Source organism: Bacillus swezeyi (assembly GCF_030908325.1).
Lineage (GTDB): Bacteria > Bacillota > Bacilli > Bacillales > Bacillaceae > Bacillus > Bacillus swezeyi.
On sequence record NZ_CP133085.1, the window covers coordinates 2,870,429 to 2,925,914 of the forward strand.

Here is a 55,486-nt window from a genome sequence, read left to right on the forward strand (position 1 = left end):
AATCTGAAGCGATCAGCTTCAGTTTTCCTTTGTCAAAATCGCCGAACACCGAAATGCCCTTTGCTTTTAATTTTTCGGAAATCCAGTTTTCTAATTTATCTCCCTTATAAAGGCCAAGCCGCCAATAAATTGAAGCCCATTGCAGCATTTTTAAAGGCAAAAATGAAAACCTCGGATCGAGGAGCTCACGTTCATTTAATTCTTCCATCATACGGCTGATCTCCGCGCTCGTATATCCGGCTGCGATAAGTGATGCAATGATCGAACCGGCGCTTGTTCCGGCCAGTCTCTTAAAACGGAAGCCGCGTTTTTCAAGCGTTTCATATGCCCCTACAAGTGCAATGCCTTTCATTCCGCCGCCTGAGAAAACCCCGTCTATGTACATGTCGTTCTCCCCCCTTAAAAGATGGCCCTAACACCATTTTAAGAAGGGAACGGTTAAAAAAGACCATGAGACAAGAAGCCGGCAAAATGAAAAAAGCCGCCGGTGATCCGGTCAGCTTTTTCTATTGATTGTCCTGTTCATTTCTTTTTTGAACGTTTCTCAAGTCGTCGATTCTTTTGCGGTCATCTTCAAAATATTGCACAAGATCTCCGACACGGTCAATGCTGTTCCAGCTTAAATGATGTTCAATTCCTTCGACATCATCATAAATTTTCTCTTCGTCAACACCAATGATTCGTAAAAACTGCTCCAATAATTCATGTCTGTATACTAAACGTTTGCCTATTTTTTTCCCTTTAGGCGTCAGCACGAGGCCGCGATACTTTTCATAAATCAAATATTCGTCTTTATCGAGTTTTTGAACCATTTTTGTAACCGAGGAGGGATGGACGGCTAAAGCTTCTGCAATATCTGAGACTCTGGCATATCCTTTTTCTTCTATCAGCATATAAATTTGTTCTATGTAATCTTCCATACTCGGTGTTGTCATCAAATCCCTCCAAATCACACCTATTCAAATCATAACAAGTTTACACTATGTGCATGTAAAAAACAAGCAATCGGATAACGTTTTCAGCCGGTATTATCTTTTAAAATTCCATTCATCTGTCGCATATTTGGTCCGGGACAGATCCTCGACAAACTCCGTTTCTTCCTTCGTAAGCTCATAAGGCTGCAGATGGATGTTCAGGCCTTTTTCGAACCCTTTTTTAAACGCTGTGCTCGCTTCTTCAATTGTCACTTTTTTAGCTGTCAACTCATTTATGGCAACCGCTTTTTGTTTAAAGCTCCGCTGCATGCGCTCCCTGAGGCGGTCGTTTTTGTAGATAAACAGATCAAACAGCTTGTCCTCATCCAGATCAAGCAGAATCGATCCATGCTGCAGAATAACCCCTTTTTGTCTCGTCTGAGCGCTTCCGGCGACCTTTCTGCCTTCGACAACGAGCTCATACCAGGACGGCGCATCAAAGCAGACGGATGACCTTGGGCTTTTGAGGCTCTGCTTTTCTTTTTCCGTTCTCGGAATTGCGAAATATGCATCAAGCCCCAGTTCTCTAAACCCTTCAAGGATGCCTTCAGAAATAACTCTGTATGCTTCTGTCACCGTCTGCGGCATTTCCGGATGTTCTTCAGATACAATCACACTATAGGTGAGCTCTTGATCATGGAGAACGCCTCTTCCGCCTGTCGGCCTTCTGACAAAGCCCAAACCGTGTTTTTTGACAGCCTCAAGATCGATCTCCTTTTCAATATTTTGAAAATAGCCGACCGAAAGCGTTGGCGGGTTCCATCCGTAAAAGCGGATCGTCGGCGGAATTTTTTTTTGGCTGTGCCAATATAGCAGCGCCTCATCAAGAGCCATATTAAAAGCGGGAGCCTGCCGTCCCGAGTCAATAAAACGCCATGTTTCTTTTTCCATAACCTACCCTCTTTTTCTTTGGTATAAAATAAGTCTACCATTCCCTCTTAAAATTGAAAATAAATTCGGGCTAATCAGATGACAGATTTCCTAGCCTTTACTATAATAGTATGTGTCTTAACATATCGATAAAAAATTCCCGCATTCAGGCGGGATGATTCAAAAAGGAGTCGGATCAGATTGTCTACCAGCAGCATTATCGTTCTCATCATTTGCGCCGCGCTGATCATTTACGCGGTGGTTTCATACATCTACCAGCAGCGCATTATGAAAACCTTGTCAGAAGAAGAATTCCGGGCCGGCTATCGCAAAGCACAGCTCATTGATGTGCGTGAACCGAACGAATTTGAAGGCGGCCATATTTTAGGTGCGAGAAACATTCCGCTTTCACAGCTTAAGCAAAGAAAAATCGAAGTCCGTCCTGACAAACCTGTTTATCTTTACTGCCAAAACAATGTCAGAAGCGGACGAGCCGCACAGACACTGCGCAAACACGGCTGTCAGGAGATTTACAACCTGAAAGGCGGCTTTAAAAAATGGGGCGGAAAAATTAAAACGAAGAAATAATGGAAGGCTGTCTTGATCTGAGACAGCCTTTTTATAAACAAAAATAAGCCGGCGAACGAGTTTCGCCGGCTTTGTTCATTATTTTTTCAAGTCTTCAATTGAATTGACATCTTTCATATATGTCGGAACGACAAGGCCAATTTTTACGCCTGTCATACTTGTACCGACATCTTCAAATTTGCCATCGTATTTTTCGGCATATGTTTTATGCGTTTGCGGAAGCCATGCAGCGAGTGAAGCATCGACACTTCCATCTGCAATTCCGGTCCACATCGGGCCTGCTTCAACTTGGCTGAGCGTGACCTTGTAGCCCAGATCTTCAAGAACTTTGCCTACTACATGTGTGCTGGCAATTTCACTGTCCCACGCGACATAGCCGAGCTTAATTTCTTCGCCGTCTGCTTTATCGACGCCTTTTGTCCATTTTTCAACGAGATCTTGATGTTTTTTCACGAAATCAGCTGCAGCTTCTTCCGGTTTTTTGCCTTCCTGAACGGCAAGCATGACTTCACCCATATCATCCTCTGTCCAGCTGAACTGGCTCAGCAGTTTGTTTGCGCCTGGATGATCATCTTTAAACCCTTTGCGCGTGATAGTGTGAATTTCTTCAGCATCACCGTATGAACCTTTAGGATCTTTCAAGTATTTCAAATCGTATTTTGAGAACATCCAATGCGGCGTCCATCCCGTAATAATAATCGGTTCTTTTTTGTCGTACGCTTTTTTCAAAGCAGCGGTCATCGCTGAGCTTGACCCAGATGTTACTGTCCATTTGCTGAGATCATAGTCCTTCACCGCTTGATCCGTCGCAGTCATGATGCCTGCACCCGGGTCAATGCCTGTAATTTTATAATCGACCTGATCACCTACTGAAGCATTTTCATCATTGCTGCTGCCGCAAGCAGCCAGACCTAATGTCAGTGCGGCTGCGGCGCCAATTCCTGCTATCTTTTTCCACATTACGCATTCCCCCTGCTTTTTTTCATTCTTATATTTTGTGTAACCCGGTCCAGTACGATTGCGATAATGACAATCGCAAGCCCGGTTTCTACACCAGTACCTGTTTTCAGCTGTGTGACAGCGCGATAGACTTCTTCTCCGAGTCCCGGAGCGCCCACCATAGATGCGATAACAACCATTGACAAAGCAAGCATGATGCTTTGGTTGATACCCGCCAAAATGGTTTTTGTTGCGAGCGGCAGCTGAACTTTAAAGAGCCGCTGACTTGTTGTCGAACCAAAGGCTTCTGTTGCTTCAATCAGATCCTCAGGCACTTGCTGAATACCTAAGATCGTCATCCGGATGGTTGGAGGCATCGCAAATATAACGGAAGCCACAACACCCGGAACAACTCCGATATTGAAGAAGAAAATAGCTGGAAGCAAATAAACGAATGCCGGCATCGTCTGCATTAAGTCAAGGATAGGCGTAACGATTCTCTGGACTGTTTTCTTTTGAGAACCCCAGATACCGACCGGAATTCCGATAATGACTGAAATCAGGACGGAAGTGACGACAAGTGCCAATGTTTGCAGCATTGCGTCCCAATAACCCAAATAATCGATAATAAAAAATCCGATCAATGTAAAGAGTGCAATTCCCTTTTTGCTGATCAGCCAAGCGAGAGCCGCAAATATAACGGTCAATAACACCGGCGGAATAAAGCCTAAGCCTTGGACAATCACATCAACAAAAGCTTCCACCCCTTTTGCAATTCCGTCAAATACGCCTCCGAACGACATGGTCAGCCAATCCACAAACTGATCGATCCAATCGGCTAAAGGAATACGGGGAAGTGAGGAAAATGTAAACATGCTTTATCTCACCTCCTGCATAACGGCTTCAACTTCATCAGTTGATACATGATTTACGTTGATATATTGGTCACTGCCGGCAAGGGCTCCGATCAGAGCGCCTTTGACAATAATGCCTTTCATCCGCTCTTTTTCATCAACAACAGCGATTGGAATGCTGGCGTCAGAAACCATTTCAAAAATGTCAGTCAGTACAACATCCTGTTGTACCGTCTTCATTTCTTTTGAAATCACCGTCTCAAGAACCTGGCCTTTTTCAGCCGCTTTCTTGGCGGTCTCCGCATCAATTGTGCCAAGAAGCCTATTGTGTTTATCGACAGCGTAAATGGATGAGATCCCCAGATTTTTCATCAGCGTCAATGCAACGCGCGGGCCTTTATCAACACGCACGGTTTCCGCACGCTTCATAATGTGTCCGGCCGTCAGCACTTTAGATAAATCAACATCTTCAACGAATTTTTCAACATATTCGTTTGATGGATTCATCAGGATTTCTTCCGGCGTGCCGATTTGCACGATGTTTCCGTCTTTCATCAGCGCGATGCGGTCGCCGATTCGCAATGCTTCATCCAGATCGTGAGTGATGAAAATAATCGTTTTTCCCACCGATTCATGCAGATCTAAGAGTTCATCCTGCATATCCTTACGAATCAGCGGATCAAGAGCGCTGAACGCTTCGTCCATCAGCAGAATATCGGGATCATTCGTCAAGGCACGGGCCAGCCCGACACGCTGCTGCATCCCGCCGCTCAGCTGATCAGGATATTGCTGCTCATATCCTTCAAGGCCGACGAGCTTTAAGGATTCAAGCGCTTTTTGCTGGCGTTTGCTTTTGTCTACTCCCTGCAGCTCCAATCCATACTCGGTATTTTCAAGAATTGTTCTATGCGGAAAGAGAGCGAACTTTTGAAAGACCATACTGATTTTTTTTCGTCTCACTTCACGAAGCTGGTCTTTGGACATATTTGTTATCATGTCACCATCTATATATACATTTCCGGCAGTCGGTTCAATCAGCCGGTTCAACATCCGAACCAAAGTTGATTTACCGCTCCCTGATAGACCCATGATGACAAATATCTCGCCGTCGTATACGCTGAAGTCTGCTTGATTCACCCCAACGGTTGCTCCGGTTTCTTTCAGAATTTCTTTTTTGGTTTTACCGCTGGCAAGCAACTGTGTGGCTTTTTTTGTCTGCTTTCCAAAAACCTTGGATACTTTTTCGACTTTTATCTTAATTGATTTATCGTCTAGACTCATATTTCTCCTCCCGTATTAAGCAATCTAATATACCGTAACATTTATGTAACATATGAGACAAACGGCATATTCGCTTTAATTTTGTATCATACCTTCATATAATCGATTATCCCTCTGCAACCTTGCAAATGCTTCTAAATGCTCTGCAATCCTCTTTTATTAAGGTAAATTAAACCATTACATCATGAGAAAACACTGAAACTATCATGTTTTCGAAGATAATTATCATTTTTAATTTAAATTTTATGAATTTAACTGCTTGATAAAGGTAAAATCCTTCTCACCCGCTAAAGAATCCGCTTACACCGAATGGATTCTTTCATTATAAAAAATGAAAAAAACCGGCGAATCAAATTCGCCGGCTTTCATTCACCTATTCAAATCGAAGCACGGGCTGGCGGGCCGCTTTCGTTTCATCCATTCGTTTGACCACGGTTGTGTGCGGTGCTTCCTGAACGATTTCAGGGTTTTCCTCCGCTTCTCGGGCAATCTGGATCATTGTTTCGATAAACGCATCGAGCGTTTCTTTTGATTCTGTTTCTGTCGGCTCGATCATGATGCATTCTTCAACATTAAGCGGGAAGTATATCGTCGGCGGATGGAAACCGAAATCCAACAGACGCTTGGCGATATCCAGCGTTCTGACTCCAAGCTTTTTCTGGCGCCTTCCCGACAGTACAAACTCATGCTTGCAATGGCGGTCAAACGGCAGATCGTAATAAGGTGCCAGTTTTCTCATCATATAATTCGCATTTAATACGGCGTTTTCTGTGACCTCTTTCAGCCCGTCCGGCCCCATTGAGCGAATATACGTATAGGCTCTTACATTAATGCCGAAATTTCCGTAGTACGGCTTGACCCTGCCGATTGATTGAGGGCGGTCATTGTCAAATGTATAGCGGCCGTCTTTTTTCACTAGAACAGGCTTCGGCAGATACGGAATCAGCTCTTTCTTGACACCAACGGGCCCTGAGCCTGGTCCTCCGCCTCCGTGAGGGCCTGTGAAGGTTTTGTGGAGGTTTAAATGCACGACGTCAAATCCCATGTCGCCCGGTCGCGCTTTGCTGAGTACTGCGTTCAGGTTCGCTCCGTCATAATACAGCTTTCCTCCGGCTTGGTGGACGATTTCAGCCATTTCCAAAATATTTTCCTCAAAAAGGCCGAGGGTGTTTGGATTGGTCAGCATCAAAGCTGCTGTCTCTTTATCTACGACCCGCTTTAAATCCTCAAGATCAACAAGCCCGTCAGCATTTGATTTGACCGTAACCGTTTCAAAACCGGCAACCGTTGCCGATGCAGGATTTGTGCCGTGTGCAGAGTCTGGAACGATGACCTTTGTCCTTTTATGATCGCCGTTTGCTTCATGAAAAGCTCGGATCATCATCAGCCCGGTCCACTCTCCATGCGCCCCAGCAGCCGGCTGAAGTGTGACTTCATCCATTCCTGTAATCTCTTCCAGATGCTTGCTCAAGTCATACAGCAGCTCTAGTGCCCCTTGCACAGTCCGTTCATCCTGAAGCGGATGAATCGAAGAAAAACCGGGAATCCTCGCGATTTTTTCATTCAGCTTCGGGTTGTATTTCATCGTGCAGGAACCGAGCGGATAAAAGCCAGAATCGACGCCGTGATTGCGCCTTGATAAAGCGGTATAGTGACGCATGATATCGAGCTCAGACACTTCGGGGAGCTCAGCCGGCTCATCTCTGATATACGCTCCAGCAATGAGGTCTGATACATCTGTTTCAGGGACGTCCAGCTCAGGCAGGCTGTAGCCGACCCGGCCTTCTTTCGATACTTCAAAAATAAGCGATTGATCCTGATTATTCATGGCGATCCCCCAATTCATTCATGAGTGTATCAATTTCTTCTTTTGTTCTGAGCTCTGTGACAGCGATCAGCATATGCTGGTTTAAATCAAGGTATGAAGCGCCGAGGTCGTAGCCGCCGATGATCTCTTTTTCAAGCAGGCGTTCGTTAACTTCTGAAACAGGCTCATTCAGCCTGACAACAAACTCGTTGAACATCGGTCCTTCAAAGGCGACTGCAAGGCCCGCCCGTTTAGCGGCTTCTTTTGCATAAGCCGATTTTTGCATGTTCTGCCAAGCGATCTCTCTGACGCCCTTTTTGCCGAACGCCGTCATGGCTACAGAAGCGGCAAGCGCATTGAGCGCCTGATTGGAGCAAATATTTGATGTCGCTTTATCGCGCCTGATATGCTGTTCCCTCGCCTGCAGTGTTAAAACAAAGCCTCTTTTGCCATTTTCATCTTCAGTCTGCCCGATCAGACGCCCCGGGACCTTTCTCATCAGTTTTTTCGTGACGGCAAAAAACCCGCAGTGCGGCCCACCGAAAGCGGCCGGTATCCCAAATGGCTGGGCATCTCCGACGACGATGTCCGCACCGAATGTCCCAGGCGGTGTTAAGAGGCCGAGAGCCAACGGATTGGCGGAAACAATGAACATGGATTTTCCTTTATGGGCGATCGGCTCAATCTCTTTCAGCGGTTCAATCTGTCCGAAAAAGTTAGGGTATTGGACGATCACTGCAGCGGTTTCCTCACAGACTGCCTCATCGAGGGCCGCAAGATCTGCTGTTCCGTTTTTGGAAGGGACTTCAATCACATCGATGTACTGCCCTTTTGCATATGTTTTTAACACTTCGCGCGATTCCGGGTGAACGGTTTCGGACACGACGATTTTTTTCTTTTTCGTATGCCCTGAAGCAAGCATCGCGGCTTCCGCTAATGCCGTTCCTCCGTCATACATCGATGAGTTGCTGATATCCATTCCCGTCAGCTCGCAAATCATCGTTTGAAATTCAAAAATCGCCTGAAGCTCTCCTTGAGAAATTTCCGGCTGATACGGTGTATAGGCCGTATAAAATTCAGACCGCGAAATCACGTGATCGACGATAACGGGCTGATAATGATCATAAACGCCCGCCCCCAAAAATGAGGCGTATGCCCCCGTGTCCTTATTTTTTGCCGCAAGCTTTACGAGCTCTTTGGTGAGCTCCGTCTCGGACTTTGCCTTTTTGATCTGATATTCGCCTTTAAATCTGACGCTTTCCGGGATATCAGAGAATAAATCGTCAATCTTGCCGACTCCAATCGCCTCAAGCATTTCTTTTTTATCCTGATCTGTCGCTGGCAGGTAGCGGTGCTTCATCTTCAGTCTCCTTTCATGATCATGGCAAACTTACGGCTGCCGTTTATAAAATGGGGTTTTCACAATTTTTGCTTTGAGCCGCTTTTTTCTGACTTCCACTTCGACGACGGTGCCGATGTCAGCGGCTTCTTTTTTCAGCAGTGCAAGGCCGACATTTTTTTTCAAAGTCGGCGACTGTGTTCCAGTTGTTACCTCACCGGCTTTTTCACCCTGATAAAAAACGGTGTATCCGTATCTCGGAATCCCTTTATCAAGCATTTCAAGGCCGACCAGTTTTCTGTCTGCTCCATGCTCTTTTTGGCTTGCCAAAACGGACTTGCCGAAGAAATCAGACTCTTTTTTTATTTTTACGGCAAATCCGATGCCCGCTTCAATCGGCGTAATCTCCTTTGTAAGCTCCTGCCCGTATAACGGCAGCTTTGCTTCAAACCGGAGGGTGTCCCTTGCCCCGAGGCCGCACGGCACCAAGCCGTCGTCCCTGCCTGTTTTCAGGAGAAGCTTCCAAATGCAGGCCGCATCTTCATTCCTGCAATACATTTCAAAGCCGTCCTCTCCTGTGTACCCCGTTCTGGACACAAGCGCCCGAACACTGCCGACCGCTGCTTCATCCCTGAAGGTAAACGGCTTTAGCGCGGCAAGATCAATGTCTGTCACATGTTTTAAAATCTGTGCGGCTTTCGGTCCTTGAAGCGCGAGCAATGAGATCTCGTCAGACAAGTTTTTGACCGAAACATCGCCCTCGGCATGCCGGTTCAGCCAATCGATATCCTTGTCGATATTGGCTGCGTTGATAACCAGCAGATAGCGGCTGTGCCCTCTTTTATAAACCAAAAGATCATCAATCGTCCCGCCGTTTTCATAACACATTGCCGTATACTGTGCACCGCCTTCCGCCAAGGCGGAAACATCATTGGTCAAAAGTTTCTGCAAAAACGGAAGGCTGTCGCTTCCAGAAACCTCGACTTCCCCCATATGCGAAACGTCAAACAGTCCAGCATTTGTCCTAACCGCTTCATGCTCTTCTTTAATCGATGAAAACTGAACAGGCAGCTCCCAGCCGCCAAAATCAATCGTCTTCCCGCCATATTCTTTATAAAGATCAAATAAAGGCGTTCGTTTAAGCATTCTGCTTCCCCCTTTGTTTTTCAAACTAGAAACAAGTTTGCCAATCATCAGAAAACGCGAAAGATTCCGTCACCATTTTTTAAAAAGTTTGTCGCTTTGACAGCACGAAAAAGGACAGAGAACCCCCTTTGACAATTCGAAGGTTCTCTGTCCTGGCACCTGAAAGTTTACTTTGCGTAAAAGCAAAGATGTCCCCTTTGGCGGTTTGTTAAACATGATTATGATACAAACTCTCTCCAGAGTTGCGTCAAGCAAGAGTTCTTTTGCCTGAGAGATTCACTATTTCTCTAGTTTGCTCCTTCGGCGCCGTGGTAAGGTCTCCCCTATCGGTCTCTCCCCTTGCTGTCATTCGCTCATATTCATTTCTTATCATGGACATACTAAATAAAGCTTACGATTTTTTCACTGATGATCTACAAATATCCTACCATCATCAAAGCGTTTGGGCAATAGAAAAAATCGTTAACATTCAATTATTTTACGATCGAAATGTTCGTCTTTTATTGATTTCTGTATAAAATCAGCTTCATTCACACAAGATTCCCTTAAAAAAGAGAACATTTTATTTGATTTATGATAGAGGAAAGGCGGCGTTATGATGAGACCAGACATTCATTTTGACAATGAGTGGCCAGAACAGTTCAAAAAACACCTTGATAAGGACGGACCATGGGCGAATTGGGAGCTTTACAAACTTTCCTGTGAGGTGCAAAAAAGGCTGGCGATTCCAACCTTTGAAGGACTGCAGGCTCCGTTTCACCTGCCTGATTTCACCCCGCTTCCCCACCAGCTCGAAGTCGCGCAGAAAGTGGTCGAGCAGATGAACGGAAAAGCCATTTTAGCCGATGAAGTGGGTCTCGGGAAGACCGTAGAAGCCGGGCTGATTTTAAAAGAATACATGATTCGCGGGCTGGCGAAGAAAATTTTAATTCTCGTGCCTGCCTCCCTTGTATCCCAATGGGTGAAAGAGCTGCGCGAAAAGTTCTTAATCTCGGCTGTCGAACAGAAAAAAAGCTATGTATGGGAGCAGTGTGACGTTGTCGTCTCCTCTCTCGATACAGCCAAAAGATCGCCGCACAGGGAAACCGTTTTATCCATTCAATATGATGTGGTGATCATTGATGAAGCTCACAAACTGAAAAACAATAAAACCAAAAACTACGAGTTCGTCCGCAATTTAAAGAAAAAATATTGCCTGATGCTCACGGCTACACCTATCCAAAACAAGATTGACGAGATATTCAACCTCGTCTCCTTATTAAAGCCCGGGCATCTGGGCAATGAAAGCAATTTTAACAAAGATTATTCAAAACAAATCAATTCAGCGGAAACGCATGAACGCTTGAAATCCCTGGTCAATAAAGTCATGATCAGGAACAGGCGGCAGGATACGGGCATCACCTGGACAAAACGCCACGTCGAAACCGTGCCCATTTCTTTTTCACCGACTGAACAGGCTTTATATGATGAGATTAGAAAACTGAAAAAAGATCATCTCCATTCATCAAGCATGTTTTCGATTATGACATTGGAGCGCGAATGCTGTTCAAGCAGAGAGGCCGTCTACATGACGCTGAAAAACATGCTTGACCGGAAAGACCGCGAAGCCCCCGTTATCGGAGAAGCTGTGATTCATCATCTGATCGGCAAGGTAAATGAAGTGGCGCAAAATTCAAAAGCAATGAAAGTCGTCGAACTGATTCAAGAACTCAATGACAAAGTCATTATTTTTACAGAGTACAGAGCCACGCAAATTTACTTGCAATGGTTTCTCCAGCAAAACGGCATCAGCTCTGTTCCGTTTAGAGGCGGTTTTAAAAGAGGAAAGAAAGACTGGATGAAAGACTTATTCCGCGGCAAAGTTCAGGTTCTGATCGCGACCGAAGCTGGCGGTGAAGGGATCAACCTTCAATTCTGCAACAAAATCATCAATTATGACCTCCCGTGGAATCCGATGCGTCTTGAACAGAGGATCGGACGGATTCACCGCCTCGGCCAGGAACGGGACGTGTACATTTACAATATGGCGACAAAGCATACGGTTGAGGAACATATTTTAAAACTGCTCTATGAAAAAATTCATTTGTTCGAAAAAGTAGTCGGTGATTTAGATGATATTTTAACAAAAATAGAGGTCGGAAATTTCGAAGAGCATCTGCATGACATCCTTTTTTATTCGGCTACGGACGAAGAAATGAAAATCAAAATGGAAAACCTGACATCATTCATTTCCTATGGGAATGACGCCGTTTCAAACCACAAACAGATTGGAGGCTAACATATGCGGCAGGAAGAAATACACCGGTTTCTGGAACGCTTTTTCACAGCAAACGGCTGCACCATCACAGACAAAAGCGCCGGCCATTTAACCGTGCAGCTGACGGCTGAAGTCGATAAGCAAATCATGAACAGGCCATTTTACTGGCATTGGCTTGAAAAGACGGGCGGCGAGCCGAATCCGATGAAAATCACCCTGATTACGGATGAAGATCAGGCTCCGGCTGATACAGAAGGTGAATTTATTCATTTTGGCTCTCCAAGACTTTTTCAAATGTTTCAGGCTGTTAAAAAGAACGGCAAATTTATTCGCCTGTATGAAAAAATCTGTTCACAAGGGGCGCACATTCCCCTTGAACCATGGCTCGGCATAAATGTGACCATCTCCTATCAGTCTGACAAGAAAAAAGATAAGCTGCTGTCTCTCGGCCTCCATCTTATCAGCGGACAGCTCATAGAGGGGTTTCAAGAGCAAATGGAGGCCCAGCCGCTTTCTTCGCAAATATCCGACTACTGCTACACCATGTCGCCTTTGATCAAACCGGAAAGCGGCATCAAACGTCTTGAGCGGTATATCGAACAGTCCGCCAGAAATGAACCGCTTGATTGGGCGGAAGCTTCCATTAAAAGATGGAAAAATGACCTTGCGCTGCTGAATCAATTTTATGAAGAAACAGAAGAAAAACCGGAAGAATATGAAATTGAGAAAAAAGCGCTCCAAGCGCTTTACGAGCCAAAAATCGAAATTAAGGTTGAAAACGGAGGATTATTTTATTTACAGAAAAAAATCTCAGGATAATTCTTCCGATTCGACACCGTTCTTGTTTTTATTCATGAAGAGGAGCTTATAATAGAACTACGGAGACAAGGAAAACTTTCGTAACATGAATTGGACAAGGATGGAAAAGTGTTGAGTCTTGAGATTTATCTTTGTTTATCACAGCACGGTTGACTGAAATACATAATCAAGTATTTTGGGAGGGGAAATGTATGAATAAAGATAAAAATGAGAAAGAAGAATTGGATGAAGAGTGGGCTGAGCTGATAAAAAACGCCCTGAAGGAAGGTATTAGTCCAGATGAAATACGATTTTTTCTCAATTTAGGAAAGAAGTCTTCCAAAGCTTCCACATCAATTGAAAGAAGTCATTCAATAAATCCTTTCTGAATGTGCTATAATATCGAAAGGAAGGTGATGACATTGATTGGCCAGCGTATTAAACAATATCGAAAAGAAAAAGGCTACTCACTATCTGAACTAGCTGAAAAGGCTGGGGTAGCGAAGTCTTATTTAAGTTCTATAGAAAGAAACTTACAAACAAACCCCTCCATTCAATTTCTAGAAAAAGTCTCCGCAGTTCTGGACGTCTCGGTTCATACCCTGCTTGATGAAAAAGATGAAACCGAATACGATGGTCAATTAGATAGTGAATGGGAAAATCTAGTACGTGATGCTATGGCTTCAGGGGTTTCTAAAAAACAATTTCGAGAATTTTTAGATTATCAAAAATGGAAGAAAAGACAGGAAAAGGAGTAAGGGGCCGCATATCTTACTCCCTTTGGTATTTTTTAAGCGGATACAGCGCCAATTCCTTATGAATGACATAAAAAAAAACGGATCTGAAAGATCCGTTTTTTCTGCTTTCCTCTTATTTATCTTCACTGTGAGCTCTTTCGTTCTCTTTAACATATCCGTTTTCATCAGCATGTTTTTTGCCGTCGATTGTTAAGCCGTTCCATTGAGTGGCTTCAAATGAGAAGTCAAGCTCTACAGAGTCTCCTTGGTATTTGTTTTGAAGCATTTTGCCGCTGCTGTCTGTTGTTGTATCATTGACAAATTCAATGACCATTTCCACTTTGTCAAAATCAAATGGATCTTTAGGAACTCCATCATATTCTGGCGCAGTTTTTCCGTTGATTGTCGCCACATTGATTTTGCCGTTGTCATGCAAGAAGCCCGGCTCAATTAATTTTTTGACTTTTTCATATGCAGCTTTGTCTTTTTTCGCAGACATATTGTACAGGTCATAGAGGTTTGCGGAATCTAAAATGATGTTTTTAGGATAGCCGTTTCCGCCTTCAACCCCGACTGTCAGCAGGCTGACTTTAAATTGTTTCAGGAAGTCTTCAGCAGAGTTTTTCCCGCCGTTTTTCGCTTTTGCATCAACGAAATTGCTGTATCCAAGCTGCATCAGCACCTCTTTAATAGCTAGCGAGCCGTCGTTTTTAAATTCAAATTCTTTTTTGAATTTATCACCCGGTTTTAAGTTAGACAAGCTGACTCTTGCAGATGTATCTTTAGCATTTAAGTCAAGCGTCCCTGCTGCATATGTTGCTTGAGTTGTTTCAATATCATTGAACGCAGCCCAAGTTCCTCCTCCTACTAATGCCAATCCCAGCGCAGCAGACGCAACGCCCAATCCGATTTTTTTCTTTGTACCCATTGATAACTCCTCCTTTTATAATAAGAAAACTGCTATATATGGAACCTGAATATCAGGTTGCCAACGAAGATTACATGGAGACTGATTGATCTTTTCCGGCGGCTTCGATCGCTTTTGCTTTTTGATCTATTTCTCGCAAAGCCGCTGACACAGTAATGACTGCGTAAAGAATCAACAAGAGTCCAGGCACGATTAACAAGATGGCCGTGCCGATAGGTTTACTTGCAAAATCCAGCAAATATCCGGCATACGGAACCGTAATTCCCGAATATTCAGCTACTACATTTTCCGCCAAAACAGGATCGGAATCAGGGTTTTGATTGTTGTCACCCTTTGTTTTAAACATAAGATTTGATTTATTTTTTGTTATACCGATAATTCGGTGGGTAACCATTGTGTCTTGGTCTTGCATGAATGTAATGATATCTCCCTTTTTCAAATTCTCGGGATTTTTCATTTTTTGAACGGCGATTACAGAACCTGTCTGAAACTCCGGTTCCATCGATCCGGATAAAACAGTTTTCAATTGATAGCCAAACAGCTGCGGCTCTCCGCCGGACGACTTTGTTGAAATTACGACGATGATCGCCGCGATGATCAGCGTGAAAATAATCACATACAAGAAATTGCTGACCCATTTCATCACTTTTTTCATGACGCTTCCCCGCTTTCCAATGAATGTTCTTCTTTACTTTTTTCTTCATTTACGGAACGACTCTCGTCTGTCGTTTCTTTTTGTATTTTTTGTTCTTGTTCAGACTCTTGCGGTGCTTGTGTTTGTTCTTTTTGTTTTGGCTGTGAAGAAGCTTTTTTAGGAGGCTTTGGCGTTTCTTCCTTGCAATCTTGAAGTTCCATTACCTTTGACCAAATGACGGACTTTCCACGTTTATAATCTGGATGGCCTTCAGGTTTGATCAATTTAAAGGCATATAATCCTCCCTTTACTGCACGTTTTGACTCTATCCTGTACTCACGGCCTGTGCCCTCTTTTGAAACCGCGCCTTTGTCTATGACAACTCCATCTTTAAGCGGCTTTGCGGAATTCTCTATTTTATGCAGTTCCCAGTTCCAGTCGGAGCTGGTTATTTTTTGACCGCGATTTTTAAATTCTGCAAATAAGGTTAAAGGTGCACATACCGTTCCTTTCGTCTTTGTCTGTTTTTGAAGCTTCAGATCGCTTCCGTCCCACTGTTTGTCATCCGGATGATCGAATACTGCAGACGCTTTCATTGGCATGCTGTATTTTTCCACATCATGAAAGGATGCGGTTGTATGTTGATTCAGCTGACTAGCCAAACCAATCAAAAGGTAAATGATCAACATCATTTGAAAACCGATGACTGTTTTTTTGTCTCTTTTTCGGCATCTCCTAGTTCGAGATAATCGGATCATGACTACCCTCCTAGTGAGTCTGAAGTGGCTTTCGTTCGTTTTAAAGAACTTTATAGTTAGAGTATAAAGAACAAGAGGAAGGTTGAAAACTGTCAAAAAAGTCGATTGAGTTCGTTTTATAGAACATTATCGTTTAATTCCTCAAAAAACCTCTCAAATTCTCATCTTTTTGAAAACTTTGAAGTTCTTTATAGTGTACAAATTTCTTCTTATTTTTTGTATAAATCGTGTTGACAAGGAAAAAAATAGTGAAGAAAGGATGATGACCCATGCTGAAAAACATCATGTTATGCTTTTTTTTGCTATCTGCAGGGTTCGGACCGCTGAATGCTCATGCAACAGCTCATGAAACATCCCGCATGTCAAAATGGGAAGAGAGGGCTGTTGAGGAAGCGAAAAAACGGTATCCGACAGCCGAAGTGCTCCTCACAAAAAAAGTATGGGATCGAAAACGCACAGACGAAGCAGTCAAACAATATCACGTGACTCTTAGCGAAGGAAATAAACACTTTGGAGTTTTTGTCACCATCTCATATGAACCCACAACACATAAAGTGAATAAAGTGGTAGTCGTTGAAGAATATAAATAAACCGCTTTGCGATGCAAAGCGGTTTAGATTGTTTGGCAAAATCCTAAAACGGTTTAAGTTTTAGGGTTTTGTCATCTTTTCAGTGTGACCTTAAAACCCTTGGATTTTAGGGAGTGATCGGAGCGGATTTTCTCACGGCGGCGTTCAGGCAGGACGACTGGAGCGATTTATCCGCCGTTCCTTCCTTGGACAGGAGCACCGACACGCAGACCTGACAACGAATACGAGGTTTTGTCTACACACTGAATGCAGAAAATCCACGTTCTTACCTGACTAAGTTGATCTCTTGATCGGGCTGCTGCCTTATTTATGGCGCTTGAATAACATAGCACAGCCGATCGGAATTATGCCGAACCATCGATAAACCCTTGACGAGGGCTTAGACTCTTTTCTCTTCTCTTTCATTTCTCTTCTTTCATGTTTTGGTGTGTCCATATACTTAACTAGCTGTTCGGTCATATATTTTACGTAATCGTTCGTTTTCATCAGATCACCTCATCATTCCTATATGATGAAGTGTTGTCCCACGGCCTTTTTTTTATACATTCTTCATCTTACACCCAAGATGTTAATACTCCTTCCAATGAGTGATTTTCTTTTCCGACAGATGAAATTGAAATTCGGCGCTTCTCATTGCTCCAGGTGTCGTCTTTACCGTTATTTTCACATCCTTCATCTGCTTATCAGCAGTAGTTGAAACAGCATATGTTACCACTCCATATGCCGTTTTCACCTCTCCTTCCGTGTCTTCTTGAATATGCCTGATGGAATAGAGAATTCCATTTTGCAGGAGATTTTGCTGAGTATAAAACTCTTTTGTTTGTTTGGCAAAGCCTTGCTTGATCATAAAGGAGACAGCCGAATGACCAGCACACAGCATGCAGACAGCAGCCATAAAAACTACTGCGGGATAAATAAACCCTTTTGAATTGTTCACATGAACCACCCTTAAGCTGAATGATAGATTGGAAATGCTGCATGATATGTCTTATTGCTGAGACTAACAGCTTCAATCATCAATTGATGATCTTGTATCTTAAACGTGACATGTTTGACATGCTGCAAAATCGGCACATGACCTTTAGAATTGACCCTTTTTCGAAGGGTTGTTTGATATTGTTCATAGCGGACCGTTTCACCCTTTGAGTTCGTCATCTCCAGCGCATGATGGCCATTTGCTGCTTTTATATCAAGGGCATTTCTGCATTCCTTTAAAATCTGCTCTGCCGTTATGGTCCATTCCTGCGGATGAATGTCTGTTTCTTTTCTTTCCTGAGATAAAAACAGATGAAAAATCGATGCCATTGTCCCCGCAATAAACATATAAACCGTTAATGCGGCTAAAACATTAAGAAGGGTAAAGCCCTTTTGTCTGCAAAATCGAGAGACAGTGCTTTTGTTCTTTTCCAGGCTTGATGGAAATACAGACTTTATAGTCATCTCCTTTCTCCTTCCATTCTATATAGTAGGCGGTTCCCTGATAAACCGCGGTTTCCTGCGGCTGAAAGGAACCGGTCAGCGTATAGCGGCTGATCTGTTCATCCAATAGGCGGTATGCCTCTTCCTCTTTTCTTGCCATTTCATTTTTTAATGCGAGCTGATGGAACATCGGAATAAACAAAACGGTGATCATCGTCCATATTCCGAGTGCGGAAACCGTTTCAATTGTCGTAAAGCCTTTATTTCTTTTGAACATTGATTTTTCCGCTCCCTAAATAAACCGTCAGTTGAAAAGAGGCACAAGGCGTATCAATCACTATTTTTCCTCCTTGATTCGGAACTCCGTTCGGACTGTATGTTAAATGTTGTCTCAATGTCGATTCCTTTATGGCGATTTTATGATCATAAGTTCTGACAAGATAAGGATCTGCCTTTTCGTCCGCGGGCATAATGGCGTACTTGAAACGGTCGAAATCAAGATGCACCTTCACCTTTGCATTTTGAGCAAGAGCAGTCTGCTGGGCATAAAGCAAATCCTCTTCAAGCTGGGAAACAAAGTGTTGAACGACTCTTTTTTCATAAATGGGAGGCAGTCCGGAAAACAAAGTGATCATCATAATTGAACTGATCATTAAAACGGTTAAGCTTTCAAGAAGGGTAAACCCTTTATGATCTATCGCCATTACTCAGTCTGCGCCCTGCCATTTGAAACCACAATGGCTTTCCCGTTGGGACATGTTGAATTCTTCTTGATATATCCTTCTGATTCAAGATCTCCGATACTCGGCGTTTGACCGTCATGATCCATCTGATAAGCCGTGATTTGCGCTTGAATCATATTTTTCAAGCCTTCACAGCCTTTCTTTTGAATACTTTGATTATGCTTTGTGACATTTGGGATGGTAATCAGTAGCAAGATGGATATGACAAGCATGACGACAAGCATTTCAATTAATGTAAATCCCTTTTCATTCAATTTGCCGACCTCCTTTATAATTGATTCATCATTTGATACATTGGCAAAAGCATAGACAGATAAAGAATTAAAATCATGGCCGCGGTAAACCCGTAAATCAGCGGCTGAATGATGCCCGTCCACTGTTCAGCCCTTTTTTCCAGCCGGCCGATCAAAAATTGGCTGTATGAATACAGCTCTCTGTGAAGCTGACCGTTTAACTGGCCGTGAGCGATCGCTTTTGACAGATCTCTTTCATAAAACGGACGCCCTTTTAAAATTTCATCGATCGCTTCCCCTTGTTTAAGTCTCTTGATAAAACATTTTGCTTCCTTTTGATAAAACGGCAAAAAGGGCTGGCTTTCAAACGCTTTTAGACTTTCGTATATCGATAAGCCCGATTTTAGAAGATTGCTCAGCTGAAGCGATAAAAAGTAGCTGTTAAATAATTTGAGGATTCTGCCCAACAGGGGAATTCTGATGAAAAAAAGCATTCGGGCTTCAGGAGATTGCTTTCGTAAGCGGAACAAATAGTACGCAGCCGCAGCCATAAACATGAGCAGCATCATAATAAACAAAAACGTGAAGCTGTCGAAAAGTGAAAGTATAGATGCTGTCAGAAAGGGTGTTTCTATATTCATGGAGTCGTAAATCGCGGAAAATTGCGGAACAATAGCAGCTTTCAAAATATAAGCAATAATACAGACTGTCATAATTAAGAATAACGGATACTTCGCAGCCTTCTTGATTTTTTCGGCCTGATCGATTTTGCGTTGAAGCAGCTCTCCGCTTTGGCTGAAAGAAAAGGCCAGATTCCCATGCTGTTCGGCAAAATAAATGATGCTGACGGCATCTTTATGAAACGAAATCAGATTCATCACTTGAAAAACCGGGTACCCTTCAGTCAGTTTTCGCATCCCGAATGATATGTCCGCTCTTTGTTTTTTGTTCAATTGCAGTTCTAACATTTTTAAAGCGTCCAGAAGCGTATAACCACTTACCATCATCTTACCAAGCTTTTCGAGAAGCTCCGCCTGTTCCCGGACAGGCCACCTGTTTTTAATCTGTCTCATCATAAACCCAGCGTTCATAGGCTTCCGACGGCAGATAGCCGAGCGCTATACCTTTTCTGATCAGCAATTTCAAGGTTTCTGTACGGCTGATGACATATTCGCCCCTCGCCTCTTTCACACAAAGCTGGAGGCTCTTCCCATACAGAAGCTCAAAGATGCTTGCTCTTCTCACAGACCTTGACAGCCTGCAATATAAGGAGCACCTGTCTCCGCAAAAAGGACAGGTTAGCCCGACTAGACGCTGAGCGCTGACAGCGATTAGTGTCTGCTCGATTTCAGTTATATCAATGCCAAGCTCAAGCAGTCTGTAAATCGCCCCTTTTGCATTTTTCGCATGCATGCTCGATAATACGAGATGTCCTGTCAGCGCGGCTCTTACTGCGATTTTGGCTGTTTCGGCATCGCGGATTTCCCCCAAAATGATCATATCAGGATCATGGCGGAGCACGGCCTTTAAACCTGCCGAATAAGTCATGCCCGCTTTTTCATTCACCTGTACCTGCAAAACATTTTCGCTGCGTGATTCAACCGGATCTTCCAGAGTAATAATATTTCGGTTAAAATGCCGCTTCGCATATTCAATCAACGAATATAGGGTCGTCGTTTTTCCTGATCCGGTCGGACCAGTGAAGATCATCAGGCCGTGGGAATGTTTCAGGAAAGACAGCAGCTTAGCCGTTGCGCTCGGAAACAATGACAGCTTTGCGAGCGGCTGGGTGCTTGTCTGCGAAAGAATGCGGATCACCAAGCTTTCTTCATGTATGGTTGGCAAAGTGGACATTCTTAAATGAACCGGCCTATTTTTGACATACAGGGTTAACGCACCGCTTTGCGGCTGCCTTCGTTCACCAATATCCATGGAAGATAGAAATTTAAAGTGAGAAATGAGCCGCGCACACTCATTTCTCGTCACACTGTGCTTTCTAAATAATTCATCATCAATTCTGAAACGTATCACCGCGTCATTTTCTCCCGGAACAATATGAATATCCGACGCATTCATCATACATGCCTCTTCAATGAGCTTCCCGCTTAATGATTCAATCGTGTACAAAATCCTTGCGCCTCCTTTCTAATCGCAGTTTAAACGAAAAGCACCAGAGGCCTCAAATGATCAAAAAGCGAAAATCGGGTTGATGACAAGGAAAAAAATAATTTTTATACGGTGGAATCTGCTATTTTGCAGAGCTTTCCGCACTCATTTTAAAAAAACGTCTCATCAAATCATACTTTTACCGACTTTGTTTTCATTTTCAGGCAGACCATCCTCTTCCCTGATACAGAAACCTTTATTGCGAAGAGCTTTCGCAAGACTCTGTTCCGTTTTAATATGTGAAAAATCGACGCCGAGCTTAACGACCGTCTGGGCGATTTCCGGACCGATGCCGGAAACAATCGTTTCAATGCCTAAGAGTTTTGTGCTGTCAACGACCTTGAATAATTGATAGGCAACCATCGTGTCGACAAGCGGCACACCCGAAATGTCAATAAACAGATGGGACAGGCGGAGTTCTGCACATTGACCGAGAGCCGATTCGATAATGACTCTTGCCCGATGTGTATCAATTTCTCCAATAAGCGGCAGAACACCGATATGTGTCGATATTGGAATGACCGGAGCGCTTAATTCATGAATCATTTCCTTTTGGGCTTTCAGCTGGCTTGTCGTCGTCTGATCATATTCCGCAATAAATTGTTCAACGATTTCATCAATGATCAAGTGAAGACGTCTATTCCAAGCCAAAATATTTTTTTTTGAACAGCCGGGTTCATATTCATTTGAAAACGCCTCGATTTCATCCATCAATAGACTGCGGAAAATTTTAAATCCTTTTATGCTTTCAATGACGGAAATTTGGTTCACCGCCCTGTCATGGGCCATTTCCTTCGTACATCCTACAGCTTCTTCCCAATCATTCGTCGATTTTCTTTCGGTTAGTATATTCAAAACCGCATGAATAAAATTGTGATATTGCTTTGCAGTGCTTTCTTTTTCAGCCTTTGTTTGGGACAGCCATTCATCCGCCATCTTGTCCGTCTGTTTCATCAGATAATCATAAAGGGCTGAATTTTCGCTTTCCATGCCAATCCTCCTCATTGAATTGCTTCTAACACGGGCTTGTACAGCGGGCATTTAAGGTTGAATTTGTTTTCATACATATGTATAAAACAAAACATATTGCCAAAACTAGTCCTATCATGCGTTGGGCTATAGCCAAGCGGTAAGGCAACGGACTTTGACTCCGTGACGCGCTGGTTCGAATCCAGCTAGCCCAGTCTTTCCAGGCGAAAAAACGAAGATATGCTGCTGAAATGTCCTTTCAGCAATCTTCGTTTTTTTCATGAAACAGATCGATGCAGCGTGTTTTTCTTTAATTTTAACAGCTCGGCCGGATGATATCCGACAACCAGCTTTTCCCCATTAACAATAATTGGCCGTCTCAGCAGTTTCGGCTTTTGAATTAATAGCTCCAATACTTCGCTTACCTTTAATTCTTCAATATTCAGATTAAGCTGTTTAAATGCCTGGCTCCTTGTCGCCAATATTTCATCAATACCTTCAGTCGTGAGCGACAAAATATGTTTTAGTTCTTCTTGACTTGGTGTCTCTCTGAATAAATGGCGCTCAGTAAATTCAACCTGATTTGCTTTCAGCCAATGTTTTGTTTTCCGGCAAGATGTACAGCTTGGGTATGAATAAAAAATCAGCTCTTCCATATGTTATTGCTCCTCCTTTGATTGATCTGCCTTTGTCTTTGTTATGTGTAGTACCCGTGATCTTTTTTCATTAAACACGATCTGAATTATTTTTCGATCCTCGATTCCATCACAAAATTGAAAAAAATGAATTGATTTTCCCAAAATGAAAATGTTTACATTTTAAGATAAATTGATTTATAATAGAGGCAAAGGGGCTTTTGGGAGGGATATCAATGAATCGCATGTTCCGCGTATTAGGTTTCTGGACAGGTATCTTTGCGGTCATGTTTTATTTAGGAAATATGAAAGATGCATCATTGCTGTTTTTCGGTCAAACGGTGTTCTTCGTTTTCTTGTCGTATCTCAACTTGACTGAACGGATGTATATTTATATTTTCGGGGCATACTTGACTGTCTTTTTTGCTGCTTTTACATACTATTCTGTTTTTATTATGGTTCCCGGTCAAGGCGGCCATTAAGAAAAAGAGACGATCCTCTTGGATACGTCTCTTTTTTTTGGCTAGATGGTGAATCCGTTGATAAACGGATTTTGTTCCTGTTCTGTCGCAATATCTGTCTCAGGACCGTGCCCGCTTAGCACAAGCGTTTCTTCAGGGAGCGAGAGAAGCTTATTATGAATGCTGTCAAGCAAAACCTCGTGATTTCCTCCAGGCAGATCTGTACGGCCGATGCCCCCTTTAAACAAAACATCTCCGGAGATGATCAGCTGTTCTTCTTCCGCATAATAAGAAATGCTTCCCGGGGAATGGCCCGGCGTGAAGAAAACGCGGAGTTTAAATGAACCGATCTTAAGCTCCTGTTCCTCTTCGATGAGATGATCGGCTTTCTCCGCTGTGATCGGCTGCCCCGTCAACAGAGCTGAACCGTTTAATGATGGATCTTGCAGCCAGTCAGCTTCATTTTTATGTACATATACAGGAATACCCCATTCTTTTCTTACCTTGTCCACCGCTCCGATATGGTCAAAGTGAGCGTGCGTCAGAAGGACAGCAAGCGGTTTAAGTCCTTTTTCTTTTATGTATCCGTTTAATTTGCCTGCTTCACTGCCAGGATCAAATATTAGGCATGTGCCATCGTCATCTGCTAAGATATACGCATTTGTTTGAATAGGCCCTAAGGGCATTCTTCTCCACTTCATTCTTTTCACCTCGAAATGATCTGTCTTTGTTCCATTATGAAGGTTTTGTGAGAAACTTTCAATCAATCAGGTTGCCCTCGACAAAAGGGATGAAAACGGTTAAAATGAAATTGGAAATAAACTGCAGGGGATCCAAACGAAGGGGGTTTATATTGATGTTGCTTGTGATCATTTTCGGCCTTGTCACAATATTATCTGCTTTTGGGGTTCTTCGTTCGCTTAAACAAATCAATCTTCTTGGGATATTGTTTGGCGGAGCGGCTTTTATCGTCTTCGGCTGGTTTACAGTCATGACGATCATAAACAGCGGGTACCCGACAGCGCACTAAGCGGCCTTCCCTTATGGACAGCCTTGTTCCGTCATTTCCGGAACAAGGCTGTTTTCTTATTGATTCAAATGGTGTTGAACGCTTGAAAGCTTTCCTTCCATCGTCGTTTTCTTATCGCGTCTGTCATCGATTCTGATGTTTGTCGCCACTCTGTGGATGCCCTTTTGAAAAGGCGCTTCGTGAATCGTTTGAATCACCTGAAATAAATCGCTTAATTCCCCTTCAATTAGAGTATTCATCGGTGTCAGCCGGTATTTGATTTTTCCTTCTTTTTCAAATCCCTCTAAGATCGTTTGAATGTCCGCAACATAGGCGCTGACGCTCGGAGTTTCTGTTCCTATCGGTATAATGGTTACATCTGCTATTGCCACTGTTTCATACTCCTCTCTATTCCTTGATCACAAGGGGCTCGGATTTTTTCGAGCCGAGTGATATAATTTCATTTTGCGTATAGCCGTACAATGCATATTCCCCGTCAGGAGATATTGTAATCGGAAGCATTTCTGCATGTTTACGAATGACCTGCCGTTCCCCCGACCTGAGATTGATGGCAATCAGATCAAACAGAGAGCTGGATTCACTCGGCTGATATGTGTAAAACAATTCATTTTTGTCATCATAGCTGTATTCCGCCGGAGAAAGACTTGAATATTGCGAGAACAGCGGAAGCGTGAAAGACAGCCGCTTTTTCGAAGAAGACACATCTGAAAATATGTAAGTGCCGTTCCCGCTGTCTGCTGATGAAGTGACGATCATCCGCAGATTTTTGAAAACGTCGAGCAGTATGGCATCATCGGCGACTTTCTTTTCCCGTCCGGCGTTTATGTCATTGGAATAAACAGGAGCCGGCTTCTCCCGGTCCTGGTTATTCCATTTGATATATTCGAAAGAGCTTGAGGATGTCCAGTGAATAAATGCCGCCTGAGCGACGTCCTTTTCCGTTTTATCTTCTTTTGCATTGATCAAAAATGAATCAAAATTCCAATCTTTCGTAAATGCTGTCACATATAAAAGATAAGGATCGTACTCATTCCAGTCGACTTGTAGTTCATGGCTGTGAAACCTTTTTTCAAACAGCTGTTCACCCTGCAAATTTATCAACATCAATTTGATTTCAGAGTCATTTCCCATGGTTTGGATGAGAATCATGCCTTTTTCCCTGTTCAATTCCGCAGATATCAGCCTGTCATCCGTTTTGTAAATCGTTTCGCCCGCCCCTTTAAATATATCATATGATCTTACTTCACTTCCTGCAATCGGATCTGTTCTTGTATATAAAATCGTTTCATTATCAAGCCAACCCGCCGTCTCATCAAATCGCCGGTCATTGAGCGCTATAATCTTTTTTTCATGAACTTCTCCATCGCTTTTCCGCTTTCCTTCGGACTCATCCTGAAAAATGCTTTCTGAGCCGCCCTTGTGTAAAGGAGCACAGGCAGCTGTTAACCCCATCATCACAGCGGCAATGATCCATAATGAAACTCTCAAACCGGCCATTCTCCCTCCATAAATGATTGGCTGTCTAACTTTACGATCTGCAGAGCAAAAAGTTTCAGCTCTCAAAAAAACAGGATGCCCAAAGTATTCCTCTGCTTTTACAATATATATCGTCAAATTGGCTCAGCGGTAAAGGGTTTTTTCCCTTTCCAAGTTCAACTGTATACCCTTCTTTTTGATAAAAATGAATGAACCAATCTCTAAAACCGGCATAGCTGTCAATAAATCTGACTCCCTTATATCCGCTGAGACGCTCAAATGTTTGAATCACCTTGCTAGATTCAGGGGGCTCAAGTCCTTTATACCCCCAATAAATTTCCTCTCCCTGTGTATGAAGAGCTACAAGACGATCAGGCGGCTGGCTGGCTATTAAGTCCCTCATGACAATCGCCTCCGGCTCGGTCAACGGTTCATCTCCGGGGTAGTCCCGATATGATGGTGATTTAGGGGGTTTACGCCGTTTTTCTATTTCCCAATCAGACGGAAACTGATTGTTTAAATCAACTCCGTTAATATTGGCTTTCCACTCTTTAAAATCGGGCTGATGCTCATTCATTTCATCGAACGCATCACGCTCTATGCCAAGATGTTCGGGGCCGAGCAAAACAAGGTCAACCCCATCAGGATTAACGAGCGGAACGACTGAAAGCTTCGTTTGGCGAAAAAGCTCGGGCGGCGAAAAACCTAAAACATGCTGGCCGGTACATAAAAACAGACAATATTCTTTAAGCCACTTCATGAGCACTGATGTGGTAATCCATTCATTGGCATGAAAAGAAGCATTGATATGGGTTGTTTTTTCAGCGTCTTCTGCACCAAGGCACAGTTCATAAATAGGCTGACCTAATGCAGAGCGGCCAAGGATGTGAGAAGTGACAAACGGAAAGCATTCCGTTAACTTTTCGATTTCATTTTTCAGCGCTGCTGAATCATAAACAATCGTCTCTGTCAGCCATTGTTCTTCATCAAGCCTTGGCCGTTCATTCACCAATAATTCCAGTTGTTCATATGTTTCTGCTGGTGGAGCATCTTTTCCTGCTTGCTGATTCACTCCCGGAAAATAAAATTCGTCTAATGATGCGCCAAGGTTTGCGCTGATTAAGAGCTGTTCGGGTATGTTCAGGATGTCAGACAGCCTTGACATGTTTTGTTTTAAATCCGGTTTTATTTTGATGAATGCCATCAATGATCCCTCCCACAATAGCATATGAAGCATGCTTGTTTAACTACTCTCCCCGTTTGCAACTAAAAAGCGTTTTTTATCAAAAGTGAGAGCGATTTCAAACATTGCAAAAAAAGCCTCCGCGTCATGCGGAAGCGTCAAAAATTAAAGGTTCTGTTTTTCAGTCTACTTCGTTAAACTTTCAGTGATAAACTTCAGCTGACCTTCTAATGAAATCGGATCAGAAAAATAGAAGGCTACCGGATCGATTTGATAGACATGATCATTTTTGACGGCACCAAGGTTTTTCCAGATGGAAGTGTCAAACACGCCTTCATCGTCTCCGCTTGATTCCCAAGGGCCTATAAAAATATAATCACCGGCGAATTCAGGCAGTTTTTCGATAGAAATGCTTGCATATCCGGGGCCTTTTTGCATGGCTTTTTCCTTTGTCAGCTTTGTAGCATTTAGTCCAAGGTCTTTATAGATGATGCTGCCGCCTCTTCCGAATTTATCACCGAAAACATAAATATCTTTGCCGTTTGTTTGCATAATGGAAACCGTTTTGTCCCCGACAGCTTTTTGAATGTTTGATTTTGCCGCGGCAATTTTTTTGTCCCACTCGTCCAGCCATTTTTCTGCTTTATCTTCCGTGCCTGTCATTTTTGCAAAGTCCTTCAGCTGTTCGATGTTGTCCAGCTTATCATATTTCAAAGCCACGGTCGGTGCAATTTTTTCAAGCTTGTCAATATCAGCCCCTTGAGTTGTCCAAACGACAATTAGATCGGGTTTTAATTTAATGATTTTTTCGGCGGAGGTACCCTCTCCAATGTTTTCAACGCCATCGGTTTTTCCTTTGAAGTACGGGTTTTGGAATACTCTATCAGGCGCACCAACGACATTAATGCCGAGTGTCTTGAAATAGCCGTAATAGCCGTCGGCCAAAACAACCACCCTTTTAGGATGCTTAGGGACTTTAACCGATCCGTTTTCAGCCTCGTATGTAATCGTCTCTTCCTGATTTGACTCAGAAGAAGATCCCTTGCTTTCTGATTTATTTCCGCATGCCGCCAATGCCGCAATCAATAATAAGACGAAAAAAGCAGCTCCGAATTTTTTGTATTGAAACGTCATCTTCCATACCTTCTTTCCGCGATAAATACGATAAAGAGAATCATTATCAATTATACCATGGCAATTCATGGATGGCACACTGTTTTTTTATATCTGCAGCGGTACAGACCGGATCATATATCAGATCATTATGAAACCACGTAATAAAAAAATAGGCCGGTTTCGGAAACCGTCCCATCAAAGCTGCCGCCCGTAAAGGCTGGAAGCTTTTTTATTCTTTTTCACTGTCCTTCTTTTGATCAGATGGCTTTTTTAATCGTTCACTGTCATAAAACCTCAACAAATCGCCGTAAATGATTTGGTCTGAGAACGAAAGCTCCTGTTTAGCCTTTTCAATGTACGGTTCACAGCTTTCTTTATCTTTCGAAGGCTGTCCAGTCGATTTATCATAGCATACACCGTCAGTGTATACTTTGTCTTTCGTGATAAAGCTGCCGTCACGGAGCACTGTGAACGCCGCTTTGTCTTTGGAAAACAGGTCATTTCCGAACTGAATCTGATCGCTTGAATCAATTCCAAGCAAGTTCAGCAGAGTCGGACGGATATCAATTTGGCCCCCGACCGTATCAATCGTTTTCGGATCTTTATCGGTTACTCCAGGAATGTGAATCACAAGCGGCACTTTTTGAAGCTGAACTTCCTCAAAAGGCGTCACTTCTCTTCCGAGGTACTGCCCCATTGCTTCATTGTGATTTTCGGAAATTCCATAATGATCACCGTATAAAACGATGATTGAATTATCATAAAGGCCGTCCTCTTTCAGCTTTTCAATAAAGCGCTTGAGTGCTTCATCCTGATAGCGGACAGTCGGGAAATATCTGTTTAACGTTCGGCTCTTTGAATCAAACTCGTCAATCATTTTGTCTTCTTCATCAAGTTCAAACGGAAAATGATTCGTCAAGGTAATGAGACGGGTGTAAAACGGTTGAGGCAGCTCTTTCATCAGCTTTGACGACTGCTCAAAAAATTCTTTGTCTTTTAATCCCCATCCTACGGAGTTTTCCTCATTTACGTCATATGAATTGATATCGTAAAATTTATCATACTTTAAAGTTTCATACATGATATCCCGATTCCAGAAACTTTTGTTGTTCGCATGGAAGATCGAAGAATAGTAGCCATGATTTTTTAATATTTCCGGCATCGCCGTATATTCATTTCCTGCATTCGTAAAGAAGACCGCTCCCCTTCCCAGCGGATAAAGAGAGTTATCGACGATGAATTCAGAATCGGCGGTTTTTCCTTGGCCTGTCTGATGGTAAAAATTTTCAAAATTGTAACTTTTCTTGATCAAGTCGTTCAAGTAAGGGGTGATTTCTTTACCGTTCAATTTTTGGTTGACGACAAAGCTTTGCGTGGATTCCAAAGAGACGAGAATGACATTGCGCCCTTTGGCAATTCCGTTCAAATCTTTGTTAGTGTCCGTCCGGTTCGCATCGACATAGTTTTCAATCTCTGTGAGACTGTTGCTGTCAGCGAGAGCGCGCTGGGCAGTCTGCTTTGACTGGATAAGGCCGTCATAGATGTGAAAGTTGTAAAGACTGATGTTCTTTACCAGCACTTCTCTGTCAAACGATCTCGTCAAAAGCTGCGGTCTTTCTGTCTCCGATATCCCTAAATTGAAAAAGAAAACAGCAGCGACAAATAGAAAATAAGCCGCTCGTTCTTTTCTTGTCGCCGTACGGCCGGTTTTATCCGTCTGGCGCTTGTACAGCCAAATCAAAATGGCAATGTCGACGGCGAGGAGCAGATCAGTGGGCATAAACAAAGAGTTGATGCTGCTCCCCAAATCACCCATATTATTCGTCTGGAACAGTACAGGAATCGTCAAGAAGTCGTTGTAAAAACGGTAGAAAACCATGTTTGCCAAGAGAACGAACGTCAGAACGATGCTTGTTCCAATGATAAACCGGTTTCTGTTTTTCTCTTTAAAAAACAGGCCGATTCCGAATACAAAAAGCAAAAAGCTTAAAGGGTTGATAAACAATATAAATTCCTGCATGAAATTTTCTATTTTAATATTGAAGCTGGTTTTGTAGACGACATACGTTTTCAGCCACATCAGCAATGTCGCAACTAGCAAAAATGAAATTTTCGATAAAAATGGCTTTCGCATTCCAAACCTCCCTATGCAGCAAGACACATGTTTCAGCAAATGTTATTTCCACATATTGTTTTTTTTAGAAAAATCGCTAAAATTACTAAACCATATCTTAACCTGTCTGTACAAAAAAATCAATCATTTTTAACAATTGTTTAAAAGTGTTAATAAAACGCCTTTTTAGACCCTTAAAAGCTTTATATAACAGGCTGCGCCTCACTTTTCAGCCATGCGTTTTTTGCAATCCATGCGCCCCCGATGACGCCCGCATCATTTCCGAGGGAAGCGATGACAATATCAGCAGCTTCTCCGGCTCTTGGGAATACATATTTTCCAAACGAATTTTCAACCTTTGAGCGAAGGATTTCGCCGGCTTTGGAGACGCCGCCGCCAATCACGATTTTGGAAGGGTTCAAAGAGCTCGCCAAATTGGCGAGGACAAGCCCCAAATGGTTTGTGACATATTCGACGACCTGCACTGCAGCCGGATCGTTTTGTTCAGCCGCTTGAAAGATATGGCGGGCCGTTAAGTCGGGGAATCCTGTCAAGACCGATTCACAGCCGCCGCCCTCGACTTTTTCTTTGGCGATTCTGACGATCCCGGTAGCTGATGCGATTGTTTCAATACAGCCTGTTTTGCCGCAGTTGCATGGCGCTCCGCCTTCGGCAACCGAACAGATGTGGCCGATTTCTCCGCCCGCTCCGTTTTTTCCGTGGACAATTTCACCGTTTACAATAATACCGCCGCCGACTCCGGTTCCCAAAGTGACGAGGAACAAGTCTTTTGCGCCGTCTCCGGCCCCTTTCCACATTTCGCCGAGAGCGGCGATATTCGCATCATTTTCAATGACTGCCGGCAATCCTGTCTCAGCCTCTAAGTGGTCTTTCAAAGGGTAGTTTTCCCAGCCCATATTGGTCGTTTTATAAACAATGCCTGTCTCTGTATCGACGGGCCCGGGTGCTCCCATACCAATCCATTTCAATATCCGCTTCGGCTTTCCTATTTCCTCCAGTTTGCTGTCAATCGCTTTGGCAATGCTTAATGTAACGGTGTTTCCCGACTTGTCCGTCGGGATTTCCCACTTATGCTGTATCTCGCCATAAGCGCTTACAAAAGCGAGTTTCACGGTCGTTCCTCCAAGGTCGATCCCGACCAGCCAGCTGTCATTCATGTTTAAATCCCCCTACTCCAACTGTTTTATTTTCTCTTTATATTTGTCAGTTCATTCTGCAAAATTGACATGGCTTGCGCCCACTGTTCTTTTTCGATCAGATTTGATAGGAACATTTCTTTCAGTTCTTCCATCATGAACTCGAGCTCCAGCTCGCGATCTCCGAAATAAACAAAGCATCCGAATCGTTTCAGAAATAACTGGACATCATATGCTGTTTTCATCTTATTCACCATTCTTTTCACGTCTAACAATAGGTTATAAATAAAGCTGTCTTGCGTCAAGCAAAAAAAAAGCCAGCTTTCTGAATGAAAGCAGGCTTTTAGCGGTCCGGATCTTGGGGATTTAAAAATACGGGCCTTCTATTCTTTAAAGGCATTGGCGTGCGGATCGCAATATCGCGAAACGCTCTGTAGTCAAAAGGAATAAACGGCCACAGATAAGGCACATGGAAAGATTTCATCCTGACCAAATAAACAATCCAGCAGAATATGCCGATGACGAATCCGATCGGGCCGAATGCTCCGGCAACGATGAGAAGCACGATTCTGACGAGCCGGTTTGCCACACTCATTTCATAGCTTGGCGTGGCAAATGTGCCGATTGCCGCGACAGCCAAGTACAGGATGACCTCATGTGAGAAGAGTCCAACCTGTACAGCAACTTCCCCTATCATTAGTGCCGCCACAAGACCGAGAGCTGTAGCAAGCGACGATGGCGTGTGAATCGCGGCCATCCTCATCATATCGACGCCTATTTCGATGATTAAAAATTGCGCCAGCAAGGGAAGGGCTCCTTTTTTTTCAGGGCCTATATATTGAAGGGCATCAGGCAGCAGTTCAGGATGAATAGAAAGCAAGAACCATAAAGGCAGCAAAAAGATTGATGCCAGTACCGATATAAAACGAACCATTCTCATATAAGCGCCCGCAAGAGGCTTGTTCCTGTACTCTTCAGCGTGCTGCAAATGGTGCCAAAAGGTAGCCGGGGTAATCAAAGCGCTTGGCGAGCCGTCGACAAAGACGAGAATATGCCCTTCATATAAATGAACGGCCGCAGTATCCGGCCTTTCTGTATAACGGACCGTCGGATATGGGTTCCAATGTCTGCCGCCGATATATTCTTCCAGCGTTTTTTCCGCCATTGTCAGGGCATCCGTATCGATCGCTTCCAATGATTGTTTGAGCTTTTTTACATTTTCTAAATCGGCGATGTCTTCGAGGTAGGAGATGACGACATCTGTTTTGCTTCTTCTGCCGATCTGAAGGAATTCCATTCTTAATGATCGATCGCGGATTCTTCTTCTCGTCAATGCGGTGTTAAATACAATCGTTTCGACAAAACCGTCCCTTGATCCCCTGACAACACGTTCGTTATCAGGTTCTTCAGGGCTTCTGGCCGGATATGTTCTCGCGTCTATAATAATTGCGTGATCAATGCCGTCGACAAGCAGGACGGTCGGCCCTGACAACACCTGGTCAGCGACTTTGTCAAGGTCTTCCTCGGTATCAATTTCAACGTAGGGAATGTGGGTTTTAATCAGCTTTTCCAGCGGATCTTCTTCTAAACAATCCGGAGAGAGTTTTGACAGATTTTTCAACAGATAGTGCATAATATCGTCTTTTACAAATCCATCGACCAAATAGAGCGCCATGTTTCTCCCCGCATAAACCACATCGAGCCTGATCATGTCAAAGCTCTTATCGACCCCAAGCTTTTCATTTAAATAGTCGACATTTTCAGCTAAATTCTCCTGAACAAAATGCTTTTTTTCCATTATAAAAAGCTCCCGTCAAATGAATCTGTTCTTCAAACCATTTTTAACATAACGGAAGCTTTTCATACTTTATTATTGGGCTGTTTCTTTTTTTATTTTGTCCCGAAGCGTTTGATACATATCTTCATCTGGTTTTTCTTTTAAAGCTTTTTCAACGGATTGCTCCGCTTTTGTCAATTCGCCTTTTCTTGCATAGAGTACAGCCAGTTTATAGAGGGAGACATGGTCTGAAGGGTCTTTTTTCACAATCACTTCCAGCCGCTTTTCAGCCTCTTCATATTGGCCGAGCTGAATTTCTGAAGAAGCGAGCAGCCTCAATGCGTCGCTTGAAACATCCGGCTGTTCAGCGACATCCTGCAACACCTCTTTTACTTTCTGATACTCTCCTTCTTTATACCATTTCCCTGCCTGATACAGCATGGAACTTTCCTGCATTGGCGCTGAATGTATTCCCCAATATAGGGCGCCTCCGCCTACGGCCAGCACTAAGGTCCAGCCTGCCAGCCGCTGGACAGGCTTTCTTTTTCCCGGGAGTCCGACCGCAAGCGCCGTCAAAAGCCCGCCGATCAATCCGCCGATATGGCCCGCATTATCAATATTTGAAACGGTGAAGCCCAGCCCGAGGTTCAGGATGATAATCACCATAATATTCGTTCCGATCGTTTTTAAGAAAGCTTTCCGATTCGAAAAAGCGAGATATAAAAGGGCGCCCAAGCAGCCGAAGATGGCTCCTGACGCTCCTGCTGAAGGGTATGGACTAAACAAAAAGCTGCCGATCGAACCGAAGATGCCGGCTGATATGTAAATCACAAGAAAACGAAACGAACCGTAAACTCTTTCCGCAGCGGCGCCTACCGACAATAATGCGAATGTGTTAAACATGAGATGGACAAGGCCGATGTGAAGGACGATCGGCGTCAGAAGCCTCCACCATTCACCCGCTAAAAGCAGGCTGTTTTCCTTGGCCCCAAAACGAATCAGCGTATCGGTATTTTGGCTCCCTCCTGATATTTCCAAGAGGAGAAACATGATCACTTGAAGTGCGGCGAAAAACCAAGTAAGAATCGGTTTTCCTCTATCAAACATCGCCGCTTCCCGCCGCCTTTCTTCCTCTCTCTTCTCAGCGGCCGCTAAAACCTCAGCTTTGATCTGCTCCACTTCTTCATATGAAGCATCCCGGATGAGGCCTGTTAAATCATCGGGGTTCAAGTTTAATGCCAGGGCGATTTTTCGGCAGCCCTCTTCAGCTGATGCCTGATCAATAAAAATCGGCACAATGCTGACTCGCTTATCTGCAACCGGATGGCTGACAACATCCTCCCATTCATCAACCGGCGCCTGCATTGATAAATACACATTCAATATAGAAAGCTTTCGTCTGCCCGAAGCCGCTCTCAGCCGTTCTGCCCTTTCAGAAAGAGACTCAAGATCACGAACGAGCTCCTGCCTGAAATCGACATCCTTTCGGTATATGCGGATCAAATCATACGGGGCGTTCCCCCTCGCATCAAGCCACGCTTCCCCGTACGAAGCAGGCGCCTGGACAAGCTCAAAATCCCGTTTCAAAAGGTTCCCGATTAAATTCCAGTACGTATAATCAAATGAATACATCGCGACGCTCCACAATTGTTTTTGTCCATTATAACAGGAAACACGTCTGATTGCTTGGCATGAACGCCTTCGGTATTTTAAAAAAATCCCGCTTGAACCGGGATTTAAAAAGCCTGCTGGATAAATTTATTTCGAATAAACGGAATCCTCATCATCCAATGAATGAAATAGTGGCGGATTCTGTTCTGACCAAGAATGAAATTGATGACACGATAGCGGTTTTGAAAAAACACGAGAGCGGCGAGTGCGCCTAATACAATAAAAGTAACTTTTCTCATATGATCCCTCCTATAACCGTATCGTATCTCATTTTTTAATATTTATTCAGGAGAAGCCCCGCAGATGAAGGTTGTTTCTTCAGTGAAAATTTGTTTGACCGGTATGTCATGCACTTCATAGGGAACCTGTCCGATGATTTGGCAATGAAAAGCGAGGGATGCCGTCTCTTTCGTAAAATCGGCCAAATATCTGTCATAATATCCGCCTCCATAGCCGATTCGATACCCCCTTCGATCAAAGCATATGCCTGGAACAAGCATGAAATCGATGTCTTCGGACGCGATCAGCTCGGTTTTATGAGCGATCGGTTCCTGCAAACCAAAGTAAACGACTTCCAGTTCGCTCTCATCTTTGAACCGGCGAAAGTGCATGTCCTTTGTCTCAGGCAAACATTTTGGAATGCAGACCGTCTTTCCTTCCCGCCAGGCCCGTTCAATAATCGGCATTGTCGGCACTTCAGGCTTTTTCGATATGGTAAGAGCGATGACAGAGGCTTCATTCCACTGTTTTGATTGAAAAAAAGACTGATGAATCGCTTGCGTTTTTTGCCGAAATTCTTGGTCAGTCAGCTTCGCAAGCGCTTTTTTGACATCGTTCCTTAAAACGCGCTTCACTTTTCTCCCCCCTTATAAAATTGAAAAAACAGCAGGAAAATCCCTGCTGCTTACTTTGTTTCACGGTGTAAAGTTGATTTTTTGTCACGTGGGCAATACTTTTTGAATTCAACGCGATCTGGGTTATTACGCTTGTTCTTTTTAGAAATATAGTTACGCTCGCCGCATTCAGTGCAAGCTAAAGTAATATTTACGCGCATTTATTTTTCCCTCCAAACTATATATCATTTGCTGTTCAGACTTATCTATAATACCACTTATGACGCCGGAATGCCAGGCGTTTTTTTTAGTTTGCCTGCTGTTTGCTAAAAAGACGGTGTATATACGCGTTCCAAAAACAATTTTCTTATCTTCTCAGGGTTATGAAGCTGCCAAATGAACGCCTGTCCCGTCTGTTTGACTTTCCTCCTGATCGCTTCGCTGCGAAGAAGGTCGTCCAGCGTCCGGGCGGCTTGGCACGGATTCTCAAAATCGACCCGAAAGCCGGTGACACGGTCAATGACGAAATCATTCCACCCCCCATTTTTTCCCGCGGCGACGGGAACGCCTGCCGTCATGCTCTCCTGAACGGCAATGCCGAATGGTTCATATGCACTTGGGAAAGCAGCCATTTCACTGTAAGCGAGCCAGCTTTCCCTTTCTTGGTCACAGATGAAAGGAAGAATCGTGACACGCCTCTCGATTCCCAACGTTTTTGCCTCTTTCTCATATTCGCTTTTGAGGGGGCCTTCTCCGGCAATGACAAGTTCAAGATCAGGCTGCAGCATGGCGAGTTCTTTAAAAGTGCGGAGCAGTCGGAAAAATCCTTTTTCCGGAACAAATCGGCCGTAAGAAAAAAGATAAGGGACGGCTTTCAGCTGTTTTTTTGCCGTTTTTGTCTTTCGGCACGGATTTGGAATGATTTGAACGTTTTCCGCGGCATGTGAAGATTTCTCTTTTATCGCCTGCTTCATCATGCTGCTCAAAACAATCACTCGCCGGCTTTCTTTCAAAATCAAACGTTCAAGCAGCATCCTGTATGGATGCGCTTTTTCGCCAGCCGCTTTTTTTCGGTCGCTTTCAAGGCCATGTATCGTCGAAATAAGCGGAAGCTGCAAGGCATGTTTAAGGTAGAAGGCAGCAGGAGCCGTGACATCATCGTTTGCATGAATCAGATCAAAACGCCCTGCAAATTCGAGCACTTTTTTGATCATCTGAAAATTCATCTCTGCCAAAGCATCTTCAAAAGAAGCGCAAGCCCCGAACTTAAGCGGTATCTCAATCGTTTTCCATGCCCCGTCGCTATTTTCGAAACAGCTTTCCTCTGGACGCAGCGTGCAGACCGTAAACATGATATCATCCTTCAATAATTCAAGCTGGTTTTTCAAATAACGGCCTGCCCCGCTTTTCAGCGAGCACGGATTTTCAAGCGACAGCACCAAAATGTTCACGAAGATGCAGGCCCCTTTCCTTCTTTTAGAGAATAGCATGTATATGCGGAAAATTGATCAGTCCAGTCATGCCGTTTATCTTGGATGAAAAAACGCTCATTGGATTTGACTCTGTTTTTCTTAAGATAAAAACGGTCAGAGGCGAGAGCCGTCAGCGAAATGTTCAGCGAATTATAAATCCGGTATTCCGCTTTGTAAAAAGCGTCCCCTAAGGCTGGAGAAACCGTTACTTCTCCTTTAAACGCCCCGGTATGTATGGTTCGCACTTTTGTTTGCCCGTCTTTTATACACATGAGCCAAATTTGTTTTTCTACATCTTTTATATCTTCAAACAGAACAGCTTCGGCAGCTGCAAGCGAAGCCTCTGTCAATTCCCATGTCAGTGTCAATTCTTCACGTTCTTCCGAAAATATTTTTAAAATATCGTTAGAAAACAATACATCATTTCGAATACTATTCTGAAAAGGTTTTTTCCCGTATTTCCTTTTCACCGCCATGCCCTCCCTGGAAACCCTTTATTTCCTATCCTATTTGAAACGTCTTCTGGGACGCAATGAAAATTAATTTTTTCGACAAAATTTTTATTTTTTTCATTAACTCCTTTTGAAGCAAGCGTTTTTATGGTATAAAAAAGAAGGAGAAAATAAGAATTGAAGGTGATGAACGTGGAAGTTGCTATCATTGCGCTGATTGTTGTCAGTATTGCGCTGATCGCATTCTCATATTTTCAAAGAGAACCGATTAAAGAAGTTGAACAAGAGCTGGAAACACTTCAGCTGTCGGCCATGCAGGAAATCTATAAGCTGAAAAAGAAAATGAAGGTGCTTGAAGAAGAGCTTATCGATTCAAATGTTGTCGTCCGCAGACCAAACGTAGGAATCAGCCAGCATATCGCAAAACAGATTCTTTCAAAGTATCAAAACGGCATGTCGGTGGATGCCATCGCGAAAGCGGAGCATGTCTCTGTTGAAGATGTAAAAGCGATCATTAAAGACAACGAGAGGGTGCTTGTATGACGAGACAAAGTGTACAGGCCTTTGCCGGAGGAATGGTTTTAGCTACGGCAGTTCTTGCCGGAGCATTTTACCTGACCGACAACGGAAAAGCCGAGGCTTCAAAAGACAGTCAAAAGATCAGTGAAGCAGACGTCAAAACGTATTTGAAGGCCAACCAGCAAGTTTCGCTTAAGCGCGAAGAATATCAAGAGCTTCTGAATTATAAAGAGACCGCACTCAAGCAGGATGATGCGAAGCAAAAAGAAGAAGACAAAGAAAAAGATAAAGAAAACACCAAAAAAGATTCCAAATATAAGCTTGAAATTAAGAGCGGCATGAGCACTGCAGAGGTTGCTGACATCCTTGCAAAAGAAAAGGTGATCTCTTCTGCTGACGACTTCAAAGATTATGTGAAAAAAACCGGAAACGAATCCAAGATCCGCGCAGGTAAATATGATTTAAAACGCGGAGACAGTTTAAAAAACATTGTCAAAACGCTGTCCAAATAAAAAAACAGGCTGTTCAAGTTCAGCCTGTTTTTTTCACCTCTCATTTCCACACACCAAGAAGCAGGCCGCCGATCAGATCGACAGCCTGTTTTTTCAGCCAAAACGGCCGGTTATATAATCTTTTGTCCGATAGTCATCAGGACTTGAAAACATCTTGATCGTATCATTGCACTCAATGAGCTCTCCCATGAGGAAAAAAGCGGTTTGATCAGAGATACGGGAGGCCTGCTGCATGTTATGAGTTACAATGGCAATCGTATACTTTTCTTTCAGCTTCAGCATAAGCTCTTCAATTTTCAAAGTGGAGACGGGATCAAGAGCAGATGTCGGCTCATCCATCAGCAATACATCCGGATTTGTCGCCAGCGCTCTTGCAATGCAGAGGCGCTGCTGCTGCCCTCCGGAAAGTCCGAGCGCCTGGGCATGGAGACGGTCTTTCACTTCATCCCACAGCGCCACATCAACCAGCGCTTTTTCCACCCTTTCATTCAGTTCTTTTTTATTTTTCAGCCCGTGAATTCTCGGTCCGTATGCGACATTATCAAAAATGGACTGAGGGAATGGATTTCCTTTTTGAAAAACCATGCCGACTTTTTTTCTTAATTCTACAAGATCGACTTTGCTGTTCAGCACATTGCTGCCGTTATAGCTGATTTGGCCGGTCATTTTGACATTCGGCACCATATTGATCATCAGATTCAACGTCTTAATGAAAGTTGACTTTCCGCAGCCGGACGGTCCGATAATCGCCGTAATTTCATATTCAGGAATTGTCAGGTTAATGTTTTTTAATGCGTGATGTTCTCCGTACCATAAATTCAAATCGCTGATCCGGTACACGTCTTTTGGCTTTGCTGCCGTTAGAGCGCTCATATGCCGTCCTCCTTATCCAAATCTGCCGTTGATATAATCCTCCGTCTTTTTTTCTGAAGGGTTCATAAAGATTTTTTCCGTTCTGTCATATTCAATCAAATCTCCGTTTAGGAAAAATGCAGTCTGATCTGAAATCCTTGAAGCCTGCTGCATATTATGCGTGACAATAATGATGGAATATTCCTTTTTTAAAGCGACGATTAATTCCTCTATTTTCGAGTTTGAGATCGGATCAAGCGCAGAAGCAGGCTCATCCAGCAGGAGCACTTCAGGTTTCATGGCAAGCGTCCTTGCGATGCAGAGGCGCTGCTGCTGACCGCCTGACAGTGAAAGAGCTGACTGATGAAGGCGGTCTTTCACTTCATCCCACAGCGCGGCTTTCGTCAGGCTTTCTTCCACGATATCATCCAGAACTGATTTCTTTCGTTCCCCGGCATACTTTAAAGCATGGGTAATGTTGTGGTAAATCGATTTTGGAAAAGGATTTGGCTTCTGAAAAACCATACCGATTTCTCTCCGCAGATTGACAACGTTAATATTGGAATCAAGAATATTCAGTCCTTCATACAATATTGCCCCCGTCGTTTTGGCGGATGGAATCAGATCATTCATCCGGTTGATGCTTCTCAAAAAAGTCGATTTTCCGCAGCCTGAGGGGCCGATCAGCGCCGTTACAGCCTGTTTGTCAATATTGAAAGAAATGTTGTTGACAGCCCGCTTTTCTCCATAATGAATATTTAAATTCTGCACTTCTAAAATGTGCTCTTTCGCTTCAGGAAACGGGGCAATTCCGATATTCTCACGCACGATTTCCAAAGTCGGAATTTGGACCTGAACCATAAAATTTCACCCTTCCTTCTCATTTATCTTCCCGTTAATTTTTTGTGAATAAAGGAGCCGAACCATCTTGCAGCCAGATTAAAGAGCAAGACGGATAAAACGAGCACTGCTGATGCACCGTTTGCAATCGCCTCTGCATCGGGAATAATGCCTTGTGTATTAACATTCCAAATATGAACGGCAAGCGTTTCTGCCGGTCTGAAAATATTAAGCGGAGATGTTTCCGAAAATGGGTTCCAATCGCCAAAATTCAACCTCGGCGTTGTCAGGCCGGCTGTAAACAGCAATGCAGCAGCCTCGCCAAATACACGCCCTGACGCGAGAATTGCACCTGTGATGATCGACGGAACGGCACCCGGGATCAAAACGGTTTTGATCGTATGCCACTTGGATACGCCCAAAGCAAGAGAAGCTTCTTTTTGTTCCTTTGGTACGGAGCGGATTGCATCCTCAGTCACCCGCACCATCACTGGAAGGTTAAAGACTGTCAATGCCAGGGCTCCGCCGATAATGCTGTATCCCCAGCCGGTGAGATTGACGAACATCAGCATGCCGAACATCCCCATAACAATCGAAGGAAGGGATGATAAAACTTCAATACAGATGCGGATAAAATCCGTCAGTTTATTGGTGGGCGCATATTCAGCCATATAGATGCCGCCGCCGACCCCAAGCGGAACGGTAATCAGCATTGTCAGCACTAAAATATAAAATGAGTTGAACAGCTGATCACGAATCCCTCCCCCGCTTGAAAGCGCGCTGGAGCGCGATGTGAGAAAGTCGAGGCTGATGTGTGAAACACCGCTTGTGATAATATAAGCAAACAAGCCGACAAGAATGGCCGTAATGACCGCGGCAATCAATCCAAATACACCTGTTGCGATACGATCGGTTACTTTGCTGTTCATTACAGTTTCCTCCTGGATGACAGATAACGGATCAGCAGAATGAACAAGAACGACATGAGCAACAGTACAAGTCCCATTGACCAAAGCGTATTGTTTTCCACACTTCCGTAAGTTGTATGACCCATGTTTAACGTGATAATCGTTGTCAATGTCCCTGCAGGATCCAACAAGCTCTCAAAAAGGTTCCGTGAGTTTCCGATGACCATCTGAACGGCTAAAGCCTCGCCAAATGCCCTTGCCATTCCCAGCACGACCGCTGTAAGAAGCGATGGCAGAGCTGCCGGAATCAGAACCTTTCTAATCGTCTGCCATCTAGTCGCCCCCAATGCATATGATCCTTCCCGCAGGTTTTTCGGAAGAGACATCAGCGCATCCGTTGAAATAGAGGTGACCGTCGGCAAAATCATGACAGCGAGGACGATTGTTCCTGCCAGCAGGCTGTGCCCTGACCCGCTTGTTTTAAACTGTGAAATAAACGGCACTAATACTGTAAGGCCTATGAATCCATAAACGACGGAAGGAATGCCAACAAGCAATTCCACAACCGGCTGCAGTACTTTTCTTCCCCATGAAGGTGCGATTTCCGTCATGAAAATCGCGCCCCCGATTCCCAGCGGTGCAGCAATCAAAGATGCAAGAAGGGTCACTGCAAAAGATCCGAGTATAAACGGAAGCGCCCCGTATTGAGGGTTTTGATTCGTTGGATTCCAATCTAAACTGGTTAAGAACTCAATTGGGCTTACACCATTGGCCAGAAAAGATTGCAACCCCTTATTTCCAAGGAAGATGGTGATTGAAATCGCAGCTGCCATCATAATAAAAGCACATGAAGCAACAAGCATTCTCCCCCGGAATTCATCCATTTTACGATTTTGTTTGGAGCTGATCAGCCGCTCTTTCGCGGACAGTTTCTCTATTTTTTGAGCCATTTTTTACACTCCTATAAAAACAAGTGATAATAGGGAAAGTGTCAGGAGCACACTTTCCCTGCTTCAATTTTCATTATTTATCGGTTTGCTTTCCATCTGCGTCACGTTTTACTTCCATATCTGTCGCTGGAATGTAGCCCTGATCCGTAACGATGGATTTTTGAACTTCGTCACTCATCAGATAATTCAAAAATGTTTTGGCCAAACCTTCAGGCTCACCTTTTGTATAAGAATGCTGATAAGCCCAAATCGGAAATTTGCCTTTTTGTACATTTTCAGCAGTTGGTTTCACGCCGTCAATAGACAGGGCAGTGACAGAGTCATCTGTGATATATGAAAAAGCAAGATATCCAATGGCTCCCGGCGTTTCAGAAATTAATTTTTTCACCGTGTTGGAAGAATCCTCAGTGATTCCTTCAGCAGGTGTTTCTCCGTCAAGGGCATATTTTACAAAGGTCGCGCGGGTTCCTGAAGAATCCGGACGATTGACAAGAGTGATTTGTTGATCTTTCCCGCCAAGCTCTTTCCAGTTTTTGATTTTCCCTGTGAAAACCTTTTTAAGATCATCTTGTGAAATATCATCGATGCCCACTTCAGGGTTGATGGCTGCCGCCATTCCGACAACGGCTACTTGATGATCAGTCAGCTCTTTTGCAGGAATGCCTTCTTTTTCTTCAGCAAAGACATCGGAGTTTCCGATTTGAACGGTTCCTTCAGCCACTTGAGAAAGGCCTGTTCCAGAACCTCCAGCCTGCACTTGAATATCGGCATCTGGATTCTCATCCATAAATTTTTCAGCCGCGGCTAAGACAAGCGGCTGCATCGCTGAAGATCCGGAAATCGTTAACGATCCTGAAGCCTTATCCTCTGTTTTATCGTTTTGTTTGCCTTCATCTGCGCTGCCGTTTGTACTACCGCTCCCACAAGCTGCTGCGAAGACAACTAAAACGGACATGATGAACATCAGTGTGATTTTTTTAAATGGTTTCACTTCTTAATCCTCCCGCGTAAATGTGTAATTTGTCCTACGTGTATAGCGTAACTTTTCAGTGTTAATCTTGTTTAAATGAATTATTAAGGTTTTGTAAAATAAGCTTGATTTTTGTATAAATGGCCGCACGAAAGAAAGTAAAAGAGAGCAAAAAAACACCCGCATGCATGATGCGGGTGTTTTTCGAAAAAAGGCACTTAAGACCTATTCATTTGCTTCTTCTTCTATCTTGTCTTTATTTTTTTCGATTGTATTATTTTTGGCTTGTTTAGATTTCAGTTCAAAATACTTATCCAGCACTTTTCTGCCGATATCGTTCGTAATTGTATATCTCTTGCTGTAATCATTATAAGCCCATGGAACAACTACGGAAATCGCAACCTCGGGGTTGTCGTAAGGCGCATAGGCAACAAGTGTTGTATTGTATGTGGACTCTCCGGTTTTCGATTTGTCAGGTCCATCATAGAAAGACTGAGCCGTTCCCGTTTTACCGGCAGGTTTATATGTTGCAGAAGCAAATTGCCCAGCTGCCGTACCATTTGTCATGACTCGTTTGAATCCTTTTTGGACGGTTTCAATTTCTTCCTTGCTCATATCCACTCTGTTTAACACTTCAGGCTGCACCGACTCAGTGACGGCTCCAATGCCTTTTTTCGAATCAGGCTCTCTGATTTCCTTAACGATCCGGGGCTTCATCCGGTAGCCGTCGTTGGCAATCGTTGAGACATACTGCGCCAGTTGCAACGGTGTATACGTATCATACTGACCGATGGCATAGTCGAGGAGGAAACCAGGCAACCTTTGAGAGCCTTTGTATCCTGTTGCTTCATTCGGAAGGTCGATACCCGTTTTAACGCCCAGGCCGAATTGATTGAAATAATATCTGAATGTATCGAACGCTTCCGTGTTCAGATCAAGCGGCTGATGCGGCTTATACTGCCCCTTGCCGACAGCTATCGCTGTTTTAAACATAAACACGTTTGAAGACTGCTCAAGGGCTTTCTGGATGCCCAGAGTTCCCAAGTTGCTTGACCATGATTTTTTCGGTTTACCTTTTCCAATATAAAGCGGTTCATCAAGAAAAGACGTATTTAAATTAATCGCTCCCGTTTGCAGACCCGTTAAAACGGTCGCTCCTTTGACAGCCGAACCCATTGCATATGAGGATGTCATCGTGCCAAGGGCATAGTCGTCCAGCTTTAATTTGCCGCCTTCGTTTTTAAGCTGCTTGCCGGCAATCGATAATACTTCGCCATTTCTAGGATCCATCATGACAACGAATGCGCGGTCGAGAAAAGGCGCGCTGTGCTGAGTTTTTGCCTTTTTCAGCTCATCCCCGATAATTTTTTCAATCTCTTTTTGCATCTCGACATCGATCGTTAACACCAAGTCTTTTCCGCTTTTTCCTTCCGAAACGACTTCTGTGTCGACGACATTGCCTAATTGATCGGTAATATTTTTCACTTTCTCTTTTTGGCCCTGCAGCACATCTTCATATTCAGCTTCAAGGTAGCTTTTTCCGACCCGGTCATTCCGGTTATAGCCGAGCGACAAATAATGATCAAGCAGGTTTTTCGGCAGCCCCTCACTCGAGTCGGAAATGCTGCCGATCATCGTTCTGAGCAGCCCATTGTAAGGATAATCGCGCTTCCAATCGGAAGTCACGTCCACACCCGGAAGCTCGTCAAGATGTTCGCTGACAACGGCCATTTCTTTTGCGGTTACACCTTTATTTTTAATATATTGCGGTGTCAGCGCATAACCGGAATCCATCTCACGTTTGATCGCCAGTATTTCCAAATCCTCGTCGGTTAATTCGTTCAGCACGTCTTCCGTAATTCTGTCAAGCTGAAGCTGATATAAATCATCTTCGGAGATTTTTCCGTCCTTAACTTTCTGGCGGTCCTGAGCGGTGATCAGTTTTGCAGCTTTTTTCGGCCTTGTTAAAATCCAGTAGTCCTTTTTATCCCGCTCCGTAATTTTATCAGAATCAACATCGATCATATCCGCCAGTTTTTTGGCCACTTTCAGCTTTTCCTTCTGTGAGGTTGACGATGTTCTTGTATATGTAATAGCATTAAGCGGTTTATTTTTTACGATGGTATTTAAGTTCCTGTCATATATTTTCCCTCTTGGGACGGTCGCAGAGACTTCTACTTCATCCTGTTTTTGGACTTCGTTTGTATAGTCTTCGCCAAACACGATCTGCACCATTCCAAGGCGCACGATCACAGCTGTAAATATTAGAAACGCCATGAAAAACAATATATTCAGCCTGATTGGCAGCGACTTTCGTTTTTCAGTTTTCTGTTTCTTTTTCATCATATGCATCACCTTCTTTAAATAAAGAAAAGACACCTTATGAAAAGGTGCCAACTATATTGTAAAGTTTTTTTCGGCATTTTTCTACTATTTTCACTTGGATTTAAAAATGAATTATCTTTTTCCTTCTAAAAAGTTAGGCTCCGCTGTTTGTTTATGCGGATCCTTTCCGACCGTTTCCCGGGCCGGCTCTGTCAAGCGAATATCTTTAATGAAATAATAAATCAGCGTATGGCCGGCACCAAGCAGCACTAAAGAGGCCGGAATGCCTAAATCCTCTTTTAATAACGAAACAAGCAGCAAAAAAACTAAAATGGAAATAATCCGCCCGATGTTTAAAAAAACCTCTCTTACGACAATATATTCAATTCTTGCCTTTCTCGCATACCTCGCTTTTCCTATGACATCATACGTCAGCGATGAGTAAGGAACAAGCAGAATCGGATAGCCGATCGCAATGGCCACAGCGTAAAGCAGCAGTGTCACATAAGTCATATGAAACAAAATCAGGAAAAGGGCTCCAAATAAGACGAGACCGCCCATTAGAATGGCTTTTTTTCGCCCTCCTTTTTTAATGAACCTTGTCGCAAAATAGTAGGCAAAAAAAGATACAGCCGAATTCACCAGTCCGAATTTTCCCAAGGCAAGCTCGCTTTTTGTCGTGATAAAGACAAAGACATTGATTAAAAAAACAAAAATCCCTTCTCGCAGCCCCTGGAAAAAGTGGGCATTGGTAATGCTGCGCCAGTTGGCATCCGAATTTCGCTCCGCCCAGATTTTTTTCAAAATATACCTGCCGCGCGATTCCCTTCTGCCTAAAAAGAAACTAGTGACGACGGCCACCGTAAACAAAGCCAGAGAAAGGCTGAAGATCACCGTATATCCGGTATTATCGGCAAGTCTCGAAATGACATAACCAGCGACGATCGGGCCGATCATGCCGGCGCCTGAGTTTAAAACGCCGAGAAAACCATTAAAAAAATCCCTTGTATCCGGTTCAGTGATTTCAAATGTCAGCACATTAAATGCAAGCCAATAAAACCCGTAGCCGATTCCGAGCACACCGCCAAGCAGGATCAGCCGTGATCCGGCATTTTCTCCCGCCAAAAGGACGGTTAGATAAAAGACGGCTAAAAAAGATACGCCGAACCTCAGAATAAAGACTCTGTCGATTTTCTTCGCCAAGCGACCGGCGAGCATAAAAGTCAGCGGCTGCATGACAACAATTGACAGATTGTAAATGGCCAAGTCAAAAAACTTTCCCGACTGCTTCCAGAGGTACACATTTACAAACGTATTTGAAAGCGCAATGCTCAGCGAATAAAGGCCGCCGACAGTAAGCAAAAGCAGCAGATCTCTGTTTACTTCAACATCGCCTATAATGTTTTTGATTCTGCTCATAACTGACTCCCCTTTACTGATACACATTAGTCTGTCTCATCAAAAGTCAGTTATGTACTTGAGAACAAAAGAATCGAAAAACAAAAAAGGCCCGCTTTTCGCGGACCTTTCAGCGTGTTGACAAACCTTCGCATTCGTTGTCAGGCCTGTGCGTCGGTGCTCACGAATTCCAACATTCGCTCTGCTCCGATGCTCGCCCTTCCTAGACTGCAAAGGTTTTCAATCACTCTGAGCTGAAAGGATGACAAAATCCTAAAACTTTAAACCGTTTTAGGATTTTGTCAACAATATGAAAGGCCCGCTTTTCGCGGACCTTTTTGCAGCCTATATTATTTTGCTTCGCTGTAAAGACGTGCTACTTCATCCCAATTCACGACATTCCAGAATGCTTTAATGTAGTCTGGACGGCGGTTTTGGTAATTTAGGTAATAAGCATGCTCCCATACATCAAGGCCTAAAATAGGCGTCTTGCCTTCTGAAAGCGGAGAATCCTGGTTTGGTGTGCTTGTGATTTCAAGCTCTCCATTGTTGACAACAAGCCATGCCCAGCCGGAGCCAAAGCGTCCTGCCGCAGCAGCAGCGAAGTCTTCTTTGAATTGATCAAAGCTGCCGAACTTTTTATCGATCGCTTCAGCCAATTCGCCGGAAGGAGCGCCGCCTCCGTTTGGTGAAAGAAGCGTCCAGAAAAGTGAATGGTTGGCGTGTCCGCCGCCATTGTTGCGGACCGCTGTGCGGATGCTTTCCGGAACAGCATCAAGGTTTGCTACAAGCTCTTCAACAGATTTGCTTTCGAGATCTTGTTTGCCTGCCACTGCATCGTTTAATTTTGTTACATATGTGTTATGGTGCTTCGTATGGTGAATGTTCATCGTTTCTTTGTCGATGTGCGGTTCTAACGCGTCGTAAGCATAAGGTAGTTCTGGAAGTTTGTAAGCCATTATCAATTCCTCCTTAAAGTTGTATGTATTGAAATGCCGCCATTTAGCAAGCCTTTCCTATTTCAATTTATCAAAAGAAAGGGCTTGTTTCAATGATAATGCTCACAAAATGATCACAAATCATTTCAGCGGACATACTAAACTTTAACCTTTCCCTCTTTATTTTAAACATCATTCGGCATTATTTTAAAACCGCAAATAAAAAGTAGCCGATCATGATCAGCTGAATCACGCCTTTTGCAAACACGCCCGAGATGAAGCCGATCAGTGAACCGACTCCTATTTTGGCCGCGGTTTTGATGTCTTTTCGATGGACGATCATCTCCCCTGCCAATGCTCCGATGAACGGGCCGAGAATAATGCCAGCCACAGGGATCACAAACGGCCCGATGAGAAGCCCGATCGTGCTGCCCCATATCGCTGCCCTGCTGCCGCCGAAACGTTTAATCCCGAGAAGGTTTGTGATGTAGTCGGCCGCAAACAAAACAGCGGTAAAAACCCCTTCGATAATCCAAAATATGTATGAGTAATGCCCGAATGTAAATAAAAATCCATACAATATAAATCCGGCAACGATAAAAACGACACTCGGAATGATTGGATAGACGAGGCCGACAAAAGCAATTCCAAACATTGCCGCAATGATGAGCCAGTATAAAATGTCCATTCCAGATCACCTCCAATCATGATGATGGTTTTTATTATACCTTATTTTTTTCAGGAACACTCTTTCCGGCATAAGTTCCTTGTGTTCATTCTTTCCTGACGATACAATAATGCAGATACACTATATAAATAGGAAGTGAAAACCGAATGAATTTATTCCAGCAGTTTTACAAAAGTACATATTCGACTCCTGCGATTGCTAAAACGCGATTTCAGGGAATAGGAAAAACCATTTTATATGTGTTTTTACTGAGCGTCATTGCCGCTCTTCCAAACCTTTACCACATGAGCAGCGGTGTCGTGAAGACAATGAACAGCTTTCAATCTGCTGTTAAAGAAATTCCCGATTTCTCCATTAAAGACAGCTCACTGCACACAGATGCACAGAAAGCGACTGAATCACAGTCATTCGGATTTGTTATTGTCTTTGATCCGACCGACTCTTATGGAACAAAACAGATTAAAGACAAGCAGAATTCCGTCGGTATTCTGAAAGATAAGTTCGTCATCGCCATAGACGGACAAGTCCAGGAAATGCCGTATACGATGCTGCCCGAGGAAATGACAAAACAGGACATCCTGACGCTCGTCGAACAAAATAAATCCGTGATTGTCCCGGTATTGTGCATCCTGTTGTTCTTGGCAACCGCAGCGGGCAAATTTATCGATGTCACAGTGCTTGCCGTGATCGGATTATTGGTTCGAAACGGACTGAAGAAAAAGCTTGCTTATAAGCAGCTTTGGGTCATGTCGGCATATTCCATCACACTGGCGACTGTCTTTTTTGCGATTATGGACAGTCTGCAAGCGGTAGTTCCGAGTGAATTTTTATTAAATTGGGCTGTCAATTTCATCATGCTGTTTCTTGCCATTAAAGAAACACCGTCACAAAAAACGGCAGGATAAACGATGCCCTAATTGGTTGGTGCTTCATTTTGTTGTCATGTTAAAAAGAGGACAAGCGTAAAATAGTAAAAAATGAATGAAATGGGGACAAGTTTAATGAAGCGTATTATCGTGTTCCTTTCCATTTTGCTAACCTTGTTCATTGTTTACTATGACTTGAAATCAGGCACCATCCCGCCAAATGCTCTGCCTGTATCGACTATGGCAGCGGAAGCTCCCGCAGACAGCCTCCAATATAAGACTGTCACCGTCAAACCCGGCCAGACAGTCTTTTCAATCATCGGACAAAAACATATTCCCGCAGACCAAATCGCCGAAGACTTTGAAGCACTTAATCCGAAAGTAAAGGCGGGCAGCATTCAGGCCGGGGCTACCTACAAGTTCCCCGTTTATCCGGATTGAACGTTAATTTCTTGTCAGTTTAATGAACGGGCTGTTACAATAAGACTTGTAAACGATTTGGTATAAGAAAAGGAGCAGCCGGCTCCAGAATTATACTTAAGGAGCGAATTCAAGTGAGTGAAATCACACATCGTACAAAAACGCGCCCTGTTAAAGTGGGGCCGTTAACAATAGGCGGCAATAATGAAGTCGTCATTCAAAGCATGACAACAACCAAAACGCATGATGTCGAGGCAACGGTCGCTGAGATCAACAGGCTTGCTGAAGCCGGGTGCCAAATCGTCCGGGTTGCCTGTCCGGATGAACGGGCGGCCGACGCCATTCCTGAAATTAAAAAACGGATATCCATTCCGCTTGTCGTGGATATACATTTCAACTATAAACTCGCCTTGAAAGCGATCGAAGGCGGAGCCGATAAAATCCGCATTAACCCGGGGAATATCGGCCGCCGTGAAAAAGTCGAGGCTGTCGTCAATGCCGCGAAGGAAAAAGGCATTCCAATCCGCATCGGTGTCAACGCAGGCTCTCTTGAAAAGCGGATTCTTGAGAAATATGGTTATCCGACAGCGGACGGCATGGTAGAAAGTGCCCTCCATCACATCAAAATTCTTGAGGATCTGGATTTTCATGATATCATCGTCAGCATGAAGGCTTCAGATGTCAACCTGGCCATTGAGGCTTATGAAAAAGCGGCAAAAGCATTTGATTATCCGCTTCATTTAGGGATCACAGAATCCGGGACATTGTTTGCCGGAACGGTTAAAAGCGCCGCCGGTCTTGGCGCAATACTCTCCAAAGGCATTGGCAACACCCTTCGCATTTCTTTAAGTGCAGACCCGGTTGAAGAAGTGAAAGTGGCAAGAGAATTGCTGAAATCCTTCGGTCTTGCATCCAATGCGGCGACATTGATATCCTGCCCGACCTGCGGGCGGATCGAAATCGATTTGATCAGCATCGCAAATGAAGTCGAAGAATATATCGCAAAAGTTAAGGCACCGATCAAAGTCGCGGTACTCGGCTGTGCTGTAAACGGTCCGGGTGAAGCCCGTGAAGCGGATATCGGCATCGCAGGCGCCCGCGGCGAAGGTCTTCTTTTCCGCAAAGGGGAAATCGTAAGAAAAGTACCTGAGGAAACAATGGTAGAAGAGCTGAAGAAAGAAATCGACAAGCTTGCCGAAGAACACTATGCCAAACAGGAAGCTGAAAAACAAAAATTAAACACATGACATACAAAAAGCTTGACGGAAATCCGTCAAGCTTTTCTGTTAGAAAAATGGTGCTATAAATATGCCAAGCACGAGAGAAACTGCACCGATACCCATCGCCCAGGCTCCTAAGCCAGCTGCTCCTTGTCTTCTGGCTATATAACCGACAATGATCCCTGCAATTCCCAACAGTACAGGAAGCATAAACAAAGAAATAATCGAAAGCGCTAAGGCGATATATCCGGTTACACGTCCGCCAGCTACATTGGCATCATCATTGCCCGCTTCACCATTGCGGCCATTTTCCGCGCGATACGGCTGCGGCGCAACTTCTGCTGCTGTTTCTTCTAAAAATTCATCATTATCTAAAGTCGCATCGACTAAATCAGCATCATAACCGTTGCGGCCACGATCTTGAACTTTTCGTTCTTTTTCCATTCGTTATCCCCCCTCTTTAGTCCATAAAGGAGCATTTATAGTTTAAACATTCCGGAGCTAATTCATGTTTGCTAAACTTTACTGTAATTGTTAAAAGTTTATGATACACTGAAGGAATGGATGATAAGGAGTGTGGACATGTTACATTTAGGAATTGATATTGATGGAACGATCACAGCCCAGGATACTTTTGTTCCCTACTTAAACGAGTCATTCAGCCTTTCCATCACATTGGAAGATATAAAAGACTATGACTTGACAAAAATTTTGAACATTTCCGATGGAGATTTTTGGGAATGGATGAATGAGAACGAACCGCGCATCTATCAGGAAGCATTGCTTGCAGAATACGCCAAACAGACGCTTGATGAGCTGAAAAATCAGCACAAACTGATATATATTACAGCGAGAAGACGCCACCTTGAAAATATTACATTTAACTGGTTTCACAAAAAAGACGTTCATTACGACCATATTGAACACGTCGGCGGCCATGATAAACTGGAAGCCGTGTTTAAACATAAAATTGATGTTTTCTTTGAAGATCACCATGGAAATGCTACAATGATCGCTAAAGAAGCCAATATCCCCGTCCTGCTGTTCAATACGCCTTACAATCAGCTGCCGATCGATTCAAATATTATCAGAGTCAACAGCTGGCATGAAGCAGCAGACTGGCTCAGGAAAAACGAGAAGTCCATTGAAACCGCAAAAAGCATGTAAGCGCCTTACATGCTTTTTTGCAATAAAAAAACCGGTGCGATGAATCACCATCCATCGCACCGGATAAGTTCTACGCTTCCATCCTGTTCGCTTCACAACCGGGGCATGTGCCGTAGATTTCAAATTTATGTCCGCTGATATGATAGCCGTCAAGGTCATCGGTCAGCTTTTCCATCGGGCACAATTCAATTTCTTTCGTTTTGCCGCAAACCATGCAGATAAAGTGATGGTGGTGATGAACAGAAGAGCATTTAAAACGAAACTGCTTTTCACCTGAAAGCTCTGTCGTTTCCAAAATGCCAAGCTCCTCAAACAGAGACAGATTTCGGTATATGGTATCAAAACTCAAACCCGGATAATCGTCATTTAAAGCGGAAAGTACATTTTTCGCCGTTAAATATTTATCAGAATCACTAAAAAGCTGAAGCATATCCTCCCGCTTGCTTGTGTATTTATAACCTTTTTCCTTCAGTAAATCAAGCGCTTCCTGTACGTTCACGGCGAACCCTCCTTTTGATTTTATTATAGCTGATGCATAACACCAGTATCAAAATAGACAGCAGCACGATCGTTCCGCCCGGCGCAAGATCCAAATGATAAGCGAGCACGAGTCCGATAATGACGGACAGCTCCCCGAACAAAACGGAAAAGAAAATCGCCTGCTTAAATCCTTTTGCAATCCGCATGCTTGCCGCTACAGGGAGCGTCATCAGCGCAGAAACGAGCAATGTGCCAACGATTCTCATGGAAGCAGCAATCACAAGCGCCACGATCAAAATAAAAATAAAATGAATCCATTTGGCGGAAATTCCTGATGCTTTGGCATGCTCTTCATCAAACGAAAGCAAAAACAGCTCTTTAAAAAGGGAGAAAATCACGATCAGAACTGCGGCGGAAATTCCGATGATCACAAGCAGGTCTTCCCTTGACACCGCACTCACACTGCCGAACAGGTAGCTGAAGAGATCTGTATTAAATCCTTCCGCAAGCGAAATAAAAATAACGGAAACACCGATGCCTCCCGACATAATGATTGGAATCGCCAGCTCCTGATAATGCTTATAAACCGTCCTGAGCCTTTCAATAATTAAAGACCCAGCAACCGAAAACATCATTCCGAAATAGATCGGGCTGACTCCTGCCAGCATCGTAAACTGCTTCCCTAAATATAGGCTCGCAGCAATTCCGGCTAAAGAAACGTGGCTGAGCGCATCAGCGATCAGCGAGAGGCGCCTGACAACGATAAAGACGCCGAGCAGCGGTGCGATAAGACCGATTAATATTCCTGAAATAAATGCGTTTTGCAAAAATTCATAATGAAAAAAAGGTGTCAGCATTATTCGTGTCCTCCATGATGATGGTGGTTGTGGCTGATGGCCTGGACATCATGCCCGTAAAACTGCGAGAGGTCTTGATCTGTCATCGACTCAAACTCGTCTGTATTGCCATGAAAATGAAGATGTTTATTCATACAGGCAACATGTGTGACTTTATCGGAAACTGTACCGACATCATGGGTGACAAGAATCAACGTAATCCCTTTTTCCCGATTCAATTTTTCCAAGAGCTGATAAAAGCCTTCAACCGTTTTTTGATCGACTCCGACCGTCGGTTCGTCAAGAATAAGCAGCTTTGGTTCGCTTACGAGCGCTCTTGCGATAAATGTTCTCTGCTGCTGCCCTCCGGATAGCTCGCCGATGTTTCTGTCTTTCAGCGGAGTGATCCCGACAGCCTCAATCGCCTCTGCCACTTTTTGCTTATCAGCTTTTGACATTCGTCTAAACAAGCCGAGTTTTGCGGTTAAACCGCTTGCCACCACCTCATGCACTGATGCCGGGAACCCGGTGTTAAAGCTGTTTGCCTTTTGGGAAACAAAACCGATCTTGCTCCAGTCCTTGAATTTTTTAAGAGGGACACCGAATAATTTAAGCTCCCCTTTTTGCGGTTTTATCAGACCGAGTATGCACTTCAACAAAGTTGTTTTTCCCGATCCGTTCGGACCGACCAAACCGAGAAAAGCCCCTTCATCAACCGTTAAATTAATATCCTCTATCACATTGCGATGATCATAGGAATATGATATATGTCTCATTTCGATAATGGGTTGTTTCACTTCGTTCACCTTCAAATTCTCCAGAATCATTACGATTTATCACACAAAAAGAAAATGGCAGCCGAATTCCAGCAAGCCATTTTCACCGATTGACCAGTTCAATTATACATATAATCTTTAAAAAAGTAAATAAAAGCCTAATGGATGGCCGTTTTAAACCTGCCTCCCCGCGTTTCATGCGTGTCCATAATCGTAATAAAAGCGTTTTTATCAATATCGAATACGATTGATTTAAGCTTTGTCACTTCAAGCCTTGTGACAACGGCGTAAATCACTTCTGTGTCCTCATCTGAATAGCCGCCTTTTCCTCGGAGCTTTGTTGTCCCCCGGCCAAGACGATGCAAAAGGGCATCAGAGATTTCCTCATATTGGTCAGATACAATGATGACTGCTTTGGTCTCATCAAGCCCCTGGATAACGGCATCGATCGTCTTCATGGCAATGTAGTACGTCATGACTGAAAACATCGCCTGTTCCAGGCCAAATACAAAGCTGGCCCAGGCAAAAATAAAGACATTGACCATCATCACAAATTCGCCGACTGAAAAAGGCAGTTTTTTTGTGAGCAAGATCCCGAGAATCTCCGTTCCATCCATAGAACCGCCATTACGAATGACAAGCCCTACGCCAAATCCGAGCAATAAACCGCCGAAAACGGCTGCCAAAACGGGCTGAGTCGTAACCCCTTCTACATGATGCAACAACGTTTCAATAATTGACAAACTAACGATTCCAATCAGCGTGGAGATTAAAAACGTTTTTCCGATATGCTTGTATCCGGAAATCATGAATGGAATGTTGAGGACCACGACGAGCAGGGCAAAATTGATATAAGGAGTGTCTTTAAAAATATAGTCTAAAATTAAAGAAATCCCGATGATGCCCCCGTCGATAATGTTATTAGGAACTAAAAATAATTCAATGCTTGCGGCTGCACAGGCAGCACCGATCAGAATCATGATGATCCGAAACAACAAACGGACCGCTGATTCTTTTTTATGCTGTTTTTTTGTTGCCATGCTGTCTCTCCTTTTTATCCGAACTGGCCAACTGCTCCTATTCATCATCATATCATTTAACAGGGAGAAATAAAAAAATGACACATTTTTAATTTTCCGCCATACATTAGTTCAGAGGGGAGGAATGGGACGTGATTTTATTTCAAAAAATCGTACTGCAGCGCTTAAATCAGGTGACGGCTGATGAGGTGCTGAAGTACGCTAAACAATACGAAATTCATGTGACAAAACAGCAGGCGCTCGAGGTGGAAAAGCTCGTCAACGGAAAAAACATTAATATTTTTAATGAAGAAGAGCGAAATAAACTGCTTAGGCAGGTTGAGGCGGTCACCTCAAAAGAAGCCGTCCAGCTGCTGAATCAGCTGTTCGCACAAT

General features: G+C 43.7%; 66 protein-coding genes, 1 tRNA gene, 1 pseudogene and 1 riboswitch (2 of these 69 cut by a window edge). Of the genes and pseudogenes, 16 read left to right on the forward strand and 52 right to left on the reverse strand.

The window, feature by feature from the left end:
• The 3 genes from RBH91_RS14105 to RBH91_RS14115 all read right to left on the reverse strand — a co-directional run.
• Positions 1-385, reverse strand: partial view of a patatin-like phospholipase family protein gene (locus RBH91_RS14105; protein ID WP_307891984.1) — the 5' end (the start) only. Its footprint begins 491 nt before the window's first position; 385 of the gene's 876 nt are visible here — the first part of the coding sequence; the start codon lies at positions 383-385; its stop codon lies beyond the left edge, outside the window.
• Between the two features lie 121 nt (positions 386-506).
• Positions 507-935 (reverse strand): transcriptional regulator MntR, encoded by a 429-nt coding sequence (gene mntR / locus RBH91_RS14110; protein WP_076761832.1) that lies wholly within the window; start codon positions 933-935, stop codon positions 507-509.
• 93 nt (positions 936-1,028) lie between these two features.
• Positions 1,029-1,865 carry a lipoate--protein ligase family protein gene (locus RBH91_RS14115; protein ID WP_307891985.1) on the reverse strand — a complete coding sequence of 279 codons (837 nt, stop codon included), beginning with the start codon at positions 1,863-1,865 and terminating at the stop codon, positions 1,029-1,031.
• 180 nt (positions 1,866-2,045) lie between these two features.
• Between RBH91_RS14115 and RBH91_RS14120 the strand changes: the two genes are divergently transcribed.
• The gene (locus RBH91_RS14120) at positions 2,046-2,432 is read left to right on the forward strand and encodes a rhodanese-like domain-containing protein (RefSeq protein ID WP_076761834.1); all 387 of its coding nucleotides are present in this window, start codon (positions 2,046-2,048) and stop codon (positions 2,430-2,432) included.
• A gap of 78 nt (positions 2,433-2,510) precedes the next feature.
• On the opposite strand, the gene RBH91_RS14125 is transcribed toward RBH91_RS14120, so the two are convergent.
• The 6 genes from RBH91_RS14125 to gcvT all read right to left on the reverse strand — a co-directional run bounded on the left by RBH91_RS14125 (position 2,511) and on the right by gcvT (position 9,798).
• Complete coding sequence (locus RBH91_RS14125; protein WP_148957337.1) at positions 2,511-3,392, reverse strand: glycine betaine ABC transporter substrate-binding protein; 882 nt, start codon at positions 3,390-3,392, stop codon at positions 2,511-2,513.
• Complete coding sequence (gene opuAB / locus RBH91_RS14130) at positions 3,392-4,246, reverse strand: glycine/proline betaine ABC transporter permease subunit OpuAB (protein WP_076761836.1); 855 nt, start codon at positions 4,244-4,246, stop codon at positions 3,392-3,394. Before opuAB ends, RBH91_RS14125 begins: the two co-directional genes overlap by 1 nt.
• A 3-nt stretch (positions 4,247-4,249) precedes the next feature.
• The gene (opuAA, locus tag RBH91_RS14135; protein WP_307891986.1) at positions 4,250-5,506 is read right to left on the reverse strand and encodes a glycine/proline betaine ABC transporter ATP-binding protein OpuAA; all 1,257 of its coding nucleotides are present in this window, start codon (positions 5,504-5,506) and stop codon (positions 4,250-4,252) included.
• Between the two features lie 373 nt (positions 5,507-5,879).
• The gene (gcvPB, locus tag RBH91_RS14140; protein WP_307891987.1) at positions 5,880-7,334 is read right to left on the reverse strand and encodes an aminomethyl-transferring glycine dehydrogenase subunit GcvPB; all 1,455 of its coding nucleotides are present in this window, start codon (positions 7,332-7,334) and stop codon (positions 5,880-5,882) included.
• Complete coding sequence (gene gcvPA / locus RBH91_RS14145) at positions 7,327-8,673, reverse strand: aminomethyl-transferring glycine dehydrogenase subunit GcvPA (protein WP_307891988.1); 1,347 nt, start codon at positions 8,671-8,673, stop codon at positions 7,327-7,329. Before gcvPA ends, gcvPB begins: the two co-directional genes overlap by 8 nt.
• Positions 8,674-8,703: 30 nt before the next feature.
• Complete coding sequence (gcvT, locus tag RBH91_RS14150; protein ID WP_076761840.1) at positions 8,704-9,798, reverse strand: glycine cleavage system aminomethyltransferase GcvT; 1,095 nt, start codon at positions 9,796-9,798, stop codon at positions 8,704-8,706.
• 245 nt (positions 9,799-10,043) lie between these two features.
• Positions 10,044-10,147: riboswitch (glycine riboswitch) on the reverse strand.
• Between the two features lie 249 nt (positions 10,148-10,396).
• Between gcvT and RBH91_RS14155 the strand changes: the two genes are divergently transcribed.
• The 4 genes from RBH91_RS14155 (at position 10,397) to sinR (ending at position 13,611) form a co-directional block, all read left to right on the forward strand.
• Positions 10,397-12,076, forward strand: coding sequence for a DEAD/DEAH box helicase (locus RBH91_RS14155; RefSeq protein WP_307891989.1), 1,680 nt, complete (start codon positions 10,397-10,399; stop codon positions 12,074-12,076).
• A 3-nt stretch (positions 12,077-12,079) separates the two neighbouring features.
• Positions 12,080-12,874, forward strand: coding sequence for a YqhG family protein (locus RBH91_RS14160; protein WP_307891990.1), 795 nt, complete (start codon positions 12,080-12,082; stop codon positions 12,872-12,874).
• A 191-nt stretch (positions 12,875-13,065) separates the two neighbouring features.
• A complete protein-coding gene (sinI, locus tag RBH91_RS14165) occupies positions 13,066-13,242 on the forward strand; it encodes an anti-repressor SinI (protein ID WP_076761843.1) in 177 nt (58 codons plus the stop codon).
• 33 nt (positions 13,243-13,275) lie between these two features.
• Positions 13,276-13,611 carry a transcriptional regulator SinR gene (gene sinR, locus RBH91_RS14170; RefSeq protein WP_006637528.1) on the forward strand — a complete coding sequence of 112 codons (336 nt, stop codon included), beginning with the start codon at positions 13,276-13,278 and terminating at the stop codon, positions 13,609-13,611.
• Between the two features lie 112 nt (positions 13,612-13,723).
• Here the strand turns inward: sinR and tasA are convergent, their stop codons facing one another.
• The 3 genes from tasA to tapA all read right to left on the reverse strand — a co-directional run bounded on the left by tasA (position 13,724) and on the right by tapA (position 15,910).
• The gene (gene tasA, locus RBH91_RS14175) at positions 13,724-14,518 is read right to left on the reverse strand and encodes a biofilm matrix protein TasA (RefSeq protein ID WP_076761844.1); all 795 of its coding nucleotides are present in this window, start codon (positions 14,516-14,518) and stop codon (positions 13,724-13,726) included.
• A 70-nt stretch (positions 14,519-14,588) separates the two neighbouring features.
• Positions 14,589-15,173: a signal peptidase I SipW gene (gene sipW / locus RBH91_RS14180; protein ID WP_076761845.1), complete on the reverse strand. Its 585-nt coding sequence runs from the start codon at positions 15,171-15,173 to the stop codon at positions 14,589-14,591.
• Complete coding sequence (tapA, locus tag RBH91_RS14185) at positions 15,170-15,910, reverse strand: amyloid fiber anchoring/assembly protein TapA (protein ID WP_307891991.1); 741 nt, start codon at positions 15,908-15,910, stop codon at positions 15,170-15,172. Before tapA ends, sipW begins: the two co-directional genes overlap by 4 nt.
• A gap of 269 nt (positions 15,911-16,179) precedes the next feature.
• Between tapA and RBH91_RS14190 the strand changes: the two genes are divergently transcribed.
• Positions 16,180-16,500, forward strand: a complete 321-nt coding sequence (locus RBH91_RS14190) for a DUF3889 domain-containing protein (protein WP_076761847.1) — start codon at positions 16,180-16,182, stop codon at positions 16,498-16,500.
• Between the two features lie 303 nt (positions 16,501-16,803).
• Here RBH91_RS14190 and RBH91_RS14195 read toward each other — a convergent pair whose 3' ends face one another.
• From RBH91_RS14195 to RBH91_RS14235, 9 genes are all read right to left on the reverse strand, one after another.
• Positions 16,804-16,986, reverse strand: coding sequence for a YqzE family protein (locus tag RBH91_RS14195; protein ID WP_076761848.1), 183 nt, complete (start codon positions 16,984-16,986; stop codon positions 16,804-16,806).
• An 82-nt stretch (positions 16,987-17,068) separates the two neighbouring features.
• Complete coding sequence (comGG, locus tag RBH91_RS14200) at positions 17,069-17,437, reverse strand: competence type IV pilus minor pilin ComGG (RefSeq protein ID WP_307891992.1); 369 nt, start codon at positions 17,435-17,437, stop codon at positions 17,069-17,071.
• A gap of 11 nt (positions 17,438-17,448) precedes the next feature.
• The gene (gene comGF / locus RBH91_RS14205; protein ID WP_307891993.1) at positions 17,449-17,940 is read right to left on the reverse strand and encodes a competence type IV pilus minor pilin ComGF; all 492 of its coding nucleotides are present in this window, start codon (positions 17,938-17,940) and stop codon (positions 17,449-17,451) included.
• A complete protein-coding gene (gene comGE, locus RBH91_RS14210) occupies positions 17,849-18,196 on the reverse strand; it encodes a competence type IV pilus minor pilin ComGE (RefSeq protein ID WP_076761851.1) in 348 nt (115 codons plus the stop codon). Before comGE ends, comGF begins: the two co-directional genes overlap by 92 nt.
• The gene (gene comGD, locus RBH91_RS14215; RefSeq protein WP_307891994.1) at positions 18,180-18,623 is read right to left on the reverse strand and encodes a competence type IV pilus minor pilin ComGD; all 444 of its coding nucleotides are present in this window, start codon (positions 18,621-18,623) and stop codon (positions 18,180-18,182) included. The genes comGE and comGD overlap by 17 nt, the downstream gene beginning before the upstream one ends.
• Positions 18,623-18,916: a competence type IV pilus major pilin ComGC gene (gene comGC, locus RBH91_RS14220; protein WP_076761852.1), complete on the reverse strand. Its 294-nt coding sequence runs from the start codon at positions 18,914-18,916 to the stop codon at positions 18,623-18,625. Before comGC ends, comGD begins: the two co-directional genes overlap by 1 nt.
• Positions 18,917-18,930: 14 nt before the next feature.
• Entirely contained in the window at positions 18,931-19,968 is a 1,038-nt protein-coding gene (comGB, locus tag RBH91_RS14225; RefSeq protein ID WP_307891995.1) for a competence type IV pilus assembly protein ComGB, read from the reverse strand.
• The gene (comGA, locus tag RBH91_RS14230; RefSeq protein ID WP_307891996.1) at positions 19,955-21,022 is read right to left on the reverse strand and encodes a competence type IV pilus ATPase ComGA; all 1,068 of its coding nucleotides are present in this window, start codon (positions 21,020-21,022) and stop codon (positions 19,955-19,957) included. Before comGA ends, comGB begins: the two co-directional genes overlap by 14 nt.
• A 165-nt stretch (positions 21,023-21,187) precedes the next feature.
• Positions 21,188-22,051, reverse strand: a complete 864-nt coding sequence (locus RBH91_RS14235) for an STAS domain-containing protein (protein WP_307891997.1) — start codon at positions 22,049-22,051, stop codon at positions 21,188-21,190.
• Between the two features lie 122 nt (positions 22,052-22,173).
• On the opposite strand from RBH91_RS14235, the gene RBH91_RS14240 reads away from it, so the two are divergent.
• A tRNA-Gln gene (locus RBH91_RS14240) sits at positions 22,174-22,245 on the forward strand.
• 63 nt (positions 22,246-22,308) lie between these two features.
• On the opposite strand, the gene RBH91_RS14245 is transcribed toward RBH91_RS14240, so the two are convergent.
• Positions 22,309-22,686, reverse strand: a complete 378-nt coding sequence (locus RBH91_RS14245; protein ID WP_076761856.1) for a Spx/MgsR family RNA polymerase-binding regulatory protein — start codon at positions 22,684-22,686, stop codon at positions 22,309-22,311.
• A 215-nt stretch (positions 22,687-22,901) separates the two neighbouring features.
• Here RBH91_RS14245 and RBH91_RS14250 point away from each other — a divergent pair, with 215 nt between their 5' ends.
• Positions 22,902-23,147 (forward strand): DUF2626 domain-containing protein, encoded by a 246-nt coding sequence (locus tag RBH91_RS14250; protein ID WP_020452180.1) that lies wholly within the window; start codon positions 22,902-22,904, stop codon positions 23,145-23,147.
• A gap of 41 nt (positions 23,148-23,188) precedes the next feature.
• Here the strand turns inward: RBH91_RS14250 and RBH91_RS14255 are convergent, their stop codons facing one another.
• Entirely contained in the window at positions 23,189-23,827 is a 639-nt protein-coding gene (locus RBH91_RS14255) for an MBL fold metallo-hydrolase (protein ID WP_076761961.1), read from the reverse strand.
• Positions 23,828-23,982: 155 nt separating this feature from the next.
• Between RBH91_RS14255 and RBH91_RS14260 the strand changes: the two genes are divergently transcribed.
• Entirely contained in the window at positions 23,983-24,156 is a 174-nt protein-coding gene (locus RBH91_RS14260; protein WP_076761857.1) for a DUF2759 domain-containing protein, read from the forward strand.
• 56 nt (positions 24,157-24,212) lie between these two features.
• Here the strand turns inward: RBH91_RS14260 and RBH91_RS14265 are convergent, their stop codons facing one another.
• The 14 genes from RBH91_RS14265 to RBH91_RS14330 all read right to left on the reverse strand — a co-directional run bounded on the left by RBH91_RS14265 (position 24,213) and on the right by RBH91_RS14330 (position 37,424).
• The gene (locus tag RBH91_RS14265) at positions 24,213-24,527 is read right to left on the reverse strand and encodes an MTH1187 family thiamine-binding protein (RefSeq protein ID WP_076761858.1); all 315 of its coding nucleotides are present in this window, start codon (positions 24,525-24,527) and stop codon (positions 24,213-24,215) included.
• A gap of 16 nt (positions 24,528-24,543) precedes the next feature.
• Complete coding sequence (locus RBH91_RS14270; protein ID WP_449727717.1) at positions 24,544-25,644, reverse strand: YqgU-like beta propeller domain-containing protein; 1,101 nt, start codon at positions 25,642-25,644, stop codon at positions 24,544-24,546.
• A 64-nt stretch (positions 25,645-25,708) separates the two neighbouring features.
• On the reverse strand, positions 25,709-26,836 hold the full coding sequence (locus RBH91_RS14275) for a M14 family metallopeptidase (RefSeq protein ID WP_076761860.1): 1,128 nt from the start codon (positions 26,834-26,836) through the stop codon (positions 25,709-25,711).
• Between the two features lie 165 nt (positions 26,837-27,001).
• Positions 27,002-27,949 (reverse strand): iron-hydroxamate ABC transporter substrate-binding protein, encoded by a 948-nt coding sequence (locus RBH91_RS14280; RefSeq protein WP_307891999.1) that lies wholly within the window; start codon positions 27,947-27,949, stop codon positions 27,002-27,004.
• Between the two features lie 211 nt (positions 27,950-28,160).
• Complete coding sequence (locus RBH91_RS14285) at positions 28,161-30,065, reverse strand: LTA synthase family protein (RefSeq protein ID WP_076761862.1); 1,905 nt, start codon at positions 30,063-30,065, stop codon at positions 28,161-28,163.
• Between the two features lie 182 nt (positions 30,066-30,247).
• Positions 30,248-31,222: an ROK family glucokinase gene (locus tag RBH91_RS14290; RefSeq protein ID WP_307892000.1), complete on the reverse strand. Its 975-nt coding sequence runs from the start codon at positions 31,220-31,222 to the stop codon at positions 30,248-30,250.
• A 26-nt stretch (positions 31,223-31,248) separates the two neighbouring features.
• Complete coding sequence (locus RBH91_RS14295) at positions 31,249-31,446, reverse strand: YqgQ family protein (RefSeq protein WP_076761864.1); 198 nt, start codon at positions 31,444-31,446, stop codon at positions 31,249-31,251.
• Between the two features lie 98 nt (positions 31,447-31,544).
• The gene (locus RBH91_RS14300) at positions 31,545-32,999 is read right to left on the reverse strand and encodes a spore germination protein (protein WP_076761865.1); all 1,455 of its coding nucleotides are present in this window, start codon (positions 32,997-32,999) and stop codon (positions 31,545-31,547) included.
• 72 nt (positions 33,000-33,071) lie between these two features.
• A complete protein-coding gene (locus RBH91_RS14305) occupies positions 33,072-34,610 on the reverse strand; it encodes a rhomboid family intramembrane serine protease (protein WP_307892001.1) in 1,539 nt (512 codons plus the stop codon).
• A 104-nt stretch (positions 34,611-34,714) separates the two neighbouring features.
• On the reverse strand, positions 34,715-34,888 hold the full coding sequence (locus tag RBH91_RS14310) for a hypothetical protein (protein ID WP_094777333.1): 174 nt from the start codon (positions 34,886-34,888) through the stop codon (positions 34,715-34,717).
• Positions 34,889-34,930: 42 nt separating this feature from the next.
• Positions 34,931-35,503: a 5-formyltetrahydrofolate cyclo-ligase gene (locus tag RBH91_RS14315; RefSeq protein ID WP_307892002.1), complete on the reverse strand. Its 573-nt coding sequence runs from the start codon at positions 35,501-35,503 to the stop codon at positions 34,931-34,933.
• A gap of 50 nt (positions 35,504-35,553) precedes the next feature.
• Positions 35,554-35,703, reverse strand: coding sequence for a 50S ribosomal protein L33 (gene rpmG / locus RBH91_RS14320; protein ID WP_003153056.1), 150 nt, complete (start codon positions 35,701-35,703; stop codon positions 35,554-35,556).
• A 105-nt stretch (positions 35,704-35,808) separates the two neighbouring features.
• Complete coding sequence (locus RBH91_RS14325; RefSeq protein WP_307892003.1) at positions 35,809-36,933, reverse strand: glycosyltransferase family 4 protein; 1,125 nt, start codon at positions 36,931-36,933, stop codon at positions 35,809-35,811.
• The gene (locus tag RBH91_RS14330; protein ID WP_307892004.1) at positions 36,930-37,424 is read right to left on the reverse strand and encodes a hypothetical protein; all 495 of its coding nucleotides are present in this window, start codon (positions 37,422-37,424) and stop codon (positions 36,930-36,932) included. The genes RBH91_RS14325 and RBH91_RS14330 overlap by 4 nt, the downstream gene beginning before the upstream one ends.
• Positions 37,425-37,598: 174 nt before the next feature.
• Here RBH91_RS14330 and RBH91_RS14335 point away from each other — a divergent pair, with 174 nt between their 5' ends.
• Entirely contained in the window at positions 37,599-37,949 is a 351-nt protein-coding gene (locus RBH91_RS14335) for a hypothetical protein (RefSeq protein ID WP_076761962.1), read from the forward strand.
• Entirely contained in the window at positions 37,946-38,437 is a 492-nt protein-coding gene (locus RBH91_RS14340) for an endolytic transglycosylase MltG (protein WP_307892005.1), read from the forward strand. Before RBH91_RS14335 ends, RBH91_RS14340 begins: the two co-directional genes overlap by 4 nt.
• A 93-nt stretch (positions 38,438-38,530) precedes the next feature.
• On the opposite strand, the gene pstB (RBH91_RS14345) is transcribed toward RBH91_RS14340, so the two are convergent.
• From pstB (RBH91_RS14345) to RBH91_RS14385, 9 genes are all read right to left on the reverse strand, one after another.
• Positions 38,531-39,310 (reverse strand): phosphate ABC transporter ATP-binding protein PstB, encoded by a 780-nt coding sequence (gene pstB / locus RBH91_RS14345; RefSeq protein ID WP_307892006.1) that lies wholly within the window; start codon positions 39,308-39,310, stop codon positions 38,531-38,533.
• A gap of 12 nt (positions 39,311-39,322) precedes the next feature.
• Complete coding sequence (gene pstB, locus RBH91_RS14350; protein ID WP_076761872.1) at positions 39,323-40,150, reverse strand: phosphate ABC transporter ATP-binding protein PstB; 828 nt, start codon at positions 40,148-40,150, stop codon at positions 39,323-39,325.
• A 23-nt stretch (positions 40,151-40,173) separates the two neighbouring features.
• The gene (pstA, locus tag RBH91_RS14355; RefSeq protein ID WP_307892007.1) at positions 40,174-41,058 is read right to left on the reverse strand and encodes a phosphate ABC transporter permease PstA; all 885 of its coding nucleotides are present in this window, start codon (positions 41,056-41,058) and stop codon (positions 40,174-40,176) included.
• Entirely contained in the window at positions 41,058-41,987 is a 930-nt protein-coding gene (gene pstC / locus RBH91_RS14360) for a phosphate ABC transporter permease subunit PstC (protein WP_307892008.1), read from the reverse strand. The genes pstA and pstC overlap by 1 nt, the downstream gene beginning before the upstream one ends.
• A gap of 73 nt (positions 41,988-42,060) precedes the next feature.
• On the reverse strand, positions 42,061-42,978 hold the full coding sequence (locus RBH91_RS14365; protein ID WP_307892009.1) for a phosphate ABC transporter substrate-binding protein: 918 nt from the start codon (positions 42,976-42,978) through the stop codon (positions 42,061-42,063).
• 204 nt (positions 42,979-43,182) lie between these two features.
• A complete protein-coding gene (locus tag RBH91_RS14370; protein ID WP_307892010.1) occupies positions 43,183-45,303 on the reverse strand; it encodes a peptidoglycan D,D-transpeptidase FtsI family protein in 2,121 nt (706 codons plus the stop codon).
• 111 nt (positions 45,304-45,414) lie between these two features.
• On the reverse strand, positions 45,415-46,701 hold the full coding sequence (locus tag RBH91_RS14375; RefSeq protein WP_076761877.1) for an MFS transporter: 1,287 nt from the start codon (positions 46,699-46,701) through the stop codon (positions 45,415-45,417).
• A gap of 329 nt (positions 46,702-47,030) precedes the next feature.
• A complete protein-coding gene (sodA, locus tag RBH91_RS14380) occupies positions 47,031-47,639 on the reverse strand; it encodes a superoxide dismutase SodA (RefSeq protein ID WP_307892011.1) in 609 nt (202 codons plus the stop codon).
• A 181-nt stretch (positions 47,640-47,820) separates the two neighbouring features.
• Positions 47,821-48,306: a DUF456 domain-containing protein gene (locus RBH91_RS14385; protein ID WP_076761879.1), complete on the reverse strand. Its 486-nt coding sequence runs from the start codon at positions 48,304-48,306 to the stop codon at positions 47,821-47,823.
• Between the two features lie 146 nt (positions 48,307-48,452).
• On the opposite strand from RBH91_RS14385, the gene RBH91_RS14390 reads away from it, so the two are divergent.
• The 3 genes from RBH91_RS14390 to ispG all read left to right on the forward strand — a co-directional run bounded on the left by RBH91_RS14390 (position 48,453) and on the right by ispG (position 50,839).
• A complete protein-coding gene (locus RBH91_RS14390) occupies positions 48,453-49,211 on the forward strand; it encodes a DUF1189 domain-containing protein (RefSeq protein WP_307892012.1) in 759 nt (252 codons plus the stop codon).
• Between the two features lie 96 nt (positions 49,212-49,307).
• Positions 49,308-49,613, forward strand: coding sequence for a LysM peptidoglycan-binding domain-containing protein (locus RBH91_RS14395; protein WP_076761881.1), 306 nt, complete (start codon positions 49,308-49,310; stop codon positions 49,611-49,613).
• Between the two features lie 107 nt (positions 49,614-49,720).
• Positions 49,721-50,839, forward strand: coding sequence for a flavodoxin-dependent (E)-4-hydroxy-3-methylbut-2-enyl-diphosphate synthase (ispG, locus tag RBH91_RS14400; protein WP_094777335.1), 1,119 nt, complete (start codon positions 49,721-49,723; stop codon positions 50,837-50,839).
• A gap of 39 nt (positions 50,840-50,878) precedes the next feature.
• On the opposite strand, the gene RBH91_RS14405 is transcribed toward ispG, so the two are convergent.
• Positions 50,879-51,256 (reverse strand): MFS transporter, encoded by a 378-nt coding sequence (locus RBH91_RS14405; protein ID WP_076761883.1) that lies wholly within the window; start codon positions 51,254-51,256, stop codon positions 50,879-50,881.
• 138 nt (positions 51,257-51,394) lie between these two features.
• On the opposite strand from RBH91_RS14405, the gene RBH91_RS14410 reads away from it, so the two are divergent.
• On the forward strand, positions 51,395-51,979 hold the full coding sequence (locus RBH91_RS14410; RefSeq protein WP_307892013.1) for a hypothetical protein: 585 nt from the start codon (positions 51,395-51,397) through the stop codon (positions 51,977-51,979).
• 70 nt (positions 51,980-52,049) lie between these two features.
• Here RBH91_RS14410 and RBH91_RS14415 read toward each other — a convergent pair whose 3' ends face one another.
• The 5 genes and pseudogenes from RBH91_RS14415 to RBH91_RS14430 form a co-directional block, all read right to left on the reverse strand.
• Positions 52,050-52,478: a zinc uptake transcriptional repressor Zur gene (locus RBH91_RS14415; protein ID WP_076761885.1), complete on the reverse strand. Its 429-nt coding sequence runs from the start codon at positions 52,476-52,478 to the stop codon at positions 52,050-52,052.
• Positions 52,456-53,316 carry a metal ABC transporter permease gene (locus tag RBH91_RS14420; protein WP_076761886.1) on the reverse strand — a complete coding sequence of 287 codons (861 nt, stop codon included), beginning with the start codon at positions 53,314-53,316 and terminating at the stop codon, positions 52,456-52,458. Before RBH91_RS14420 ends, RBH91_RS14415 begins: the two co-directional genes overlap by 23 nt.
• The gene (locus RBH91_RS22720) at positions 53,316-53,639 is read right to left on the reverse strand and encodes an AAA family ATPase (RefSeq protein ID WP_404802516.1); all 324 of its coding nucleotides are present in this window, start codon (positions 53,637-53,639) and stop codon (positions 53,316-53,318) included. Before RBH91_RS22720 ends, RBH91_RS14420 begins: the two co-directional genes overlap by 1 nt.
• A gap of 6 nt (positions 53,640-53,645) precedes the next feature.
• Positions 53,646-54,071: pseudogene (locus tag RBH91_RS22725) on the reverse strand (metal ABC transporter ATP-binding protein); the annotation flags it as partial.
• Positions 54,072-54,229: 158 nt separating this feature from the next.
• Positions 54,230-55,111, reverse strand: coding sequence for a YitT family protein (locus RBH91_RS14430; protein ID WP_307892014.1), 882 nt, complete (start codon positions 55,109-55,111; stop codon positions 54,230-54,232).
• 131 nt (positions 55,112-55,242) lie between these two features.
• Here RBH91_RS14430 and RBH91_RS14435 point away from each other — a divergent pair, with 131 nt between their 5' ends.
• Positions 55,243-55,486 carry the 5' portion of a DUF2624 domain-containing protein gene (locus tag RBH91_RS14435; protein WP_076761889.1) on the forward strand. Its footprint extends 11 nt past the window's final position, so 244 of the gene's 255 nt are visible here — the first part of the coding sequence; it begins with the start codon at positions 55,243-55,245; its stop codon lies beyond the right edge, outside the window.

Excerpts from the sequence above, each read along its gene's own strand:
- RBH91_RS14125 (WP_148957337.1), bottom strand. The coding sequence starts at position 3,392 with ATGTGGAAAAAGATAGCAGGAATTGGCGCCGCAGCCGCACTGACATTA.
- opuAB (WP_076761836.1), bottom strand. The coding sequence starts at position 4,246 with ATGTTTACATTTTCCTCACTTCCCCGTATTCCTTTAGCCGATTGGATC.
- sodA (WP_307892011.1), bottom strand. The coding sequence starts at position 47,639 with ATGGCTTACAAACTTCCAGAACTACCTTATGCTTACGACGCGTTAGAA.
- RBH91_RS14310 (WP_094777333.1), bottom strand. The coding sequence starts at position 34,888 with ATGAGAAAAGTTACTTTTATTGTATTAGGCGCACTCGCCGCTCTCGTG.
- mntR (WP_076761832.1), bottom strand. The coding sequence starts at position 935 with ATGACAACACCGAGTATGGAAGATTACATAGAACAAATTTATATGCTG.
- RBH91_RS14390 (WP_307892012.1), top strand. The coding sequence starts at position 48,453 with ATGAATTTATTCCAGCAGTTTTACAAAAGTACATATTCGACTCCTGCG.
- RBH91_RS14305 (WP_307892001.1), bottom strand. The coding sequence starts at position 34,610 with ATGTATTCATTTGATTATACGTACTGGAATTTAATCGGGAACCTTTTG.
- RBH91_RS14245 (WP_076761856.1), bottom strand. The coding sequence starts at position 22,686 with ATGGAAGAGCTGATTTTTTATTCATACCCAAGCTGTACATCTTGCCGG.
- RBH91_RS14235 (WP_307891997.1), bottom strand. The coding sequence starts at position 22,051 with ATGGAAAGCGAAAATTCAGCCCTTTATGATTATCTGATGAAACAGACG.
- RBH91_RS14255 (WP_076761961.1), bottom strand. The coding sequence starts at position 23,827 with ATGAAGTGGAGAAGAATGCCCTTAGGGCCTATTCAAACAAATGCGTAT.
- RBH91_RS14275 (WP_076761860.1), bottom strand. The coding sequence starts at position 26,836 with ATGGCATTCATCAAAATAAAACCGGATTTAAAACAAAACATGTCAAGG.
- pstB (WP_076761872.1), bottom strand. The coding sequence starts at position 40,150 with ATGGTTCAGGTCCAAATTCCGACTTTGGAAATCGTGCGTGAGAATATC.
- comGD (WP_307891994.1), bottom strand. The coding sequence starts at position 18,623 with ATGGCGATAGATCATAAAGGGTTTACCCTTCTTGAAAGCTTAACCGTT.
- RBH91_RS14370 (WP_307892010.1), bottom strand. The coding sequence starts at position 45,303 with ATGATGAAAAAGAAACAGAAAACTGAAAAACGAAAGTCGCTGCCAATC.
- RBH91_RS14280 (WP_307891999.1), bottom strand. The coding sequence starts at position 27,949 with ATGACGTTTCAATACAAAAAATTCGGAGCTGCTTTTTTCGTCTTATTA.
- opuAA (WP_307891986.1), bottom strand. The coding sequence starts at position 5,506 with ATGAGTCTAGACGATAAATCAATTAAGATAAAAGTCGAAAAAGTATCC.
- RBH91_RS14375 (WP_076761877.1), bottom strand. The coding sequence starts at position 46,701 with ATGAGCAGAATCAAAAACATTATAGGCGATGTTGAAGTAAACAGAGAT.
- RBH91_RS14300 (WP_076761865.1), bottom strand. The coding sequence starts at position 32,999 with ATGGAAAAAAAGCATTTTGTTCAGGAGAATTTAGCTGAAAATGTCGAC.
- RBH91_RS14405 (WP_076761883.1), bottom strand. The coding sequence starts at position 51,256 with ATGGAAAAAGAACGAAAAGTTCAAGATCGTGGCCGCAACGGTTATGAT.
- RBH91_RS14385 (WP_076761879.1), bottom strand. The coding sequence starts at position 48,306 with ATGGACATTTTATACTGGCTCATCATTGCGGCAATGTTTGGAATTGCT.
- tapA (WP_307891991.1), bottom strand. The coding sequence starts at position 15,910 with ATGATCCGATTATCTCGAACTAGGAGATGCCGAAAAAGAGACAAAAAA.
- comGB (WP_307891995.1), bottom strand. The coding sequence starts at position 19,968 with ATGAGACAGATTAAAAACAGGTGGCCTGTCCGGGAACAGGCGGAGCTT.
- pstB (WP_307892006.1), bottom strand. The coding sequence starts at position 39,310 with ATGAGCGCTCTAACGGCAGCAAAGCCAAAAGACGTGTACCGGATCAGC.
- RBH91_RS14420 (WP_076761886.1), bottom strand. The coding sequence starts at position 53,316 with ATGCTGACACCTTTTTTTCATTATGAATTTTTGCAAAACGCATTTATT.
- RBH91_RS14430 (WP_307892014.1), bottom strand. The coding sequence starts at position 55,111 with ATGGCAACAAAAAAACAGCATAAAAAAGAATCAGCGGTCCGTTTGTTG.
- pstC (WP_307892008.1), bottom strand. The coding sequence starts at position 41,987 with ATGGCTCAAAAAATAGAGAAACTGTCCGCGAAAGAGCGGCTGATCAGC.
- RBH91_RS14160 (WP_307891990.1), top strand. The coding sequence starts at position 12,080 with ATGCGGCAGGAAGAAATACACCGGTTTCTGGAACGCTTTTTCACAGCA.
- comGF (WP_307891993.1), bottom strand. The coding sequence starts at position 17,940 with ATGACTATAAAGTCTGTATTTCCATCAAGCCTGGAAAAGAACAAAAGC.
- RBH91_RS14190 (WP_076761847.1), top strand. The coding sequence starts at position 16,180 with ATGCTGAAAAACATCATGTTATGCTTTTTTTTGCTATCTGCAGGGTTC.
- RBH91_RS14195 (WP_076761848.1), bottom strand. The coding sequence starts at position 16,986 with ATGAAAACGAACGATTACGTAAAATATATGACCGAACAGCTAGTTAAG.
- sipW (WP_076761845.1), bottom strand. The coding sequence starts at position 15,173 with ATGAAAAAAGTGATGAAATGGGTCAGCAATTTCTTGTATGTGATTATT.
- RBH91_RS14115 (WP_307891985.1), bottom strand. The coding sequence starts at position 1,865 with ATGGAAAAAGAAACATGGCGTTTTATTGACTCGGGACGGCAGGCTCCC.
- RBH91_RS14285 (WP_076761862.1), bottom strand. The coding sequence starts at position 30,065 with ATGCGAAAGCCATTTTTATCGAAAATTTCATTTTTGCTAGTTGCGACA.
- RBH91_RS14290 (WP_307892000.1), bottom strand. The coding sequence starts at position 31,222 with ATGAATGACAGCTGGCTGGTCGGGATCGACCTTGGAGGAACGACCGTG.
- RBH91_RS14340 (WP_307892005.1), top strand. The coding sequence starts at position 37,946 with ATGACGAGACAAAGTGTACAGGCCTTTGCCGGAGGAATGGTTTTAGCT.
- RBH91_RS14295 (WP_076761864.1), bottom strand. The coding sequence starts at position 31,446 with ATGAAAACAGCATATGATGTCCAGTTATTTCTGAAACGATTCGGATGC.
- pstA (WP_307892007.1), bottom strand. The coding sequence starts at position 41,058 with ATGAACAGCAAAGTAACCGATCGTATCGCAACAGGTGTATTTGGATTG.
- RBH91_RS14410 (WP_307892013.1), top strand. The coding sequence starts at position 51,395 with ATGTTACATTTAGGAATTGATATTGATGGAACGATCACAGCCCAGGAT.
- tasA (WP_076761844.1), bottom strand. The coding sequence starts at position 14,518 with ATGGGTACAAAGAAAAAAATCGGATTGGGCGTTGCGTCTGCTGCGCTG.
- sinI (WP_076761843.1), top strand. The coding sequence starts at position 13,066 with ATGAATAAAGATAAAAATGAGAAAGAAGAATTGGATGAAGAGTGGGCT.
- RBH91_RS14395 (WP_076761881.1), top strand. The coding sequence starts at position 49,308 with ATGAAGCGTATTATCGTGTTCCTTTCCATTTTGCTAACCTTGTTCATT.
- gcvT (WP_076761840.1), bottom strand. The coding sequence starts at position 9,798 with ATGCTTAAACGAACGCCTTTATTTGATCTTTATAAAGAATATGGCGGG.
- RBH91_RS14250 (WP_020452180.1), top strand. The coding sequence starts at position 22,902 with ATGAATCGCATGTTCCGCGTATTAGGTTTCTGGACAGGTATCTTTGCG.
- gcvPA (WP_307891988.1), bottom strand. The coding sequence starts at position 8,673 with ATGAAGCACCGCTACCTGCCAGCGACAGATCAGGATAAAAAAGAAATG.
- RBH91_RS14155 (WP_307891989.1), top strand. The coding sequence starts at position 10,397 with ATGAGACCAGACATTCATTTTGACAATGAGTGGCCAGAACAGTTCAAA.
- RBH91_RS14260 (WP_076761857.1), top strand. The coding sequence starts at position 23,983 with ATGTTGCTTGTGATCATTTTCGGCCTTGTCACAATATTATCTGCTTTT.
- comGE (WP_076761851.1), bottom strand. The coding sequence starts at position 18,196 with ATGTTCAAAAGAAATAAAGGCTTTACGACAATTGAAACGGTTTCCGCA.
- rpmG (WP_003153056.1), bottom strand. The coding sequence starts at position 35,703 with ATGCGCGTAAATATTACTTTAGCTTGCACTGAATGCGGCGAGCGTAAC.
- gcvPB (WP_307891987.1), bottom strand. The coding sequence starts at position 7,334 with ATGAATAATCAGGATCAATCGCTTATTTTTGAAGTATCGAAAGAAGGC.